Annotated in this window: 58 protein-coding genes (2 of these 58 only partly in view); 44 read left to right on the top strand and 14 right to left on the bottom strand. The window is 35.4% G+C overall.

Going from position 1 to position 57,671, the window contains the following annotated elements; genetic code table 11:
- The 17 genes from IAE52_RS05805 to IAE52_RS05885 form a co-directional block, all read left to right on the top strand.
- A protein-coding gene (locus IAE52_RS05805) for a DMT family transporter (RefSeq protein ID WP_003132772.1) crosses the window boundary here: on the top strand, window positions 1-159 show its final stretch. It extends 765 nt beyond the left edge of the window; only the last 159 of its 924 coding nucleotides appear in the window; the start codon falls outside the window, past its left edge; the stop codon is at window positions 157-159.
- Between the two features lie 111 nt (window positions 160-270).
- Window positions 271-870, top strand: coding sequence for a DUF1054 family protein (locus IAE52_RS05810; protein ID WP_033899965.1), 600 nt, complete (start codon window positions 271-273; stop codon window positions 868-870).
- A 4-nt stretch (window positions 871-874) separates the two neighbouring features.
- The gene (locus IAE52_RS05815; RefSeq protein WP_109991122.1) at window positions 875-1,471 is read left to right on the top strand and encodes an HAD family hydrolase; all 597 of its coding nucleotides are present in this window, start codon (window positions 875-877) and stop codon (window positions 1,469-1,471) included.
- A gap of 30 nt (window positions 1,472-1,501) precedes the next feature.
- Window positions 1,502-2,668, top strand: a complete 1,167-nt coding sequence (gene aroC / locus IAE52_RS05820; protein ID WP_023164466.1) for a chorismate synthase — start codon at window positions 1,502-1,504, stop codon at window positions 2,666-2,668.
- A gap of 118 nt (window positions 2,669-2,786) precedes the next feature.
- Window positions 2,787-3,146 carry a YxeA family protein gene (locus IAE52_RS05825; protein WP_010906119.1) on the top strand — a complete coding sequence of 120 codons (360 nt, stop codon included), beginning with the start codon at window positions 2,787-2,789 and terminating at the stop codon, window positions 3,144-3,146.
- 30 nt (window positions 3,147-3,176) lie between these two features.
- The gene (locus IAE52_RS05830) at window positions 3,177-3,320 is read left to right on the top strand and encodes a hypothetical protein (RefSeq protein ID WP_014570691.1); all 144 of its coding nucleotides are present in this window, start codon (window positions 3,177-3,179) and stop codon (window positions 3,318-3,320) included.
- Between the two features lie 14 nt (window positions 3,321-3,334).
- Entirely contained in the window at window positions 3,335-4,114 is a 780-nt protein-coding gene (locus IAE52_RS05835; RefSeq protein ID WP_012898329.1) for an ABC transporter ATP-binding protein, read from the top strand.
- Complete coding sequence (locus IAE52_RS05840) at window positions 4,107-6,110, top strand: ABC transporter permease (protein WP_058211660.1); 2,004 nt, start codon at window positions 4,107-4,109, stop codon at window positions 6,108-6,110. Before IAE52_RS05835 ends, IAE52_RS05840 begins: the two co-directional genes overlap by 8 nt.
- A 181-nt stretch (window positions 6,111-6,291) precedes the next feature.
- Window positions 6,292-7,356, top strand: a complete 1,065-nt coding sequence (locus tag IAE52_RS05845) for a VanZ family protein (RefSeq protein WP_017864900.1) — start codon at window positions 6,292-6,294, stop codon at window positions 7,354-7,356.
- A gap of 2 nt (window positions 7,357-7,358) precedes the next feature.
- Window positions 7,359-8,030 (top strand): response regulator transcription factor, encoded by a 672-nt coding sequence (locus IAE52_RS05850; protein ID WP_003132782.1) that lies wholly within the window; start codon window positions 7,359-7,361, stop codon window positions 8,028-8,030.
- Complete coding sequence (locus IAE52_RS05855; protein ID WP_012898325.1) at window positions 8,017-8,892, top strand: HAMP domain-containing sensor histidine kinase; 876 nt, start codon at window positions 8,017-8,019, stop codon at window positions 8,890-8,892. Before IAE52_RS05850 ends, IAE52_RS05855 begins: the two co-directional genes overlap by 14 nt.
- A 2-nt stretch (window positions 8,893-8,894) precedes the next feature.
- Window positions 8,895-9,959: a prephenate dehydrogenase gene (locus tag IAE52_RS05860; RefSeq protein ID WP_010906116.1), complete on the top strand. Its 1,065-nt coding sequence runs from the start codon at window positions 8,895-8,897 to the stop codon at window positions 9,957-9,959.
- A gap of 120 nt (window positions 9,960-10,079) precedes the next feature.
- Window positions 10,080-11,372, top strand: coding sequence for a 3-phosphoshikimate 1-carboxyvinyltransferase (aroA, locus tag IAE52_RS05865; protein WP_103055050.1), 1,293 nt, complete (start codon window positions 10,080-10,082; stop codon window positions 11,370-11,372).
- 23 nt (window positions 11,373-11,395) lie between these two features.
- Window positions 11,396-11,884, top strand: a complete 489-nt coding sequence (locus IAE52_RS05870) for a shikimate kinase (RefSeq protein WP_058211658.1) — start codon at window positions 11,396-11,398, stop codon at window positions 11,882-11,884.
- A 1-nt stretch (window position 11,885) separates the two neighbouring features.
- Window positions 11,886-12,725, top strand: coding sequence for a prephenate dehydratase (gene pheA, locus IAE52_RS05875; RefSeq protein ID WP_014570689.1), 840 nt, complete (start codon window positions 11,886-11,888; stop codon window positions 12,723-12,725).
- A gap of 2 nt (window positions 12,726-12,727) precedes the next feature.
- Window positions 12,728-13,321: a histidine phosphatase family protein gene (locus IAE52_RS05880; RefSeq protein WP_200136734.1), complete on the top strand. Its 594-nt coding sequence runs from the start codon at window positions 12,728-12,730 to the stop codon at window positions 13,319-13,321.
- Window positions 13,318-15,822: an ATP-dependent RecD-like DNA helicase gene (locus IAE52_RS05885; RefSeq protein ID WP_109991120.1), complete on the top strand. Its 2,505-nt coding sequence runs from the start codon at window positions 13,318-13,320 to the stop codon at window positions 15,820-15,822. Before IAE52_RS05880 ends, IAE52_RS05885 begins: the two co-directional genes overlap by 4 nt.
- A gap of 93 nt (window positions 15,823-15,915) precedes the next feature.
- Here the strand turns inward: IAE52_RS05885 and rpsT are convergent, their stop codons facing one another.
- Entirely contained in the window at window positions 15,916-16,149 is a 234-nt protein-coding gene (rpsT, locus tag IAE52_RS05890) for a 30S ribosomal protein S20 (protein ID WP_010906113.1), read from the bottom strand.
- Window positions 16,150-16,481: 332 nt separating this feature from the next.
- Between rpsT and IAE52_RS05895 the strand changes: the two genes are divergently transcribed.
- From IAE52_RS05895 to IAE52_RS05905, 3 genes are all read left to right on the top strand, one after another.
- Window positions 16,482-16,994: an HD domain-containing protein gene (locus tag IAE52_RS05895; RefSeq protein WP_003132795.1), complete on the top strand. Its 513-nt coding sequence runs from the start codon at window positions 16,482-16,484 to the stop codon at window positions 16,992-16,994.
- Window positions 16,995-17,149: 155 nt separating this feature from the next.
- Entirely contained in the window at window positions 17,150-18,064 is a 915-nt protein-coding gene (locus tag IAE52_RS05900; RefSeq protein WP_015426912.1) for a diacylglycerol kinase family protein, read from the top strand.
- A 112-nt stretch (window positions 18,065-18,176) separates the two neighbouring features.
- Entirely contained in the window at window positions 18,177-18,890 is a 714-nt protein-coding gene (locus tag IAE52_RS05905; RefSeq protein WP_017864892.1) for a Bax inhibitor-1/YccA family protein, read from the top strand.
- A gap of 73 nt (window positions 18,891-18,963) precedes the next feature.
- Here IAE52_RS05905 and IAE52_RS05910 read toward each other — a convergent pair whose 3' ends face one another.
- The 4 genes from IAE52_RS05910 to IAE52_RS05925 form a co-directional block, all read right to left on the bottom strand.
- Window positions 18,964-19,647, bottom strand: a complete 684-nt coding sequence (locus IAE52_RS05910; protein WP_003130398.1) for a lactate utilization protein C — start codon at window positions 19,645-19,647, stop codon at window positions 18,964-18,966.
- Window positions 19,648-19,649: 2 nt separating this feature from the next.
- Window positions 19,650-21,122, bottom strand: coding sequence for a LutB/LldF family L-lactate oxidation iron-sulfur protein (locus tag IAE52_RS05915; protein ID WP_003130400.1), 1,473 nt, complete (start codon window positions 21,120-21,122; stop codon window positions 19,650-19,652).
- A gap of 9 nt (window positions 21,123-21,131) precedes the next feature.
- Window positions 21,132-21,902 carry a (Fe-S)-binding protein gene (locus tag IAE52_RS05920; protein ID WP_012898315.1) on the bottom strand — a complete coding sequence of 257 codons (771 nt, stop codon included), beginning with the start codon at window positions 21,900-21,902 and terminating at the stop codon, window positions 21,132-21,134.
- Window positions 21,903-22,082: 180 nt separating this feature from the next.
- The gene (locus IAE52_RS05925) at window positions 22,083-22,919 is read right to left on the bottom strand and encodes a Cof-type HAD-IIB family hydrolase (RefSeq protein ID WP_003130402.1); all 837 of its coding nucleotides are present in this window, start codon (window positions 22,917-22,919) and stop codon (window positions 22,083-22,085) included.
- A 306-nt stretch (window positions 22,920-23,225) separates the two neighbouring features.
- Between IAE52_RS05925 and IAE52_RS05930 the strand changes: the two genes are divergently transcribed.
- The 17 genes from IAE52_RS05930 (at window position 23,226) to phoU (ending at window position 42,571) form a co-directional block, all read left to right on the top strand.
- Window positions 23,226-24,647: an NCS2 family permease gene (locus IAE52_RS05930; RefSeq protein WP_109991119.1), complete on the top strand. Its 1,422-nt coding sequence runs from the start codon at window positions 23,226-23,228 to the stop codon at window positions 24,645-24,647.
- A 191-nt stretch (window positions 24,648-24,838) separates the two neighbouring features.
- Entirely contained in the window at window positions 24,839-25,687 is an 849-nt protein-coding gene (locus tag IAE52_RS05935) for an alpha/beta hydrolase (protein WP_010906111.1), read from the top strand.
- A 161-nt stretch (window positions 25,688-25,848) separates the two neighbouring features.
- Window positions 25,849-26,934 carry a YdcF family protein gene (locus tag IAE52_RS05940; protein WP_012898312.1) on the top strand — a complete coding sequence of 362 codons (1,086 nt, stop codon included), beginning with the start codon at window positions 25,849-25,851 and terminating at the stop codon, window positions 26,932-26,934.
- A 73-nt stretch (window positions 26,935-27,007) separates the two neighbouring features.
- Window positions 27,008-27,997 (top strand): competence protein CoiA, encoded by a 990-nt coding sequence (locus IAE52_RS05945; RefSeq protein ID WP_109991118.1) that lies wholly within the window; start codon window positions 27,008-27,010, stop codon window positions 27,995-27,997.
- A gap of 62 nt (window positions 27,998-28,059) precedes the next feature.
- Window positions 28,060-29,865, top strand: a complete 1,806-nt coding sequence (gene pepF / locus IAE52_RS05950; protein WP_109991117.1) for an oligoendopeptidase F — start codon at window positions 28,060-28,062, stop codon at window positions 29,863-29,865.
- Window positions 29,866-29,867: 2 nt separating this feature from the next.
- On the top strand, window positions 29,868-30,551 hold the full coding sequence (locus IAE52_RS05955) for an O-methyltransferase (protein WP_033899351.1): 684 nt from the start codon (window positions 29,868-29,870) through the stop codon (window positions 30,549-30,551).
- A gap of 153 nt (window positions 30,552-30,704) precedes the next feature.
- Window positions 30,705-31,631: a peptidyl-prolyl cis-trans isomerase gene (locus IAE52_RS05960; protein ID WP_010906107.1), complete on the top strand. Its 927-nt coding sequence runs from the start codon at window positions 30,705-30,707 to the stop codon at window positions 31,629-31,631.
- Between the two features lie 265 nt (window positions 31,632-31,896).
- Window positions 31,897-34,515 (top strand): alanine--tRNA ligase, encoded by a 2,619-nt coding sequence (alaS, locus tag IAE52_RS05965; RefSeq protein ID WP_033899354.1) that lies wholly within the window; start codon window positions 31,897-31,899, stop codon window positions 34,513-34,515.
- Window positions 34,516-34,619: 104 nt separating this feature from the next.
- On the top strand, window positions 34,620-35,177 hold the full coding sequence (locus IAE52_RS05970) for an SGNH/GDSL hydrolase family protein (RefSeq protein ID WP_023189734.1): 558 nt from the start codon (window positions 34,620-34,622) through the stop codon (window positions 35,175-35,177).
- Window positions 35,178-35,208: 31 nt separating this feature from the next.
- Window positions 35,209-35,676, top strand: a complete 468-nt coding sequence (gene smpB / locus IAE52_RS05975; RefSeq protein ID WP_003130878.1) for an SsrA-binding protein SmpB — start codon at window positions 35,209-35,211, stop codon at window positions 35,674-35,676.
- 277 nt (window positions 35,677-35,953) lie between these two features.
- Window positions 35,954-36,850: a phosphate ABC transporter substrate-binding protein gene (locus IAE52_RS05980; protein WP_003130880.1), complete on the top strand. Its 897-nt coding sequence runs from the start codon at window positions 35,954-35,956 to the stop codon at window positions 36,848-36,850.
- Between the two features lie 346 nt (window positions 36,851-37,196).
- Complete coding sequence (locus IAE52_RS05985) at window positions 37,197-38,048, top strand: phosphate ABC transporter substrate-binding protein (RefSeq protein ID WP_017864882.1); 852 nt, start codon at window positions 37,197-37,199, stop codon at window positions 38,046-38,048.
- 120 nt (window positions 38,049-38,168) lie between these two features.
- A complete protein-coding gene (gene pstC / locus IAE52_RS05990; protein ID WP_021722156.1) occupies window positions 38,169-39,092 on the top strand; it encodes a phosphate ABC transporter permease subunit PstC in 924 nt (307 codons plus the stop codon).
- Window positions 39,092-39,985: a phosphate ABC transporter permease PstA gene (gene pstA, locus IAE52_RS05995; RefSeq protein WP_003130884.1), complete on the top strand. Its 894-nt coding sequence runs from the start codon at window positions 39,092-39,094 to the stop codon at window positions 39,983-39,985. The genes pstC and pstA overlap by 1 nt, the downstream gene beginning before the upstream one ends.
- 33 nt (window positions 39,986-40,018) lie before the next feature.
- Window positions 40,019-40,828: a phosphate ABC transporter ATP-binding protein PstB gene (pstB, locus tag IAE52_RS06000; RefSeq protein ID WP_003130885.1), complete on the top strand. Its 810-nt coding sequence runs from the start codon at window positions 40,019-40,021 to the stop codon at window positions 40,826-40,828.
- A 165-nt stretch (window positions 40,829-40,993) separates the two neighbouring features.
- Entirely contained in the window at window positions 40,994-41,755 is a 762-nt protein-coding gene (pstB, locus tag IAE52_RS06005) for a phosphate ABC transporter ATP-binding protein PstB (protein ID WP_003130886.1), read from the top strand.
- Between the two features lie 162 nt (window positions 41,756-41,917).
- Window positions 41,918-42,571, top strand: a complete 654-nt coding sequence (phoU, locus tag IAE52_RS06010) for a phosphate signaling complex protein PhoU (protein ID WP_003130887.1) — start codon at window positions 41,918-41,920, stop codon at window positions 42,569-42,571.
- A 94-nt stretch (window positions 42,572-42,665) separates the two neighbouring features.
- Here phoU and IAE52_RS06015 read toward each other — a convergent pair whose 3' ends face one another.
- The 4 genes from IAE52_RS06015 to IAE52_RS06030 all read right to left on the bottom strand — a co-directional run bounded on the left by IAE52_RS06015 (window position 42,666) and on the right by IAE52_RS06030 (window position 46,444).
- Window positions 42,666-43,235, bottom strand: a complete 570-nt coding sequence (locus IAE52_RS06015) for a histidine phosphatase family protein (protein ID WP_058211651.1) — start codon at window positions 43,233-43,235, stop codon at window positions 42,666-42,668.
- A 21-nt stretch (window positions 43,236-43,256) separates the two neighbouring features.
- Window positions 43,257-44,231: a S66 peptidase family protein gene (locus IAE52_RS06020; protein WP_109991116.1), complete on the bottom strand. Its 975-nt coding sequence runs from the start codon at window positions 44,229-44,231 to the stop codon at window positions 43,257-43,259.
- 186 nt (window positions 44,232-44,417) lie between these two features.
- Window positions 44,418-45,689 (bottom strand): serine--tRNA ligase, encoded by a 1,272-nt coding sequence (serS, locus tag IAE52_RS06025; RefSeq protein ID WP_003130891.1) that lies wholly within the window; start codon window positions 45,687-45,689, stop codon window positions 44,418-44,420.
- 383 nt (window positions 45,690-46,072) lie between these two features.
- Window positions 46,073-46,444 (bottom strand): DUF956 family protein, encoded by a 372-nt coding sequence (locus tag IAE52_RS06030; protein WP_033899361.1) that lies wholly within the window; start codon window positions 46,442-46,444, stop codon window positions 46,073-46,075.
- A 148-nt stretch (window positions 46,445-46,592) separates the two neighbouring features.
- Between IAE52_RS06030 and IAE52_RS06035 the strand changes: the two genes are divergently transcribed.
- On the top strand, window positions 46,593-47,288 hold the full coding sequence (locus tag IAE52_RS06035) for a YitT family protein (protein WP_109991115.1): 696 nt from the start codon (window positions 46,593-46,595) through the stop codon (window positions 47,286-47,288).
- Window positions 47,289-47,312: 24 nt separating this feature from the next.
- On the opposite strand, the gene IAE52_RS06040 is transcribed toward IAE52_RS06035, so the two are convergent.
- The 5 genes from IAE52_RS06040 to IAE52_RS06060 all read right to left on the bottom strand — a co-directional run bounded on the left by IAE52_RS06040 (window position 47,313) and on the right by IAE52_RS06060 (window position 51,133).
- The gene (locus IAE52_RS06040) at window positions 47,313-47,696 is read right to left on the bottom strand and encodes a DUF956 family protein (RefSeq protein ID WP_003130895.1); all 384 of its coding nucleotides are present in this window, start codon (window positions 47,694-47,696) and stop codon (window positions 47,313-47,315) included.
- A gap of 142 nt (window positions 47,697-47,838) precedes the next feature.
- Window positions 47,839-48,762, bottom strand: a complete 924-nt coding sequence (locus IAE52_RS06045; RefSeq protein ID WP_015426887.1) for a PTS system mannose/fructose/sorbose family transporter subunit IID — start codon at window positions 48,760-48,762, stop codon at window positions 47,839-47,841.
- An 18-nt stretch (window positions 48,763-48,780) separates the two neighbouring features.
- Window positions 48,781-49,593, bottom strand: a complete 813-nt coding sequence (locus IAE52_RS06050; protein ID WP_015426886.1) for a PTS mannose/fructose/sorbose transporter subunit IIC — start codon at window positions 49,591-49,593, stop codon at window positions 48,781-48,783.
- 78 nt (window positions 49,594-49,671) lie between these two features.
- A complete protein-coding gene (locus tag IAE52_RS06055; RefSeq protein WP_003130898.1) occupies window positions 49,672-50,661 on the bottom strand; it encodes a PTS sugar transporter subunit IIB in 990 nt (329 codons plus the stop codon).
- 268 nt (window positions 50,662-50,929) lie between these two features.
- Window positions 50,930-51,133, bottom strand: coding sequence for a ferredoxin (locus tag IAE52_RS06060; protein WP_010906103.1), 204 nt, complete (start codon window positions 51,131-51,133; stop codon window positions 50,930-50,932).
- A gap of 46 nt (window positions 51,134-51,179) precedes the next feature.
- Here IAE52_RS06060 and IAE52_RS06065 point away from each other — a divergent pair, with 46 nt between their 5' ends.
- The 6 genes from IAE52_RS06065 to IAE52_RS06090 all read left to right on the top strand — a co-directional run.
- Entirely contained in the window at window positions 51,180-51,695 is a 516-nt protein-coding gene (locus IAE52_RS06065; RefSeq protein ID WP_023164429.1) for an SAG1386/EF1546 family surface-associated protein, read from the top strand.
- Window positions 51,696-51,777: 82 nt separating this feature from the next.
- A complete protein-coding gene (gene cmk, locus IAE52_RS06070) occupies window positions 51,778-52,440 on the top strand; it encodes a (d)CMP kinase (protein WP_003130902.1) in 663 nt (220 codons plus the stop codon).
- Window positions 52,441-52,517: 77 nt separating this feature from the next.
- Window positions 52,518-53,921 carry an LCP family protein gene (locus tag IAE52_RS06075; protein ID WP_109991114.1) on the top strand — a complete coding sequence of 468 codons (1,404 nt, stop codon included), beginning with the start codon at window positions 52,518-52,520 and terminating at the stop codon, window positions 53,919-53,921.
- Window positions 53,922-54,249: 328 nt separating this feature from the next.
- Window positions 54,250-55,080, top strand: a complete 831-nt coding sequence (locus tag IAE52_RS06080) for a LuxR C-terminal-related transcriptional regulator (protein WP_233610955.1) — start codon at window positions 54,250-54,252, stop codon at window positions 55,078-55,080.
- 233 nt (window positions 55,081-55,313) lie between these two features.
- Window positions 55,314-56,336, top strand: coding sequence for a putrescine carbamoyltransferase (gene ptcA / locus IAE52_RS06085; RefSeq protein ID WP_017864873.1), 1,023 nt, complete (start codon window positions 55,314-55,316; stop codon window positions 56,334-56,336).
- A gap of 15 nt (window positions 56,337-56,351) precedes the next feature.
- Window positions 56,352-57,671: the 5' portion of an APC family permease gene (locus tag IAE52_RS06090; protein ID WP_017864872.1), read on the top strand. It continues 42 nt past the right edge of the window; only the first 1,320 of its 1,362 coding nucleotides appear in the window; its start codon is at window positions 56,352-56,354; its stop codon lies off the right edge, out of view.

Raw genomic sequence — 57,671 nt, forward strand, 5'->3', positions numbered from 1 at the left:
GGGCTGACAATTATGATGGGCTTGATTGGACAAATTTTAGGCAGTATGTTGGTTCAACAATTTGGTTGGTGGCGCTCAAGTAAATATGGCATTCAAATTTGGCAAATTGTTGGGATTCTAATTATGCTGACCGGAATAATATTCATTAAATTTTTATAAAGTAGCTAGTAATATGGAACAGGGCTTCACGCTCACTGCCTTCCGTCTGCGCGTTCACTAAGCAGTAATATCTATAAAAGAACTTAGAAAATTGAGGATAATCACTCTAAAATGTTTACTCAAAAATCATTTGAAATTTTTAAAATAGAAGGTTTAGAACCAAGAATGACTGAGATTCGTTCTGAAATTCAACCTGTTTTTTCTGAAATTGGTCAAAAGTTACTGACAGAGCTGTCAGTAAAAATTCCAAATCAAGAATTTTACTTTCACATCGCTCAACATCGCAGAAGAACAGCAAATGCGCCTGAAAATACTTGGTCAGCAATTTCCACAAAAGTCCGTGGTTATAAAATGGAAGCCCATTTTCAATTAGGAATTTGGGAAGATTACGTTTTTATTTATTTATCAATGATAGACCAGCCTAAAAAGCAAAAAGAATACGCCAACTTACTGACAAATCTGTCAGTAGAAAAGTTACTGACAGAAGATTACGTAATCTCAAAGGACCATACAAAAGCAGAAGCTTATCCCCTGTCAGCATTTAGAGAAGCCGCTGAACGCTTAGGAAAAGTAAAAAAATCTGAATTGGAAATTGGACGGCTTTGGCCTAAAGAAAGATTTAACGGCAAAGAGGACTCAATAATTCTAGCGGAAATGATAGAAACAATTGACCAACTCCTACCGATTTATCAAAAATTAATGGAGGCATAATCTAATGACGACATTTATTTGGGATTTAGATGGAACACTAATTGATAGCTATGAGGTGTTTTTAGAAGCCTTGTCCGAATCATTTGCAAACTTTAACCTACCATTTGACCGAGAAACAGTATATAATTTTATAAAAGGTCAGTCAGTCAATGCTTTACTAAAAGAACAACCCGTTCCTTTTCAAGAAATAAAAGAAGATTTCACGACAAATTCAACAGCTAAAAATGACGAAATTAAATTAATGGTTGGTGCAAAAGCCGTTTTAGATTGGACTCAAAAAGAAAAGATTCAAAATTTCATTTATACTCACAAAGGGAAAAATGCTTATGATTTGCTTAATCAGCTGGAAATTTCCCCCTATTTTTTAGAAATAGTCACTTCTGAAAATGGATTTAAAAGAAAACCTCATCCTGAAGCAATCAATTATTTACTTGAGAAGTATAAATTAAAGCCTGAAGAAACCTATTATATTGGTGACCGAATCCTTGATATTGAAGCAGCCCATAATAGTGGCATTCAATCAATCAATTTTCTTTCAGCAAAAAATTCACAGCAAATTAATAAATTAACAGATATTATTCAAATTTTTGAAATGAAATAAGTAAAAAGTTACTAAAAATGGAGGTATAAAATGCGTTATTTTACAGCGGGAGAATCTCACGGCCCAAGACTTACAGCAATTATTGAAGGAGTGCCAGCCGGTCTCTCATTGTCAGCAGAAGATATTAATATTGAACTTAAACGTCGTCAAGGCGGCTATGGTCGTGGCGGACGGATGAAAATTGAGTCTGACCAAGTTGAAATTACTTCAGGCGTTCGACACGGAAAAACAATTGGTAGCCCGATTACACTTAATGTTACAAACCGTGATTTCAAGAATTGGGAACAGATTATGGCAGCCCAAGATGTTGAAGATAAAATTAAAAAACAACGTCGTTTGACCAAACCACGCCCAGGACATGCCGATTTAGTTGGCGGAATGAAATATGAATTTGAAGATTTACGAAATGTTTTAGAACGTTCGTCAGCGCGTGAAACAACAATGCGTGTTGCGGTTGGAGCTGTGGCAAAAAAACTACTTCACGAATTAGAGATTGAAATAGCCAATCATGTCGTAAATTTTGGCGGACGAGAAATTACAAGTCCAGAAAATTTAAGTGTTCAAGAGATTCGTCAGACAGCTGGCCTTAGCGATTTGTCTATTTTTGATGAGAGTCAAGCAGAAGAATTACGCAATTACATCGACCAAATAAAAAAAGCTGGAGATACAATTGGTGGAATAATTGAAACCAGAGTAGAAGGAGTTCCGGCAGGTCTTGGTTCTTATGTCCAATATGACAGAAAGTTGGATGCAAAAATTGCTGCTGCGGTTGTTTCTATCAATGCCTTTAAAGGAGTTGAATTTGGACTTGGATTTGAAGCAGGAAAACGACCAGGAAGTCAAGTGATGGATGAAATCATCTGGTCTGAGGATAAAGGCTACACTCGTTCAAGTAATCAGTTAGGCGGTTTTGAGGGAGGAATGACAAATGGTGAACAAGTCATCGTCCGTGGAGTCATGAAACCTATTCCAACATTGTATAAACCCTTGATGTCTATTGATACCGAAAGCCATGAACCATACAAAGCAAGTGTAGAACGTTCTGACCCAACCGCTCTTCCAGCAGCAGGAGTTGTGATGGAAAATGTAGTAGCAACGGTAGTCGCTCAAGAAATCTGTGATAAATTTAATTCAGATACAATGAATGAACTAAGAGACGCTGTAGCCAGTTACAAAAAGCGCTTGTCAGAATATTAAAAAAAACAAAGCCTATCTTGGGCTTTTTTTATAAAATAAATAACTTACGAATTTGTAAGTTTTCAGGTGTACATTTCTTGTTACAATGAATTTATCAAGAAAACATAAGGAGAACAAAATGAAAAAAATACTTTTTGGAATAATAGCACTTATCATCCTCGTCGGTGGAGCAGGTTTTGCATGGTACAAAGTAAGTTATGGTGGAGGAACCTACTACGTTCAAATCACAAAAGACGGAAAAGAAAAAGAAGTCAGTGATAATTCAGGAAAAAAATTTAAAGAATATGATTATGATATAAAATCCTATCAAAAAGATGGAAAAGAAAAGAGAGTTACATTTATGGCAGACCACAATCTCCGTAAAGAAGCTTACCTGAAGTTAACAGTTAATTCCGTTAAAGGAGTAACCTCTTGGGAAGAAGTTAAAAAGTCAGAGGTTCCTAAAGAAGCCCTTAAGAAATTAAATAATAACTCATAAAAATAGTCTCAGAAAGAAAGAGGAAAGAACATGACATTTTTGCAAATTAATATTATGCTAATGACCATTACAGTTATTTTGTCTTCACTAATGGGCGCTTGCCTCCTTTATTCCATGAAGGCAATGCGAACACGTTTAGCTAAAATAAATAAAAAGAACGAAATCGAAAGATAAGATAGGAGAAAAACATGTTACTCGAAGTAAAACATCTCAAGAAAATTTTTAAAACAAGATTTTCAAAAGAAGAAACCACAGCCCTAGTTGACATTGATTTTGGTGTAGAAGAAGGCGAATATATTGCCATTATGGGGGAATCTGGTTCAGGAAAAACAACCTTGTTGAATATCCTATCAACTCTTGAAAAACCAACTTCTGGACAAGTACTCTTAAATAAAGAAGACATTACGGCTATTAAAGATAAAGAAATTTCTGCATTTAGACGTGATCATCTCGGTTTTGTCTTTCAAGATTTCAATTTACTTGATACCCTTAACGTCAGAGACAATATTTACCTTCCACTCGTTTTATCAAAATCAAGCGTAGAATTAATGAAGAGTAGACTAAAAATTCTCGCACCTAAACTAAACATTGAAAATCTCTTAGAAAAACAACCTTTTGAACTTTCAGGAGGACAAAAACAGCGGGTTGCTGTAGCACGTGCCTTGATTAGCCAACCTGATTTAGTTCTTGCCGATGAACCCACAGCTGCTTTGGACTTTAAAAACTCAGAAGACTTACTCAACCTTTTTGAAGAAATTAATGATAGTGGTCAAACCATTATCATGGTTACTCACTCAAGTTTAGCTGCAAGCCATGCGAAACGTGTTCTTTTTATAAAAGACGGTGTTCTTTACCATCAACTTTATCGTGGTGAAAAAAGCTCAACTGAATTTGCAAAAGAAATTACTCTTTCAATGACTGCTTTCTTGGGAGCATCAGAGGATGAGGAGGTGTCCTTAAATGCTTAGTTTAAAACTTGCGGCCAATAACATCAAAAAGGGATTTAAAAGTTTTGCACCTTTTTTAATGGCCTCAGTTACGATGTTCGTAATGATTTTCGTCACAGCATCAATCGCTTTATCTCCCTCTATTAGTAAATTAAAAGGAGGGAGTTCTCTTTCACAAGTGATGGGATTTGCATTGATTGTTTTATCTATTTTTGCAGTTCTTATCTTAGTTTATAGTTATCGCTTTTTACAAACTCAGCGCTCTAAAGAATTTGGACTTTATGATATTCTTGGCTTTGGTAAAACAAGAATTGTAGGAGTCGCATTTTTAGAATTACTCTTAAGCTATATCATTACGGTTATTGTTGGAACGATTTGTGGGATTGCTTTTTCAAAATTTCTCTTCTTAGTGTTTGTAAATATGATTGGAGGAAATTATTTTAATCTAGTCATTAGTCCCACAGCAATTTTATTACTTGCCATTCTCTTCTTTGTTTTCTTTTTAGTTTTAATGATGATCGGAGTTTGGATTATCTGGCGTTCTTCAAGTCTTGATCTTCTAAGAGAAGAGTCAAAAGGTGAAAAAGAACCAAAATCAAATTTATTTTTCGCCATTGCCGCAGTCATTCTTTTAGGAGCTGGTTACTATATCGCTTTAACGGTTGAAGACCCAATGGCAGCAATAATGAAATTCTTTATTGCCGTTTTACTTGTTATCTTTGGTACTTATCTTTTCTATATTAGTTTTACCGTTTGGTACCTTAAATTGAAAAAGAAACGTCCAAGTTACTATAAACCAAATAATTTCATTACAACAAGTTCTATGCTTTATCGAATGAAAGCAAATGCTGTTGGTCTAGGGAATATCACTATTTTGTTATCTATGACAATTGTGACCGTAGTTGTCAGTTTAGGTGTTTTTCTTGGAACTGAGAACTCAGTAAAAACCTACTATACCCGAGAAGCAAAGACTTATTCGGTTGCAAATAATACGGATGTAAAACAAGACATTGAACGAATTAAAAGTGCCGCAGCTAGCAAAAATATAGAAATCAAAAATCTATCTGATATGTACTATGCTCAAGATTTACAAGCCGATAGAGTCAAGTCGTCTAAAGATCAATTTATTACTTCAAATAAGCAAGGAGTGATGTTTGATAAAAATTCATATTTTGCGACCTTAACAACTGCTCAAACACTTAAATCTTTAGGAAATAAAGATATTCCTTCTTTAAAAGACAATCAAGTCTTAGTTGTGGACATATCGAAAAATAAAACGTCATTTGATAGTAAGATCAAATCAATTCAATGGTATGGAGAGACTTATCAAGTTGCTGACACGCTTAATTCTGTTAAAGATTTTCCATCAAGCAGTGTTGTAACGGTTTCTTCTAAGGTTATGATGATTGTCTTTGCTAATAATCAAGCTTTTGATAAAGGACTCGCTAATTACAATAAAACAATTAGTGATGATCAAGGATTTTCAAATCTTGCATCAACATCAATCATCTTTGATATCAAACCTGTTGATGAAAAAAGATTTACTAAAGCTTTCAAGGAAGAGTTTAAAGATAATAAAGATTTATCGATTTCATATAGAAGTGAAGCTTTGCAAGATCAGCGCGCTCAAATTGGAGGATTTGTCTTTGTTGGTTTTGTTTTAGGAATTAGTTTCATTCTTGGAGCTGCATTAATTATCTACTACAAGCAACTCTCAGAAGGGGCACAAGATAAACGCTCATTCAAAATTCTACAGGAAGTGGGACTTTCAAAAGAAGAAGTTCAAAAAACAATCAAATCACAAGTTCGTTTGATATTCTTCCTACCATTAGTTATCACTATCGCCCATTTTGCTGGTGCATATTTAATGATTGAAAAAATAATAATGTTGTTTGACATTAATGACCGCTCAGTTATTTTTACTATTTCCTTAGCAACAATTGCAATCCTTGCAATTATTTACTACCTCATCTATAAGGCAACGAGTCGTGTTTACTACAAAATTGTTGAAAGATAAAAAAGAAGGCATAAATATGCCTCTTTTTTTTGTTTAAATCCATATAGAAGAAACAAGGGAAGGAAAAAGCTACAAAAGAGAGCTACTTTTGATATAATAAAAGGAACAAAAACAATGGTTTTCTCGGCACTAAATGTATCTTTTGTTAGAGAAAAATAGTTACCTTTAGGGAAAGGAAAATATGACGATCTATCTTCATTCAATTCAAATTGGAGTTCTTCTCTTTTTTATATTTTTATTTATATCGTTAATTCCATATTTGATTGTACAATATCGTCGGTATGGTCGGATTAATTTTTGGCGCTTTTTTGTCAATTTTTCATTTATTCTTTATCTCATTTGCGCTTATGCCATGACAATTTTCCCGCTTCCTCCTGTGAGTGAAGTAGCAAAAATGACAGGTCCAAAGCAAAACTTAGTTCCATTTGAGTTTGTTCGTCAATTTATTTTATATAGTCCTTTTAATATAAATGAACCTTCAACTTGGCTTGCAGCTCTAAAAGATTCAACATTTATCCAACCATTTTTTAATCTACTTTTAACCTTGCCTTTTGGCCTTTATTTAAGATATTTATTTAAACGCTCATTTAAACAAACTTTTGTTTTAAGCTTTTTGCTAACTTTATCATTTGAACTTATCCAAAGGTCAGCTCTTTTTGGACTATATCCTCGACCTTATCGTTTGTTTGATGTTGATGATTTAATGATTAATACGCTTGGAAGTTTAATTGGATTTGGAATTGCGGTTATTTTTAGTCGATTTTTACCAGATTTGGATGCAACTAAGGTTGAAAGTTCAAGAGTTAGTCTTTCAAGACGTTTCATTGCCTTTTTAGTTGATTTGGTTCTTATTTTTATCATTGGAAGTCTTTTTCTACCAATAGGCTATTATTCAGAATTAATAATTTTAGGACTTGTCCCGCTAGTTCTCAAAGCAACGCCGGGTCAATTATTATTGAGAATTCAAATAAAAGCTAAAAATCGTTTTAGAATTGCTTTGCGCCAATTTTTATCTTTTGGAAACTTTGCTTTGATTGTCTCAGCAGAATATTTTCTTCAACGTTCAGGTACAATACCTCAGGATCAATTGGGACAAAACTTTTTACTTATTTTACTCTTTTTAGGATTGAGTCTTTTACCTCTACTAGATGTTTTAATTGCTTTTCTCTCGAAAACAAGAAAACTTTGGTATGAAAGAGTGAGTGATACAGAAATGATAGCAAAATTGAAAACAAATGAGGAGTGAATATGACTAAAATATTTATTGTAGAAGATGATGAAATTATTGTGAAAGCAATTAAGATTGCCTTAGAAAAAGAATTTCAAGTCAGAAGTGTTTCCAATTTTCGAGCAGTAAAACAAGAAATTATGGAATTTGAAGCAGATTTAGTATTAATGGATATTGGGCTACCATTTTATAGTGGTTTTTATTGGACAAATGAATTAAGAAAGCTTTCCCAAATTCCTATTATCTTTATTTCTTCGGCATCGGATGACATGAATCAAGTAACCGCTATGAATCAAGGAGCTGATGATTTTGTAACCAAGCCATTTTCATTAGAAATTTTAAATGCAAAAATAAAAGCTTTACTGCGCAGAAGTTATTCTTTTTCAGGGATTGAAAAGTTAGAATTTGCTGGTTATGTTTTATCTGAAAATACTTTGATTTCAACTCAAGAAGGTGAACGCGAAGAAATTGAGCTAACAAGTTCTGAAAATAAAATTTTAACTCTTCTTTTTCGTGGAAATGGTGAAGTGGTGACCAAGGAAAAAATTCTACAAGAGTTGTGGCAAACAGATGAATTTATTGATGCAAATACTTTAAATGTAAAAATGACTCGTTTACGCAAAAAACTTGGTGAAATTGGCTTTGATAAGCATATTATGACAAAAAGAGGAAGTGGTTATGCTCTGGTTTAAATTTTTTAAGTCTAAAATTCCACAAATTGGTGTCTTTTTGCTTATGTCAGCTATTTATATTGTGACATTTTGGCTTTGGCATCTACCAATGATGGCATTTGTTAACAGTACTTTATTTGCTGTCATTATTTTTATTATTTACCTTATCTCATCCTATTTTCGATGGAAAGCAAACTGTGAAGCTATTGAGAGAGTAGTGAAAGATAACGAAGAGTTGCAAAAAAAGTTAGAACAACAAAATCTTGCTGAGCGTGAAATGGAAGATATTATCAGGGTCTGGTCGCACCAGATGAAGGTCCCTTTGGCAGCTATTGATTTAATGACTCAAACTCAAGTTAATAGTGAGGAGCTGAAGAATCAGGTTTTTTCTTTAGAAAATTATCTAAAAATTCTTCTGGAATATCAAAGAATTAATAATTTAGCTACTGATTTCAGATTTGAAAAAGTGAGTATGGCTTCACTTGTGAAAGAATTAGTCAAAAAATATAGTAGCTTTTTTATTCAGAAAAACCTTTCAATCCAAATTGAAGGTGAATGGTTAGTCAATAGTGACCAAAGATGGTTGAGTCTGGCTGTTGAGCAATTACTGAATAATGCTGTAAAGTATACCAAAGAAGGTGGGATTCTAATTAAAATTAAAACTGGTGAAATAATCATTCAAGATAGTGGGATTGGGATATTAAAAGAAGACCTTCCTCGCCTTTTTGAACATGGATTTACTGGATATAATGGTCGGATTCAACAAAAGTCAACAGGTCTTGGACTTTATTTATCTAAATTAATTTTAGATAAATTAGAATTTGAAATTTCAATTAACTCTGAAATTGGAAATGGGACATCTGTGACAATAACGAAAGAATAAAAATGAAAAAAATATTAATCATTGGACTTGGTCTCATTGGAAGTTCAATTGCCTTAGGGATAAAAAGAGCTCATCCTGATTTTGAAATTCTTGGCTCTGATCGTGAGAACATTCAAGAAATTGCTCAAAAGCGCGGAATTATTGATTCTAAAGTTAGCTTAGTTGAAGGAGCTCAAAAAGCAGATATTATTATTTTGGCTGTTCCAATTATAACCACTTTGGAGCTTTTGAAAAAGCTAGCAACTTTGAATTTAAAAAAAGGCCTTTTGATTACAGATACAGGTTCAACCAAGAGTGAAATTGTTGAACTGGCAAATCAACTTTTTGATGAAGACAAAGTACGATTTATCGGTGGACATCCGATGGCTGGCTCTCATAAATCAGGAGTAATGGCGGCAGATATTAATTTATTTGAAAATGCTTATTATGTTTTGACCCAAGAAAACCAAGAATTACGTGATTTACTTAAAGGACTTCATGCCAAATTTATTATTTTAGATGCAAAAGAGCACGACCGAGTCACTGGGCAGGTTTCTCATTTCCCGCATATTTTGGCTTCGGCCCTTGTTTGGCAGTCAGATGATTTTTCAAAAGAACATCCTTTAGTGAAACATTTAGCGGCTGGTGGTTTTAGAGATTTAACTAGAATTGCAGAGGCTGACAGTTTGATGTGGACAAGTGTCTTATTATCAAATCCAGAAATTACGATTGATAGAATAGAAAATTTCAAAAAACAATTAGATGAAATTGCTTTAAAAATTGCTAATAAAGATTCTGCGGCTATAGAACACTTTTTTGAACAAGGTAAAAAAATCCGTCAAGCCATGGAAATTCATAAAGGGGCTCTGCCAAACTTTTATGATTTATTTATTTCGGTTCCCGATGAAAAAGGAGTTGTTTTAAAGGTTTTAGGCTTACTAGAAGATTTCTCAATAACAAATGTAAAAATTAATGAAGAAAATCGCGAAGATATTCATGGTCAACTTCAAATTTCATTTAAGAGAGCGGAAGATTTAAAAGAAGCACGAGAAATTATTGAAAAAGCAACTGATTTTACAGTTGTTTGATAAAGATTAAAGATAGGACTTTCTTAGTCTTAAAATCTTAGGAAAAATTGTTGAAAATAAAAGGGCTCTGAGCGCCCTTTTATGCTATAATAAATACTAAAAAATGTTTAGGATAATATAATGAAATTAAAGATAAATTCGCAAGGCCTAAAAGGACGTTTAAAAGTTCCAGGAGATAAATCAATCTCACATCGTAGTATTATGTTTGGCTCTATTGCTAAAGGAAAAACTGTTATTTATGATATTTTACGTGGAGAAGATGTCTTATCTACTATTGAAGCTTTCCGTGCGATGGGAGTTGAGATTGAAGATAAGGGTGAGGTGATTACTGTCCACGGTAAAGGAATTTCAGAACTTAAGGCTCCTGAAAAAGCACTGGATATGGGAAATTCCGGAACTTCAACTCGTCTTTTATCGGGAATTTTAGCAGGCCTTCCTTTTGAAACTACTTTGTTTGGTGATGACAGTTTATCAAAAAGACCAATGGATCGTGTAGCAACTCCTTTACAATTGATGGGGGCAGAAATTACTGGTCAAACCGATAAGGTTAAATTACCGATGACAATTAAAGGAAGCACGCATTTGAAGGCAATTGACTATGTTCTTCCGGTGGCTTCGGCTCAGGTAAAATCAGCTGTAATTTTTGCTGCTTTACAAGCAGAAGGGCTGACGAAAGTTGTTGAAAAGGAAAAAACACGCTCACATACGGAAGAAATGTTAGTTCAATTTGGTGGAGAACTAAAGGTTTCTGATAAAACAATTCTTGTACCTGGTGGACAAAAACTTGTGGGTCAAAAAGTAGTAGTTCCTGGAGATATTAGTTCGGCAGCTTTTTGGTTGGTTGCGGCCTTGGTTGTTGAAAATTCAGAACTTATTTTAGAAAACGTTGGAGTTAATGAAACAAGAACTGGAATTATCGAAGTCATTCAAGCAATGGGTGGACAGTTGGAAATTTTAGAGCAAGATAATGTGGCAAAGGCTGCAACTCTAAAAGTAAAAACTAGTCAATTGAAAGGAACTGAAATTTCAGGTGATTTAATTCCTAGATTAATTGATGAATTGCCAATCATTGCTCTCTTAGCAACACAAGCTCAAGGCGAAACAATTATTCGAGATGCGGCTGAGCTTAAAGTAAAAGAAACTGACCGAATTGCTGTTGTCGCGAATGCTCTTAATAGTATGGGGGCCAAAATTCAACCAACAGATGATGGAATGATTATTCAAGGTGGAACGAAACTCCATGCTCCAGAAAATTCAATTAATACTTTAGGTGACCATAGAATTGGAATGATGGCTGCAATTGCAGCACTTTTGGTTGAAAATGGGGAAATTGAGCTTGAACGCGCCGAAGCAATTCAAACAAGTTATCCAAGTTTCTTTGACGATTTAGAACAATTGTCGGAAAATATTTGAACTTAAGTGATTGGAAGTAAAAAATGAGTATCATTTTAATTGGATTTATGGGTGCGGGAAAGTCCACAGTAGCAAAACTTTTAACAGAAAATTTTACTGATTTGGATCAATTAATTGAAGATGAAATTGAGATGCCAATTGCTGAATTTTTTGAATTATTTGGGGAAGCTGATTTTCGTAAAATTGAAAATGAGGTTTTTGAACTTGCGCTGCAAAAGAATATAATTATTGCAACGGGTGGTGGAATAATTGAAAATCCAAAGAATTTAGAGGCTCTTGATAGAGAAGCTGGAGTTGTCTTTTTGACCGCTGATTTTGAAACGCTTTGGGAACGAATTTCGATGGATTTGCAGAATGTTCGTCCTCTAGCGCAGGATAAAAAGACCGCTCAACTTTTATTTGAAAAAAGAAAAAATGACTATGCAAAAGTGGCCGATTTAACGATTGATGTTACTGATAAAAGTCCTGAGCAAATTGTAGAAGAGATTCGTGAAAAATGGGGGATAAATTAAGATGAAAATTGCGTATTTAGGACCTCGTGGCTCTTTTTGTTCGGTGGTGGCTGAGACAGCATTTGTATCAGAAGAATTATTTGCTTATGATAGTATTCTGGATGTTATTGAAGCTTATGATGAAGGAAAATGTGATTTTGCTCTTGTTCCTATTGAAAATTCGACTGAAGGAACTGTGAATATGAGTATTGATAAAATTTTTCATGATTCTAAGGCGACAGTTGTGGCTGAATTTGTTTTGCCAATTTCACAAAATTTGCTGGCTCTTTCAAAAGAGGGGAAAATTGAACATATTTATTCCCACCCTCAAGCGCTTGCACAAACACGAAATTATTTACGAGAGCATTATCCACAGGCAAAGGTTGAAATTACTGATTCTACTTCAGCAGCAGCTGAATTTGTGAAAAATCATCCAGATTTGCCAATTGCAGCTGTTGCTAATTCTTACGCGGCTAAAATGTATGATTTAGAGATTGTTGCCAAAAATATTCAGGATTTAGCAGGAAATTCTACTCGGTTTTGGTTATTGGGAAAAGAGAAAAAATCATTTGATTTACTAAAAACAGGTGAGAAGGTGAGTTTGGCTTTGACTCTACCTGATAACCTGCCAGGAGCGCTTCATAAAGCGATTTCTGTTTTTGCTTGGCGTGATATTGATATGACAAAAATTGAATCACGTCCTTTAAGAACAAGGCTAGGTCAGTACTTTTTTAATATTGATTTAGTAAATAATGAAAAAAATAATTTAAAAATTCCTTATGCTCTTGAAGAACTATCAGGTTTGGGAGTAAAGGTTCGTTTATTAGGAAATTATGCAGTCTATTCATTGGGAGAGGTGTAAAGGTGAGAATTTATTTTGTACGACATGGTAAGACGGAGTGGAACTTGGCGCGACGTTTGCAAGGACAAAAAGGAGATTCACCTTTATTGCCAGAATCTTATGAAGCGATTGAACGAGTTCATAAGTTTTTAGAACCAATTGACTTTGACAAAGTTTTGTCGAGTCCACAAAAAAGAGCTTTGATTACGGCAGATTTACTGACAAATCAAAGTGTGAGTACTGACAAACGATTGTCGGAGTGGAATTTCGGGGAATTAGAGGGTTGGTTCATTAGCGATGCAATTGCTAAATATCCTAAAGAAATGCATGATTCACGTTTTGAGTTGGATCAATTTGATGGAAGTGTTTTTGGAGCTGAATCTGTGAGTTCTGTCTTGAATCGCTTTGATTCTTTGGCTCAGGATTTGTTGAATTCTAAAATGGACAATGTACTTTTAGTTGGTCACGGGGCTTCTGGAACGGCTGCAATGCGCCATTTAGCTGGCTTTCCAATTGCTGAATTACGTTCAGTTGGTGGTTTAGCCAATAATACGGTCACTGTTTTAGAATCAAATGCTGGCCATTTTGACTTAAAAATTTGGGATAAACAGCTATGATTGAAAAAACTTATTTTACTGGTTCGATTGAGGCAATATTTTTCTCCAATCCCAGTAATTTTTATAAAGTTCTACTCATTGAAATTGATGAAACTAATGCTGAATATGATGATTTTGAAATTGTGGTTAACGGGACAATTGGGGATGTGGTTGAAGGAGATTCTTATACATTTTATGGTCAATTGACGCAGCATCCTAAATATGGGGAACAATTACAGGTCAGTCAATATGAAAAAGCAGTGCCGACTTCTGGTGCTGGTTTAATTAAATATTTTTCTTCAGATAAATTTCCTGGAATTGGTAAGAAAACGGCAGAAAAAATTGTTGAAACTTTTCCTGAAAATACGGTAGATTCAATTTTAGAAGCGCCGGAAAAATTGGATGGTCTATTGACTCTAGCCAGAAAAAATTCATTTATCAAACGATTACGTGAGAATCATGGAATGGAAAAAGTGCTGACCAAGCTTGCAGAATATGGCTTACCAAGCAAAATCACTTTTCAAATTTATGAACTTTATAAAGAAGAAACGATTGAAAAAATTGAGGAAAATCCTTATCAGCTTGTGGAAGATGTTAAGGGAGTTGGTTTTAAAACAGCTGATAAGATTGCAAGTAGTTTAGGAATTGAAGCGGATAGCCCTAATCGATTTCGAGCGGCATTGATGCATGAGGTCAATACGCATTCGCAATCAACAGGCGATACTTACATTGAAGCCAAAAATTTACTTGAGATGACGATAGACTTACTTGAAGAAGCTCGTAATGTCGAGGTCAACCCGTCTGCTGTTGCGGAGGAAATTAATGGTTTAATAGTTGATGGAAAAGTGCAACAAGAAGGAACAAAAATATTTGAGAATTCCTTGTACTTCGCTGAGGACGGGATTCGGAAATCACTGACAGCATTAACTAATCGTTCGGGTAAAGATTTTGCTGATGAAAAGTTACTGACAGTATTGGCTGAAGTTGAAAGAGATTTAGAAATTACTTATGATGATTTGCAAAAGCAAGCCATTATTGGTGCAATGAATCAGCAATTTTTCATTTTGACTGGTGGACCAGGAACTGGTAAAACAACAATTATTAATGGTTTTATTGAAACTTATGCCCGTCTTCATCAGCTAGATTTGGACCCAGACCATTATAATGATGACGTCTTTCCTATATTACTGGCAGCACCGACTGGTCGAGCTTCAAGACGGATGAATGAGTTGACTGGTCTTCCAGCAGCGACGATTCACCGCCATTTGGGTTTGGGACAAGATGAAGCAGAAGATGCTCTTGGAAATGAATTGTCTGGTGCTCTTTTGATTGTTGACGAATTTTCTATGGTTGATACTTGGTTAGCTAATAAACTTTTTCAAGCGATTCCTGGTTCAATGAAAGTTCTCCTTGTTGGAGATGCTGACCAGCTTCCTTCTGTGGGGCCAGGACAAATTTTTGCGGATTTACTAAAAATTCCAGAAATTCCGTCAGTAAAATTGGATAAGATTTTTCGTCAAGGGGATGATTCTACCATTACCGATTTAGCTCACCACATCAAAGATGGGCAATTGCCAAGTGATTTCACGGCGAAAAAGCCTGACCGTTCTTATTTTGAGGTCAGTGCTAATTTTGTTCCTCAGATGGTTGAACAAATCGCAAGTGCATGGCAAAAAAGAGGGAATAATCCTTTTGAATTACAAATCTTAGCGCCTATGTATAAAGGAATGGCCGGAATTAATGCAATGAATGTTCTTTTGCAAAATCTCTTTAATCCGCTTAACGACCGACTTGAATTCGCTTTGGGTGATATGAAATTTCGTGAAGGAGATAAAGTTCTTCATTTAGTAAATGATGCTGAGGCCAATGTATTTAACGGAGATTTGGGACAAATCGTAGAATTGATTGCAGCAAAATATACTGACAGTAAACAAGATGAGTTGGTGATGGATTTTGATGGTCAAGAATTGACTTATCCAAGAGCGGAGTGGTATAAAATTACTCTGGCTTATGCGATGTCCATTCATAAATCTCAAGGTTCGGAGTTTTCCACAGTTATTGTGCCGATGGTTTCTTCGTATTCACGGATGTTAGAGCGAAATTTGCTTTATACGGCAATTACAAGGGCCAAGCAAAGTCTGATTTTACTTGGTGAAGAACGAGCTTTTGCACAAGCGGTGGCGCGTGAAGGAGCGAATCGAAAGACCTATCTGATTGAGCGATTTATGGGAGAAAATCCAGCGGCTAAAAATCTGTCAGTAGAAATTGTGAGTGAAAAAGTTACTGACAAAAAAGAAAGATCTGACAAAGAGAAGAAGCCTGCAGCGCCAGTAGAATTACAAGGGCAAATTCGTTCTGTCAGTAAAAAAATGCCAGCACAAGTAGAAGAAATTTCTTTATTTGAAGATGAAGAAATTGAAACACTGGATAAGGGAAGCTTGACAGAAGCACTTATTTTGTCAGGAAATTTTGACCCTTTAATTGGTTTAACTCAACAAGACTTTGCAATCTTTAATAAATAAAAAAATACTGACAGAAATTGCTGTCAGTATTTTTTTGTTTCTATCAGTACTTTTTGATATAAAAAAATCTGCCAAAGAGACAGACATTTTTAATTAGCCAAGTTTAGCAGCAAGACGTGCTTTATCACGTGATGCTTTGTTAGCATGGATAAGGCCTTTTGAAGCAGCTTTATCAATTGATGAAGAAGCAGCTCTGTAAAGTTCTTCAGTAGGTGCAGCTTCAAATTTTTTGATAAGAGTGCGCATTGCAGATTTTTGTTGTGCGTTGCGTTCGTTTGCTACTTTATTCAATTCAGCACGTTTGATTGCAGATTTAATGTTTGCCATTTTTTGTCTCCTTTTATTACTTTTCATAGAAAAGCGGTTGATGTGATGTCCCAGGTGGGCACACTACACCCTCCAAGATTTTTCTAATACCTATCAATTATACAGGAAATTTGAGTTTTTGTAAACTATCGGCCTTACTTTTTTAGAAAAAATAGAAAAAATATTTTTTACTAAAATAATAAATAAATAAAAATGGAAATCAAGTAAAATAGCAAATTTTCAAAATTTTACAAGCATTAAAAATAAATTTCTAAGCATTTAAAAAGAAAAATTTAATCTAAAAACTAAGTAAATCGTATTGACAAAGAGAATTATCGTGTTATAATCAAGTCATGAATTTAGAAGAAAAGCCGTGGTTTAACGACGCAGAATATATGAGTTATGTCGGTCATCTATTAGAAATGGATGAGCTTAAAAAGCTTGATGGGATTACACATCACTATACTTCAACACGCTTGCAACATTGCTTAAGAGTAAGTTATGTCAGCTATCTCATTGCGAAAAAACGTGGCCTCAATGCTAAAGCTACAGCTAGAGCTGGACTTTTGCATGACCTTTTCTATTATGATTGGCGCAATACAAAATTTGCTAAGAGCCATGCCTATGTGCATCCTCATATCGCCTACCGTAATGCGCGCAAACTGACAACCTTGTCAGCTCTTGAAAAAGACATAATCATCAAACATATGTTCGGTGCGACAATCAATCCGCCACGCTATAAAGAAAGTTGGATTGTTACTGCTGTTGATAAATATGTAGCTACCCTTGAAGGGTCAGTTAACCTCAAGTACAAATGGAATCGCCGTAAGCATTTTAAACGTTTACCTTATTTCAGTATTGATTAAAAAAGTAAAAAATAAAACCTATCCATTGATAGGTTTTTTATTTAGAAATAAGTCTGTCAGTAAAATAAAGCAAGTCTTGTCAGAGATTTTTCATAATATGATAAAATTAGTATGTAAGCAATAAATTCCATTGCACTAAAATAAGGAGGTATTTTATGAAAAATGTAAAAGTATTTTATAATGAAAAATCTGGTAATAATGATGAAGACAAAGTTTTGAAAACAATTAAGGACTTTTTTGCAAGACCAGAAAATTCAGCCTCTAAACTTGAATTTATCAATCCAGAAAGCCCAGAGGATGCAATCCGTCTTGCTAAAAAAGCCAGTCAAGACCAAACAGACCTTGTGGTTGCTTTAGGTGGCGATGGAACCATCAATAAAATTTGTGGAGGAGTATTTGAAGGAGGAGCAAAACCGATTCTAGGCATTGTTCCTAATGGTACGGTTAATAATTTATCAAAATCACTTCATATTCCGCAAAAATTAGAAGAAGCACTTAATAATTTAAGTCAAGGCAAAATTCAAAAATTTGATATTGCCAAAGTCAATAATGATTATATGACATCAAGTTTAACATTAGGGATTTTAGCAGATATTGCCCAAAATGTCAGCGGCTCTGAGAAGAAAAAATTTGGACCTTTAGCTTATCTAAAAGATGCTTATAAAGTTATTCGCTATAATAAAACCTATCGAATTAAAGTAAAATATAATGGTAAAACCAAGTCATTAAGAACGAAACTATTATTGATTACAATGACAGATACAATTGGTGGAATGCAAGCTTTGGCCCCCAAAGCTAAAGTTGATGACGGACTTATCCGTGTTTATTCATTAAAAGAAATCAATTTATTTAATATCCTTTTTCATTTGAACAAACTTCGTCGAGGAAAATTTGATGATTTTCTTGAAATGACTCATTTTGATACTGACCATTTAGAGATTCTCACACATTCAAAGAAAAAGAAAGATAATCCATATTCAAGAATTGATGGGGATAAAAGTGATCCGCTTCCATTAGATATCAAGGTTTATCGAAAAGCACTGACAACCCTTGTTCCTAAAAGTGAATAAAAGGCTGTCAGTAAATAATAGAAATAAAAAATCAGACCTAAGACTGATGACAAAAAGCCCAATTTTTGGTAAAATAGTCTTAGAATTAAATTAAAAAGGGAGGCCAAATATAATGAAAAATATGAATGATAATGATGTTATCTTTGACCAAAGAAGCGATGGATTGAATGCATTTTTCAGTAAAATTTATGCATTAATGGGTGTAGGAGTATTGATTTCTGCAGTTGTTTCTTGGATAATGATTACATTTTTCGCAGATAATATGGTAGCAATGTTAGACAGAGGAGGCTTTGGATTCTTACTCTTATGGTTGGTTCCATTGTTCTTAGTATTTCCAATGCAACGAGCAGCACTCAAAAATTCTCCAGCAGCATTACCGCTCTTTATTGGCTTTGCAGCATTCTTTGGATTCTTGCTTAGCTTTACATTGATTATGTATACGGCAACTAATATTACTCTTGCCTTTGTTACAGCAGCAGCGATGTTCTTAGGATTGTCAATTTATGGTCGAGTGACAAAACGCAATCTCTCTGCAATGGGTAAAGTAATGGGTGTTGCTGTTTGGGGCTTGATTGTGGCAACACTTCTCAACTGGTTCTTTGCAAGCACAGGCTTGATGTTCCTAACAAGTATTGCCGGTGTTGTTATCTTCTCTGGATTGATTGCATGGGATAATCAAAAAATTGTTAACGTTTATAATGCAAATAACGGTCAAGTAAATGACGGTTGGGCAATCTCGATGGCTTTGTCACTTTACTTAGACTTCTTAAACTTATTCCTCTTCCTGCTCCGTATCTTCGGTATCGCAGGTGGAAATCGTGATTAAGAAAAAATTACTGACAACACATCTGTCAGTAAAAATAATAAAAAAACTCTGCTGTCAGCAGAGTTTTTTCCTTTCATAAATCTTTGACAATCACATAATTAATTTCCAAAGGACCATGAAGTCCAACCACAAGTTGCATCTCAATATCACCAGAATTTGAGGGGCCAGAAATAAAATGAAGGGTTGACCCAGGCTTCTTATGTTCATCAAACCAAGCCGCAGCTTGGGTAGAACGAGGAACCATACGACTTAGTGGAATTACAGAAATATAATGAGTGGGTAAGAAGTGTAAAGAACGCCCTTGGCCAGCTTCTGATTCGACTACAATCGTTGCTGATTCAGCGAGGAAAAATTTAGGAACAGCCACGACAACATTAGAATTTTGAGCAGCATTAATATTTTCATCACGATTTTCTTTACCAATTTTCCACTTCACCAATTGGTCTGAAATAACATTCACTCCTAATTTTTCAAATTCATCTGTTGAAGGAATCATGACTTGTCCGCCACCAGATTTTTCAATTAATTGGCGAATCACTTCATTCATTTCAAAAGAAGAGGTTTCGATTAAATTAGCAGAAACTCGGCTGGCTTGCTCCTTAGCAATATCCAATAATTCCTCAGTAGTTAAATGAGCCAAATGTGTCTCAGGCAAATCTGAAATTGGAACATAAGGTTCAAATGGAAGTTCTACACCCCCACGTTTTTCAAATAAAGTTTCTAAAAATTTACTTCGATTTTCAATAGTTCCTGTCATATTTATTTACCTGCCTTATGTTTTTTATACCACTGACGAAATTGTTCTTTATGTGGCGGAGCAATTGGCAAATCTCGGACATCTGTCCAACCTTTAGCTAGAGCAGGAGCTTTTCTAACGGCGCCATAGTTAAATAAAGAACCCTCAACGCTGACCTCCTTAGCTTTGGGTAACATATTAAGACCAGTGTGAGCCATATTTATTGCCATCCCAAATAGTGCTGGGCTACTTGTTCCTTTCCCAATCGTATTCATTTCAAAATTGACAAAAGAGCCATCATGATGCATTGAAAGATCATCTTCCATCACTTTGCGATGTTCAATTAAAAGTTCATGCAAAGGAATTTTTACCGGACAAGTTTCAGTACATGCCCCACATAAGGTTGAAGCATAAGGTAAATCACCATATTGTTCATAACCTCCTAAAACGGGAGAGAGAACTGAACCGATTGGTCCAGGATAAATCGAACCATAAGCATGTCCACCAATTTGACGATAAACTGGGCAAACATTCAGACAAGCACCACAACGAATACATTGTAAAACAGCTTCAAAAGCAGTTCCAATCGCATTTGAGCGTCCATTATCAACAATGACTACATGGAAATCTTCAGGACCATCAGATTCGTCGTCGGCCTGCTGACCAGCAAAAGTGACATAAGTTGTCAGTTTTTGACCAACGGCAGAACGAGCGAGCATATTATCTAAAATTTCAGCTTCTTTGATTGATGGAACAATTCGTTCCATTCCCATCAGAACAATTTGTGTCTTAGGAATTGAAATTGTTAAATCAGCATTTCCTTCATTGGTAGATAAATTAATGTCACCAGTGTTGGCAATGGCAAAGTTACAACCGGTAATTCCGACTTCAGATTTTAAGAAAAGCTTACGCATGGTATCCCTAGCACAGCGAGCCAAATTAACTGGATTATTATCACCTTCATAGCCTAATTTTTTAGCAAATATTTCACGAATTTGATCACGATTTTTGTGCAAGGCTGGAAAAACAATATGTGAAGGCTCATCCCAATCAGCAACTTGTAAAATAAATTCAGCCAAGTCTGTTTCCAAAATATCCATATCATCAGAAAGCGAAACGAGCATTGGATCAATGTCAACTTCCGTGGTCACCATTGATTTTGATTTGACAATCTTTTTCGCGTTTTTTTCAAGAACAATCCGTTTAACATAATCATTGGCTTCTTTAGCATCAGCCGCAAAGAAGACATGACCGCCACGAGCCGCAACATTATCTGAAAACTCTGTCAGATAATGGGGCAAATATTTTAAAGTATGTTGACGAATGGATTCAGCAATATCACGCCATTCTTGCCAATTTCCAAGCTCATCACGCGCAGATTCTCTTTTCTCCCATTGGGCATCCTGCGCTTTGGCTACCGCAGCTTTAGCAAACTGGTCTTTTTTACTCTCTTCTAAACGTTCAGCGAAAGTTTTTGTACTTGTAGAAAGTCCCATTTTCTCCCCCTATGCTTTGATAAATGCTGGGTTTTTCACAGCATCTATTCTTTCTAAATCGACATTTGTGTTTAAAATTTCAGCAATATGCATCACTCTTATTTTTTTACCTTCGCGATTCAATTTTCCACCAATATTCATCAAGCAGCCTAAGTCAGCAGAAATTAAGATTTCAGCACCAGTTGATAGAATATCGTTTGTTTTTTCAGTGACCATCATCTCTGAAATCTCAGGAGATTTAACTGAAAAAGTTCCGCCAAAGCCACAACAATTTTCCAAATGAGGAAGAGGAAGAACTTCAAGCCCTTTGACATTATCCAATAAAATGAATGGAGCTTCTCGTTCACCTAGAATTCTAGTCATGTGGCAAGAACGATGATAAGTTGCTTTTTCACCATTAAATGTGGCACCAAGATCTTCAAGACCTAAAACCCGATAAAGAAATTGGGTGAATTCATAGGATTTATTTGCTAAATCAATTGCTTTTTGCTTATAAGGGTCACCTTCATCGAACATATGGGGATATTCTGTAAACATCCCTGAGCAAGAACCAGCAATCCCAACGACATAATCAGAAGATTCAAAAGCATCAATCTGATTTTTGATTGTTGGCATGGATTCTTTAACTAACCCTGAGTTATAAGTCGGTTGTCCACAACAAATTTGTTCTTCTGGCAAATCTGTTTCAATCCCCAAACGTTCAAGGACTTCAACCATGGCAATTCCAACTTGTGGAAACATCAGGTCCATCACACAAGTGGAGAATATTGAAACTTTCATAAGCACTCCTTAGTATTTTGAAATCTTTGTTAAAAACTAGACATCTCCTAGAGATGTATGCTCTTTCATTATAAGCCGATTTATTTACATTTTCAAAAAAAGGAGCTGTCAAAAGAATTTGACAGACTGTCATTTAAAAATTATTTTGTAAAAATAAAAATACCAATCATCGATTGATATTTATTTATTCGGGGTTAAAAAAAGTTTTTCAAGCTGTCTAGCTACACCATCCTCATCATTTGTCCAAGGAAGAATTTCACTGGCATAAGGAGTGAGTCTAGCAGAGGCATTTTTCATAGCATAAGCATTGGGAGCTAATTTAAACATTTCAATATCATTATGTTCATCTCCAAAAGCAATAAGATTCTCTAAAGGAATATCAAGAACTTTAAGTAGATGATTAAGACCAGAAGCTTTGGAAATTCCTTTAGGAACAACTTCTAATATGCCATTCGGTCCACCCCAAACGCCGACATCAATCTTGCCATTATAATGACGTTTCATTTCCTCTGCCAATGCTAATTTATCTTTTTGGCGAGTGGAAAGGAGTACTGCATGAGGATTTTCAGTAACTCGGTCTGCACGAAGTCGATTATAGGGTTGAAATTTTTCTACACCAAAGAGCTTGGGCTCGACATTACGGAAAGTGTTTAGAAAGAACTTTCGACGATATTCAACGGCAAAGAAATGGAGATTAAAATTTTGTTGGTGCCTCAAAAGGTCAAAAATGAAGGAACGATCAATATAATAAGATTTTGTATGTTCCCAGTTTTTATCATTAGGCATTGAAATCAAAGCCCCATTAAAATTAATGACTGGACTTGTTAACTCAAGCTCACGATAGACATCTAAAGACATTCTAAAAGGGCGTCCGGTTGTGATACAGATAATATGTCCGAGTGATTCTACCTGTTTAAAAATATATTTGGTATAACGGCTGATTGAACGTCCATCAGACTGCAAAGTAGTACCATCTAAATCAATTGCAATCAGTTTACGTTCTTTGTAGTTCTCCATTCAAACTCCCCTTATTCTAAAATTTATTTGTCAATTCATTCATTATATCATAGTTAGAAGAAGGAGCGGAACTCTACCATATTCTACGAACAAGAAAGTACTTTTTAAAAAACTTGTTCGTCATTACCGAACAATTAAAGGATTTAGGGTAGTTTTTATGCTAAATTTCTTGTTTCCTTAACTAAAACTGATTAGAATAATAATATAATGTTTTTTATTTTATGACGTGTTTGCTTAAAAAGCAAAGACAACTTTTTATCAAAGGGTTGAAATTTTAATCACAGACCCTAAAAGGAGAAATTATTCGTGAACAAGTTCTTTAAACTTGAAGAAAACGGCACAACAGTTGGCCGTGAAATAATGGCTGGTTTGACTACATTCTTTGCTATGAGTTATATCCTCTTTGTTAACCCACAAGTTTTGGGTACAACAGGAATGCCTGTCCAAGCAGTTTTCTTAGCAACTATTTTGGCCTCTATTGTTGGGACACTTGCAATTGCCTTAATCGCTAATGTTCCCTACGCTTTGGCACCCGGAATGGGTCTAAATGCATTCTTTGCTTACACTGTTGTATTATCGCTTGGTTATACTTGGCAAGAAGCTTTGGCAATGGTCTTCATTTGTGGGATTATCAATATTATTATTACTTTTACTTCCATTCGTAAAGCAATTATTCTTGGAATTCCTGAAAGTTTACAACACGCAATTGGTGGTGGTATCGGTATTTTCATTGCCTATATTGGGATTAAAAATGCAGGAATTTTGCGTTTTATCGCTGACCCAGGAACTTATGTGAACAACCATGGAACTATTACAGCAAATTCATCAATTGTTCCAGAACTTGTAACTTTTAATAACCCAGGCGTATTAGTCGCACTTGTTGGGATTGTAGTGACAATGTTCTTTGTTATTCGTCAATGGCGTGCAGGAATTTTACTTTCAATCTTAGTAACAACTATCTTAGCTCTTTTGACTGGTGTAGTTAAAGTTGATGTGAATACTTTATTTGCTGAAAACAACTTAGGAACAGCTATCAATCAAATGGGAACAACCTTTGGTGCTGCTTTTGGTCCAAAAGGTTTTGGCTCTTTATTCTCAGACTCATCACGTTATATTGAAGTTTTGATGACAGTCCTTGCTTTCTCATTGACATCTATCTTTGACCCAATTGGTACCTTTATTGGAACAGGTCGCGCAACAGGAATCTTTACAGATGAAGATTTGAAAGATATGGAAACAAGTCATGGTTTCTCTTCTAAAATGGATAAAGCTTTGTTTGCTGACATGATTGCCACTCCAATCGGAGCAATTTTCGGAACATCAAATACAACTGTTTATGTGGAATCTGCAGCCGGAATTGGTGCAGGGGGACGTACTGGTCTTGCATCTGTGGTAACAGCAATTATGTTTGCTATCTCAAGTTTATTCTTACCACTTCTTGCAATTGTTCCAACACAAGCAACTGCACCAATCTTGATTATTGTTGGGATGATGATGCTTGGTTCATTTAAAGAAATTAAATGGGGTGATTTGACTGAAGCAATTCCTGCTTTCTTTGCCTCAGTATTTATGGGACTTGCTTACTCAATCTCTTATGGGATTGCAGCTGGTTTCATCACTTACATTCTGGTCAAACTGTTCACAGGAAAAGTGAAAGAAGTAAAACCTGTCATTTGGGTTGTTGCACTTTTATTCTTGATTAACTTCGCTGTTTTGGCAGTACTTTAAAAAATTAAGATTCGTCAGTAAATGACGGGTCTTTTTTACTCACAGCTTTAGTCGCAAGCCAATGAAACAAATATAATGCATATCTAAAGATAAAAAAATTACTGCTTTGGCTAATTTATGCTAAAATCAAATGAAAGAGTATTGAATGTAAAAAATGTGAGTAATCTAAAGAAATATGTGAGAAGCAAAGCATGAAAAAAAATATTTCTCTTATTGTGAGTTTTATTGGTGTATTTATAATTGGTGTTATTATTGGGCGGTTTATTTTAGCTCCCCACCCACCTTTAGCGGATGATAATCGTCCAGTCTATCCTACTATTTATATTACAGGTTCTGATGGCAAAGCATCAACTATGAATACTATGGTTAATGATGTAACTTCTGATCGAGATACTCGGGCTAGAAAGGGACTGACAATCGTCGTTGATACAGATAATAATTATTCACTTAAAGTGACTGGTAAAATTGATAAGCATAATACATATCCAACGATAGAAGTGGGAATGGTCAAAGGGACCAATAATTCTTTGAAGTACGAGGGTTCTTTAAAAGCGATTATGTCTTATCTTGGTAAGCATTATAATATTCCTTATGCGAATGTTTTAGGATATTCTGCAGGAGGTTCAGGTGTTTACCGTTATTTAATTGAATATGGATATGACCGTAGCCTTCCTCCAATAAAAAAATGGGTCTCTCTTGATGGTCAATTTAATGCCAGTACTCCACAACCGGATCAAACGCTAGCCCAAGTTTTGACGGATGGTCCTAAAGTTAAGACGAAATATTATGATTATTGGTTGCAAAATTATGAACGAGTTGATAAAAGTATTCAAGCGGTGTTGCTTGCGGGAGATTACGATAGTGAAAAGCAAACCGATGGTACAGTTCCTTGGGCGGATAGTTTTTCAATCTATCGTTTACTGATGAAAAATGGAAATTCTGTAGTTCATTATCTTATTAAAGGCAAAGATACATCACATGCTGAAATGCCTCATAATAAACAAGCAATCAATTATATTAAAGTGTTCTTTTATGAGTAAAAAGAACGTTAAAAAATTTTAAATTGAAATGACTTTTCATAAAGGTCATTTTTTATTATTAAATCTAGGCTAAATACAAGATATAGTTTACAAAATTTATTCAAAAGAAGACTTGGCGCAATTGATTGACAGTTTGCTTCAAGTCAAGGTATAATAACAGCATGGATATAAAGAATGGTTTATTTATTATTGGGGTAATCCCAACAATACTTTTTGCAGTATTGACGTTTATTTTTTGGTGGAAAATTAGAAAACTGAAGGATTTAAGGACGTTACGATTGGGGCGTTTATCATTTTTTGCTTTGCTCTTTTTGTGGATTACAATTAATGGAATTATTGGTTCAGGATTAGTATTAACCGAATTGCATCAAAATGTACTTTTATTATTACTTATTGCTGAAGCAGTTGTGATGTTCTTAATCATACCAATGATAATCGGTATTATTGTACCTATAAGTATCGTTGTGTTAACAATAAAGATGTGGCGCAGAGAATCAAAATCGATAGGGAATCTTTTATTGCCTATTGTTGTGTTGACCTTCTTAGTAGTTGACTGGATTCATCTTTCAATGGGCAGATTACCGGATAGTTGGATTTGGTTAAAAATATTAGGAATGGTTTATCCCATTCTTTCAATTTATCTTGCTTGGCAGTTTGGAATTTTCTTTTTATCAAGTTGGGTCTATGGTCGGCGTGTTCGAAAACAAAGAGCAAATTACTATGTTGTCCTAGGCGCAGGGTTAATTCAGGGAGAACATGTGGGTAAATTGTTAGGAAATCGAATTTTGGCAGCGGTCAAAGCTGTCCGCGATAATGAAACAATTTTAGTTTTTTCAGGTGGACAAGGTCCTGATGAGAAAGTTTCTGAAGCTAGAGCTATGCAACGGTATGCGGTTGAAGTTCTTGGTTTTCCGATTGAGCGGACAATGCTTGAAGATCAATCAAGAACAACTTACGAAAACCTGGTTTTTTCTTCTCAATTGATTAGGGAAAAATTTCTATTCTTCACTTCTGATTACCATGTTTTTCGAGCAGCTCTTTTTGCAGCAATGTTAAAACTTGAAGCTCAAGGTGGGAAGGGTGGAAAGACAGCTATGTATTATCGTGTTCCAGCTTTTATTCGTGAATTTATTGCTGTTTTAAATTATGAAAAGAAAAAACATATGATACGAGTAGGAATCATTGTGGCTATCTTTTTGAGTATTGCTATTGTTTCACAAATTGGCTATTTTTGGAATCAAAGATAATAAAAAGTTACTGACAACTTTCTGTCAGTAACTTTTTTGGTTACAAATAAATACTTTTTTCGTATAGTAAGATATGTTGACAGCAATTGATGAAAATGGACAAGTAGTAAACTTATTAGAAATAGAAGTAAAAGAACTGACAGGAAAATATTTTTGTCCTTCTTGTAAATCAGAGTTATTTATAAAAAATGGTGAAATAAAGATGCCTCACTTTGCTCATAAATCTCTCAAAGCTTGCGACTTATGGCTTGAAAACGAATCTGAACAACATTTAGGATTAAAAAAAGCACTCTATCAATGGTTTAAAAAAACTGATAAGGTGGAAATTGAAGCTTATCTTCCTGAATTTAAGCAGAGGCCAGATTTATTGGTAAATGATAAAATAGCTATTGAAATTCAATGTTCTCATCTTTCTATGAAACGTTTAAAAGAAAGGACAGAGAATTATCAAGTCCACGGTTTTACGGTACTTTGGCTTATGGGGCAAGATTTATGGTTAAAAGACCAAATAACAGAACTTCAAAAAAATCTAGTCTATTTTTCAGAAAATAGAGGTTTCTATTATTGGGAGTTAGATTTCAAAGCTCAGAAGATGAGATTAAAATCCTTGATTCATGAAGATTTGCGTGGAAAAATTATTTATTTACAAGAAGAAATTCCTTTTGGGAAAGGACGACTTATTGAGCAATTACGACTGCCTTTTTTATCACAAAAGTTACTGACAATACCACTTATTGTTGATCTTAAACTAGCAGAATTTATTCGTCGGCAACTTTATTATTGTTCACCAAAATGGTTGAAACTTCAGGAAAAATATTACCAAAGAGGTGAAAATTTGTTGAATTTGACTTTTGAACGTTCATTTATTGCTCCTTTGGGATTGAACTTACTTGAAGTTTTTGATGATAAAATTCCTTTACATAAATTTACTCAAATTAAGCATAATATTAATCTCTATTATGAAAACTTTTTAATAAATTTTCAGCAAAATAGCTTTAAGGAAGTCTATCCTCCCCGTTTCTATGCTATAATGAAAAAGCAGAAGAAGGATATGAATGAATGAAATTCTGCTAATAAGTTTTTAATGTGAATAAAAATTAATTTGAGTAAAAAGGAGTGATCTTCATGGCTAAGAACAGAAATGAAATTCCTGAAAAATTAACTTGGGATTTGACGACAATTTATAAAACAGATAAAGAATGGGAAGCAGAGCTAACTAGAATAAAAAGCGAACTTTCACTCGTTGAAGAGACAGACCCCGGTCATTTACTTGATTCAGCTGAAAGTCTTCTGATAATTACCGAAAAAATGTTATCCATTTCTCAACAAGTTGAAAAACTATATGTTTATGCTTCAATGAAAAATGACCAAGATACCAGAGAGGCTAAGTATCAGGAGTATCAGTCAAAAGCAACAGCCCTCTATGTGAAATTCGGAGAGGTCTATGCCTTCTATGAACCTGAGTTTTTGAAAATTTCAAAAGAAGTCTATAACAAATGGTTGGGGGAGCTTAAAAAATTAAAAAACTATGACCATATGTTTGAGCGCCTTTTTGCTAAAAAAGCTCATATTCTTAGTCAAAAAGAGGAAAAGTTATTAGCTGCGGCTGGTGAAATTTTTGAAAGTCCTTCAGAAACTTTTGAAATTTTTGATAATGCGGATATTAAGTTACCTATGGTCAAAAATGAATCTGATGAGATGATCCAACTCACGCATGGAAATTACTCTTCCTTAATGGAAAGTAAGAATAGGGGAGTACGAAAAGCAGCCTACAAAGCACTTTATAGTAATTATGAACAATATCAGCATACTTATGCAAAGACCTTACAGACTAATGTAAAAGTCCATAATCTTAATGCCCAAATCCGCTCTTATGATTCAGCCCGTCAAGCTGCTCTGGCTAATAATTTTGTTCCAGAAAAAGTTTACGATGTTTTGATGGAGGCCATTCATCAACATTTGCCACTTTTACATCGTTATATTGAACTACGCAAGAAAATTTTAGGAATTACTGATTTAAAGATGTATGATATCTATACTCCATTATCTAATTTAGATTATAAATTTAACTATGAAGATGGAGTGAAAAAAGCAGAAGAAGTTTTAGCGATATTTGGTAAAGAATATAAAGGAAAAGTTAAAGCAGCTTTTGAACAAAGATGGATTGATGTCGAAGAAAATATCGGAAAACGTTCGGGTGCTTATTCAGGTGGATCTTATGATTCCAATGCTTTTATGCTTCTAAATTGGCAAGAAACGTTAGATGATCTTTTTACTTTAGTTCATGAAATGGGGCACTCAATGCATAGTGCTTTCACGCGTGAAAACCAACCATATGTTTATGGGGATTATCCAATCTTTTTAGCTGAAATTGCCTCAACTACAAATGAAAATATTTTAACTGAAACTTTATTAAAGGAAAGTAAAGATGATAAGGAGCGCTTCGCCCTTTTGAACCACTGGCTTGATAGTTTCCGTGGAACTGTTTTCCGTCAGAGTCAATTTGCCGAATTTGAACAAAAAATTCATGAAGCAGATGCTGCCGGCGAAGTTTTAACAAGTGAATACTTAAACTCACTTTATGGCGAAATAAATGAAAAATACTATAATTTAGCAGCCAAAGAAAATCCAGAAATTCAGTATGAATGGGCTAGAATTCCGCATTTTTATTATAATTTCTATGTTTTTCAATACGCAACAGGTTTTGCTGCGGCAACTTTCTTAGCTGAAAAAGTTGTTCATGGTTCAGATGAGGATCGTCAAAAATATCTTGAATATTTGAAGGCAGGTTCCTCAGCTTATCCTTTAGAAGTAATTGCCAAAGCTGGAGTTGATATGGAATCTACCGATTATTTAGAAGCCGCCTTTGAGCTTTTTGAAAATCGATTGAGTGAATTAGAAAAATTAGTTGAAAAAGGAGTTCATCTTTAAAAATGGTTGAAACATATAAACGTACAAGTAACCCCATGATGAATCGACCAGTTGTCAAAACAGAATTAGTAGAATGGATGCGTTCAAGTCAAACACAAATAACCGGAGAACTTGCAGAAGTACTGAAATTTGCTAAAGAAAATAATATTCCAGTTATCCCACATGAGACAGTTATTTATTTTCAAATGTTGTTGAGTTTGTTGCAGCCAAAAAGAATTCTCGAAATCGGAACAGCAATTGGTTTTTCGGCTCTCATAATGGCTCAAGAGGTTCCAAATGCGGAGATTGTAACAATTGACCGTAATCCTGAAATGATTGAGTTAGCCAAAAAAAATCTGGGCAAGTATGACCATCGAAACCAAATTATTCTTAAAGAGGGTGATGCTGCAGATATTTTGAAAGAGTTATCGGGCTCATTTGATGTAATCTTTATGGACTCAGCTAAATCAAAATATATCGAATTCCTACCAATTGCTCTAGATCTACTATCTGAAAATGGAGTGATTTTAATGGATGATATTTTTCAAGGTGGAGAAATATTGACCCCAATTATGGAAATCAAAAGAAATCAGCGGGCGCTAGAGCGTGGCTTACGCAAGCTTTTTGATGAGGTCTTAGATAATCCGAAATATTTAACAAGTATTCTCCCACTTGGAGATGGCTTGTTGATGATAAAAAAAGCATAAATTAAACTTTTAGGTTGTCAATTCGCTGATTCATTTTTTGGTGTATTTAAAGCTTTATTTAATTTTTTATGATATAATTGCAACAAGTTAAAAATAAAAGGATGTTTTAGGACACATTAACTACAAACATCGAATCATGCGAAGGAGAATATCTTGAAATTCAAAAAACTCGGATTAGTTATGACTACTGTCTTTGCCGGAGCCGCATTGGTAACCTTATCTGGTTGCTCAAGTAGCGATTCAGCAAGCAAGGATATCATCACAATGAAAGGTGATACCATTCGCGTTTCTGATTTATACAAGGAAGCCAAACAATTTCCATCACAACCGACAAATACATTACTTCAAAATTTAACTTTTGACAAAATTTTTACTAAAGACTTTGGAAAAGAAGTAACCGATAAAGATGTCAGCAAAAAAGTTAAGTCAATTAAAGACCAATATGGTAGCCAATTTTCATCTGCTTTGCAACAACAAGGCTTGACTGAAGCAAGTTTCACACCATACATGCGTACACAAATGCTTGAACAAGCAGCGATTGACCATGAAATCAAAGAAACTCAATATACAGATGCTAATCTTAAAAAAGCTTGGGAATCTTACCATCCAGATGTAACAGCTTATGTTGTTTCTGAAACATCAAAAGATGCAGCAACAAAAGCGTTGGATGCCGCTAAAAAAGATGATGCTGGTAAAGCAAGCTTTGAAAAAACAAATGCTGAAAGCAAAGTAACATTTAATTCAACTTCAACAAGTGTTCCAACAGAAGTTCAAACAGCTGCTTTCAAATTGAAAAATGGCGAGTTTTCAGATGTCATTGAATCAACAAGTTCATCAACAGGTGCTACTTCTTACTATATTGTCGAAATGGTAAAAACATCTGAAAAAGGAACTGACATGAACAAGTACAAAAAAGAACTTCAAAATGTCATTAAAACTGAAAAAGAACAAGATACAACATTTGTAAGTGGAGTTATTGCTAAATACCTCAAAAAGAATAACGTAACTGTGAAAGAATCTGCATTTGCATCACTCTTCTCACAATTTACACAAACATCAAGTTCTTCATCATCTAAATAATTTAGATAATAAAAATTAACTTTAAAGAGAGCTCTAAATGGTGAGAATGAGCAAGTTAAAAAAAGTGCTTATAGCAGCGATAACTGCTTTAACAACCGAACTAAGATGATAGAAATTCTATCGTGAATAAGGGTGGTACCGCGGTATAACTGTATACGCCCCTTTGTTTACGGTAGGATTTTATTGTTTTATTGTGAAAATTTTAACAAAGTATATGAAATAAGTTTATTGTTAGACTTTAAACTTTATATAAAAGGAGAAAATAATGAAAACCATGACTTCCGCAGAAGTTCGCCAAATGTTCCTCGACTTTTTCAAATCAAAAGGTCACACTGTGGAACCTTCTCAAAGTCTTGTTCCTGTAAATGACCCAACTTTGCTTTGGATAAATTCAGGAGTAGCAACGCTGAAAAAATATTTTGATGGTTCAGTAGTGCCGGAAAATCCTAGATTGACTAATGCTCAAAAGGCTATCCGGACAAATGATATTGAGAATGTTGGTAAAACAGCACGTCACCATACTATGTTTGAAATGCTCGGTAACTTTTCAATTGGTGATTATTTCCGTAAAGAAGCGATTGCTTTTGCTTGGGAATTATTGACAAGTTCTGAATGGTTTGAATTCCCAGCAGAAAAACTTTACATCACTTATTACCCAGCTGATAAGGATACTTATAATCGTTGGGTTGAGGTTGGGGTAGACCCAACACATCTTGTGCCAATTGAAGATAACTTCTGGGAAATTGGTGCTGGTCCTTCTGGTCCAGATACAGAAATTTTCTTTGACCGTGGAGAAGTTTATGACCCAGAACATGTGGGCTTAAAATTGTTGGCGGAAGACATTGAAAATGACCGTTATATTGAAATCTGGAACATTGTTCTTTCACAATTCAATGCCGATCCATCAATCCCTCGTTCAGAATATCCTGAATTGCCACAAAAAAATATTGATACGGGAATGGGACTTGAACGAATGGTTTGCATTATTCAAGGCGGAAAAACAAACTTTGATACAGACTTATTCTTACCAATCATTCGTGAAATTGAAAAACTATCTGGAAAAACATATAGTCCAGACAGCGAAAATATGAGTTTCAAAGTGATTGCTGATCATATTCGCTCACTCTCATTTGCTATCGGTGATGGTGCTTTGCCAGGAAATGAAGGACGTGGTTATGTTTTACGTCGCTTACTTCGTCGCGCGGTTATGCATGGTAAAAAATTGGGAATTCAAGGGAAATTCTTGGCTTCACTCGTTCCGACTGTTGGGAAAATCATGCAATCCTATTATCCAGAAGTGCTTGAAAAAGAAGACTTCATCATGCAAATCATTGATCGTGAAGAAGAAACTTTCAACCGCACGATTGATGCCGGTCAAAAATTGATTGATGAACTTTTGGTAAATCTTAAATCTGAAGGAAAAGATAGACTTGAAGGGGCAGATATTTTCCGCCTCTACGATACTTATGGTTTCCCTGTGGAATTGACAGAAGAATTGGCAGAAGATGAAGGATTCAAAATTGACCACGAAGGATTCAAAGTAGCCATGAAAGCTCAACAAGAGCGTGCACGTGCTGCTGTTGTCAAAGGTGGTTCAATGGGCGCTCAAAATGAAACATTGTCATCTATCGAAGTAGAATCAGAATTCCTTTATGAAGATAAGACTGCTCAAGGAAAATTACTTGTAGCTATTCAAGACGATGAAATTGTTGATGAAGTTTCTGGGAAAGCTCAACTTGTTTTTGATGTGACTCCTTTTTATGCTGAAATGGGTGGTCAAGTGGCTGACCATGGAGTAATTAAAGATGCAGAGGGTCAAGTTGTGGCTAATGTATTAGATGTACAACATGCGCCTCATGGCCAAAATCTTCATTCTGTTGAAACTCTTTCACCACTTAAAGTTGGTGAAAGCTATACTTTAGAGATTGACAAAGAACGCCGAGCTGCTGTTGTGAAAAATCATACAGCAACTCACTTACTTCATGCTGCTTTGCATAATATTGTTGGGAATCATGCACTACAAGCTGGTTCACTTAATGAGGTTGAATTCTTACGTTTTGACTTTACGCACTTTGCACAAGTGACTAAAGAAGAATTGGCTGAGATTGAACGTCAAGTTAATGAAGTGATTTGGCAATCATTAAAAGTTGAGACAGTTGAAACTGATATTGCTACAGCTAAAGAAATGGGTGCGATGGCCCTCTTTGGTGAGAAATATGGGAAAAACGTTCGCGTTGTAAAAATTGGTGACTACTCTATCGAACTTTGTGGTGGAACACATACACAAACAACTTCTGAAATTGGTTTATTCAAGATTGTTAAAGAAGAAGGAATTGGTTCTGGTGTTCGTCGGATTATTGCTGTAACAGGTCAAAAAGCTTATGAAGCCTTTAAAGATGCTGAAAATACTTTGAATGAAGTAGCAACAATGGTTAAAGCGCCGCAAACTTCACAAGTTTTAGCAAAAGTTACTAGCTTACAAGATGAGCTTAAAACAGCTCAAAAAGAAAATGATGCTTTGGCTGGAAAACTTGCAGCAAGTCAATCAGATGAAATTTTCAAAAATGTGCAAACAGCTGGTTCTCTCAACTTTATCGCCAGTGAAGTAACTGTTCCTGACGCTAATGGTTTGCGTAATTTGGCAGATATTTGGAAACAAAAAGAGCTTTCAGATGTTCTTGTTTTAGTTGCTAAAATTGGTGAAAAAGTAAGTCTTTTAGTGGCTTCTAAGTCATCAGATGTAAAAGCAGGTAATTTAGTTAAAGAATTAGCACCTTTTGTTGATGGTCGTGGTGGTGGAAAACCAGATATGGCCATGGCTGGTGGTTCAAAAGCAGCAGGAATTCCTGAACTTTTGGCCGCAGTTGCTGAAAAATTAGCCTAAGAAGATAAATATCGTAGATTTTCTACGATATTTATTATTTTCTGGATATGAGTCAGTAAATTTTTATGGTAAAATGATGAAAATACTTGAAAGAGATGCCTAAAATGAAGATTACAATTTTTGGAGATTCAATTACCAATGGTTTTGGAATGGATGAAGGGGGTTCGTCAAATATTATCGCAAGATTAATTGAGAAAAATGAGCCCAAGCTGAAAGTGGTACTTCATGGAATTAATGGAGATGATACTTATGGTGGACTTCTACGTCTAAAATACGTTCTAGAGGAAGAAGCGGACTTAAATTTTATTTTCTTTGGGGCAAATGATGCTTCGCCTTATCATTTGATTCGACCGGCAGAATTTCGCGAAAATTTATTAAAAATGATTTCGCAGTTGGGTGTAGAAAGAACGGTTTTAATTACTCCTCCTTTTTATAATGATGATGAACCGACACATTATAGTAAGCTTTCCGAGGTTGAACTTTTTAGAGAAGTCATATTAAATTTAGGCAAAGAAAAATCGCTTAAGGTGATTGATATTTTTCAGATAATGAAGAGGTCTGAAAATCCTAAAAATTTGTTGAGAGCTGATGGTTTACATTTTACATCAAGGGCTTATGAGTTGTTGGTCAGAGAGATTTTATCTGTCATTAAAAATCCTTAAATAAATGTTCATTTTGTGGTAAAATGAGGGCATGGTAAAAAATACAGAAGATAAGCCTTTAGCTCAGAACAAAAAGGCTCGGCATGATTATGAAATTTACGAAACTTTTGAAGCAGGAATTGTGCTGACAGGAACGGAGATTAAGTCTGTTCGTCAGGCAAAAATTCAATTAAAAGATGGATTTGCCAGAGTTCGTAATGGAGAAGTTTGGTTATCAAATGTTCATATTGCTCCTTTTGAGCAGGGCAATATTTTTAATGTTGAAGAATTGCGTACGCGAAAACTATTACTAAATAAAAAAGAAATTGCTAAGATTGATAAGGAATTATCAGGGACAGGAATTACTTTTATTCCTTTAAAAGTTTATTTGAAAAATGGCTTTGCTAAGGTTTTGATGGGGCTTGCCCGTGGTAAGAAAGATTACGATAAACGTGAAACGCTCAAACGTAAAGAACAAAATCGGGATATTGCAAGACAAATTAAAGCTTACAACCGTTAAAGAAATCACTGATAAATCTGTCAGTGATTTTTTTACTGACAGAATTGTCAGCTTGCTGATAATTCTTTTATTTACAGCGAAAATATGCCTTCTTTGTCATATTTTATTGACAGATTTACCGTCAGTAAAAAAGTTTTCAAGATAAAAATATCGTTTACAATCCATTTACCTTGTATTTACTAAGTGTTTACACCCAGTGCCTTCTTTCGATGATAGAATAGTTTTGTAAGCAAAAACGCTTAACAACTTATTTAGAAATTAATTGGAGAAACTTCTCATGAAAAAGAAAATTCTTGTTGGTCTTATTACTGCTGGTGCATTGTTAACTTTGGCAGCTTGTGGTTCATCAAACGGCTCATCATCTAGTAGCTCAAGTTCTTCTGACAAAGCTTTGTCAGGAAAAATTATTGCTGGAGGTTCAACTGCTCTTCAACCATTAGCACAACAATCGTCAACAGAATTTATGGCAAAAAATACTGGTGTTCAAGTGACTGTGCAAGGTGGTGGTTCTGGTGTTGGTTTGACACAAGTTGCAGCTGGTTCTTTCCAGATTGGGAACTCTGATATTTTTGCTGAAGAAAAATCAGGAATTGATGCTTCTGCAATTACTGACCATAAAGTAGCGGTTGTTGGTTTTGCACCGATTGTTAACGCAAAAATTGATGTTAAAAACTTAACTTCTCAACAATTGCAAGATGTCTTCACAGGTAAGGTGACAAACTGGAAAGATGTGGGCGGTTCAGACCAAAAAATTACGGTTATCGGACGGACTGAGGGTTCTGGAACTCGCGTAAACTTTGATAAATTCGCACTTGGTGGAGCAACAGAGGTTAAAGGCCCAACACAAGATGCTTCAGGTTCAGTTGTTCAAATGGTTGGTCAAACACCAGGAGCGATTTCATATGTGGCACTTTCTTATGTTGATACAAGTAAAGACATCAAAGATATTTCAATTGATGGTGTTGAGCCAACAGAAGCAAATGTTGTAACTAATGACTACAAAGTTTGGTCTTACGAACATATGTACACCAATACTAAGAAAGAGACTGCAGCAGATAAAGCTTTCATTAAATATGTGGCAGAAAACAACAAGGACATCAAAAAATTGGGATACATCCCAATCAGTGACATGAAAGTTGAACGTGACGCTGACGGAAATATCACTAAAAAATAATACTGACAGTAAGTCAAGTTCAAAATAATTTATGTCTGTCAGTAAATTTAACAATTAATAAATTAGTTTATAACCATAGGATTCAAAGCAATAAAAATTTTCTTCTTCATAAATTAAAATTTAAAAGTTTGACTCCTTTTTTATAAAAATTTTATCAGTGAACATAAACAGGATGAACTGATGAGAGACTATCTTTAAATTTTTCTTCATAATTCTTTCCCTAAAAGACAGGAAATTGCTCACTCTTTTTCAGAGTTGGGCATTTTCCCGTATTATTTACAAAACATTTACATAAGAACGCTATCATCAACCGCTCATTGATAGGCCATTATGGTATAATTAAGCTATGAAGAAGAAAATTTTTATTGCTTTGATGGCCAGTGTGAGTTTATTTGCATTGGCAGCTTGTGGTTCTGGAAATAAACAGGTCACAGCAGGTGGCTCAACTGCCTTGCAACCCATGGTTGAACATGCTTCTATGGCATATATGAAGCAAAATCCTGATGAAATTATTATGGTTCAAGGTGGTGGTTCTGGTGTCGGATTGGCTCAAGTTGCGGCTGGTTCTTTCCAGATTGGGAATTCTGATATTTTCGCTGAAGAAAAATCAGGAATAGCAGTTGATAAAATTATTGACCATAAAGTTGCTGTCATTGGTTTCGCACCAATTATCAACAAAAAGTTAAAAGTTTCAAATTTGACTCAACAAGAACTGATTGATATTTTCACTGGTAAAATTACCAACTGGAAAGAAGTAGGAGGTCAAGACCAAAAAATTACGGTCATTGGTCGTACTGCTGGTTCAGGAACGCGAGTAAATTTTGATAAATATGCTTTGAATGGTGCCACAGAAGTGAATGGTCCAACCCAAGATGCTTCAGGTTCTGTTGTTCAATTAGTTGGGCAAACGCCAGGGGCTATTTCATATGTTGCTTTCAGTTACACCAATAAACCCGGTGTAAAGGCGGTTAATGTTGATGGTGTTGCGCCAAATTATGACAATGTAAAAACTAATGCATGGAAAATTTGGTCATATGAGCATATGTACACCAACAAATCTCGTAAGAACACAATCGAAAATAAATTTATCGAATACGTTCAAAATGATAAGAAAACCCTAGAGCAGCTTGGTTATATCCGTGTTTCTGAAATGAAGGTTGACCGTGATGCTAAAGGAAATGTTGAAAAAATTAAATAATTACTGATGGAAATTAAACTTATCCTCCGTCAGTAAAAAAATTAGTCAAAATAAGTTTAATCAATAACTTCATTTGCATTAATCAGATAGATGCAAATTAACAAAAATAGTTAGGTCCCTATGGAAAATTCAAAAATCAAAGAAAAATTGCTTTCAAGCAATAAAAATTCAAGACTTGAAAAATTAGGTAAGAGTTTAACTTTCTTATGTATTGCCCTTATTGTCTTCGTTGTAGGTGCAATTCTTGTCTTTGTTGCTCAAAAAGGTCTGTCAACTTTCTATTCAGATGGTGTTAATCCTTTCCGTTTCCTTTTTGGAACAAATTGGTCACCGGGTAATCTTGGCCCTGACGGTAAACCTGCAGTTGGCGCATTGCCGATGTTTACGGGGTCATTGATTGTTACTGTACTTTCAGCCCTTGTTGCCACTCCATTTGCGATTGGTGCGGGAATTTATATGACAGAAATTTCACCAAAATATGGTAAGAAAATTTTGCAACCTGTCATTGAACTTCTTGTTGGTATTCCTTCAGTTGTTTATGGCTTCATTGGTTTGACTGTTGTTGTTCCAGCCATTCGTAATGTTTTTGGTGGAACTGGTTTGGGTCTCTTGTCAGGTGTGTTTGTGCTCTTTGTCATGATTTTACCAACTGTAACTTCAATGACTGTGGATGCTATGAAAGCTGTCCCTTCTTATTATAAAGAAGCGTCACTCGGACTTGGTGCAACGCGTTGGCAAACAATTTGGCGTGTTCTTCTAAGAGCAGCAACACCAGGAATTTTGACCGCTGTTATCTTTGGAATGGCGCGTGCTTTTGGTGAAGCTCTTGCTATTCAAATGGTGGTAGGTAATGCTGTAATGATGCCAAAAGATTTGATTTCACCAGCTTCAACCTTGACTTCAATCTTGACATCAGGAATTCCAAATGCAACACCTGGTATTCAATTGAATGCACTTTGGTCACTTGCCTTACTCCTTTTGATTATGTCACTCTTTTTCAACCTCGCAATGCGTGCTATTGCTAAGAAAGGAAGTCTTAAATAATGAACGCTAAACGCTCTGACAAGATTGCCACTGGTGTCCTTTACGTCCTTTCTGGCATCATTGTTCTTATCCTCGCTTTTTTACTGGCTTATATTTTAATTAAAGGTTTGCCAGTTATCTTTAAAGATCCTAAATTTATCATCACCGCGTCAAATCCATTGACAGGTGGTGGGATTGCAGTCCAACTTTTTAACTCTGTTTATCTTTTGATTGTCACTTTGATTATTTCTGTTCCTTTATCACTTGGCGCAGGAATTTATCTGTCTGAGTATGCGAATCAAAAACATTGGCTAACTGGTGTTGTTCGCTCAGCTATTGAAGTTTTATCTTCACTTCCTTCAATCGTTGTTGGACTTTTCGGGATGTTAATTTTCGTATTACAATTTGGTCTTGGATTCTCAGTTTTATCAGGTGCCTTGGCACTGACTGTGTTCAACTTACCATTGATGACTCGGAATGTTGAAGAATCACTTCGAGCAATTCCAACTTCACAACGTGAGGGTGGTTTGGCACTCGGAATGTCACGTTGGGAAACGGCAACACAAGTCATTTTACCAGCTGCTGTGCCCGGAATCATTACTGGGGTTATCTTATCTTCAGGACGTGTTTTTGGTGAAGCTGCGGCTTTGATTTACACTGCTGGACAAACGAACTTACCAATTAACTGGGCAAACTGGAATCCAATGAGCTTGACTTCGCCACTCTCACTTTTCAGACCAGCTGAAACTTTGGCTGTTCATATCTGGGCACTTAATACCGAAGGAACGATTTCAACAGCACAACAAATTTCTGCAGGAGCTTCAGCAGTATTGATTATCTTTGTTCTCCTCTTTAACTTGGGGGCACGTTTCCTTGGAAATCGAATTCACAAGAAGTTAACATCTTCTAACTAAGAAAATCAAAGATTTTATAGAGAAAGAATAATTATGGCAACAACATATGACTGGTCTCAGCGCAAAATTATGGTGCCTGAGAAAGAAGAAATTGCATTATCAACAAATGATTTGCGTGTTTTCTATAACGGAACAAAAGAAGCAATCCATGGCGTGACAATGTCTTTTCCTAAAAATGAAATCACAGCACTTATTGGCCCTTCAGGTTCTGGTAAATCAACTTATTTACGTGCTTTGAATCGCATGAATGACACGATTGATGGTGCTCGGGTGACTGGCGAAATCAATTATGAAGGGGTCAATATTAACGAAAATAAAGTGAATGTTTTTGAAGTTCGTAAGCAAATTGGGATGGTTTTCCAAAGACCTAATCCATTTCCAAAATCAATTTATGAAAATATTGCCTTCATTCATCGTCGTGATGGCGTGAGAGACAGGAAAAAACTGGATGAGATTGTTGAAACTTCATTAAAGCAAGCTGCTTTGTGGGATCAAGTAAAAGATAATCTTAATCAATCCGCACTTGCCATGTCCGGTGGACAAGCACAGCGCTTATGTATTGCAAGAGCATTGTCAGTAAAACCAGAAATTATTTTGATGGATGAACCAGCGTCAGCTCTTGACCCAATTTCAACAATGCAAATTGAAGAAACAATGATGGAACTTAAAGAAAATTATACGATTATCATTGTGACTCACAATATGGCTCAGGCTTCTCGGGCCTCTGACAATACAGCTTTCTTCTATTCAGGAGATTTGATTGAGTATGATAAAACAAGCACAATTTTTACTCAACCTAGTTTGCAATCAACAGAAGATTATGTCTCTGGTCACTTTGGTTAAGAGAAAATAAAGTTTAAAATTACTGACGGAATTTTCGTTAGTAAAAAAACTACTGACGGATTCTTGATTTGTCGAAAAACTTGTCCGTCATAGGACAGTCGTTTGTACTTTAGTACATTACGAATGTGCTAGTAGTTCTATCAGTAACTTATAAAAAGGTAAAATATGGAAAAAGAAGCAGTTTTAACCGTCAGCGACTTATCGCTTTATTACAGCAAGAAAAAAGCGTTGAATACGATAAACATGACATTCTATAAGAATGAAATTACAGCGCTCATTGGTCCCTCAGGATGTGGAAAATCAACGCTTTTACGTTCAATCAATCGAATGAATGATTTGATTCCAACAGTAACAATTACTGGAGCCATTGATTATAAAGGTAAAAATATTTACAGTCCTAAAGTTGATACTGTGGATTTACGTAAAGAAATTGGCATGGTTTTCCAACAACCCAATCCTTTTCCATTTTCAATTTATGAAAATGTGGTTTATGGATTGCGTTTAAAAGGAGTGAAAGATAAGGCACTCCTAGATGAAGTGGTGGAAAATTCACTCAAAGCAGCAAATATTTGGGATGAAGTTAAGGATATTTTGCACAGTTCAGCACTTGGACTTTCAGGTGGGCAACAACAAAGGGTTTGTATTGCACGTGTCCTTGCTGTCAATCCCGAAATTATCCTAATGGACGAACCAACATCAGCCCTTGACCCAATTTCAGCGGCTCGTGTCGAAGAAACCATGCTTGAACTTAAAAAAGATTATACAATCGCGATTGTTACACATAGTATGCAACAAGCATCACGGATTTCAGATCGCACCGCCTTTATGTTAGACGGAAATCTGATTGAGTATAATGATACGAAAAGTATTTTCTTAAATCCAGAAAAACAAGAAACTTCTGATTATATTTCTGGTAAATTTGGATAAATTTTACTGACAGCCTTTGATGCTGACTTTAAAATGGAATGGACCGTCTAGCCAAAAGGCGAAGCGAGATATTTCATTAGCATTCATTAAAGAAAGCGAAATAGCGTTGATTTAAATGAATGTATCATAATAACATTACTATAAAAACAAAGAGGGGTAATTATGTTGCGTACACAATTTGAAGAAGATCTTAATAAACTTCATAATCAATTTTACTCAATGGGCACGCAAGTTTCTGCTCAATTGAATAAGGCCGTTCGTGCCTTTGTTAGCCATGATCGTGATTTGGCTGAACAAGTCATTGAAGGCGACCATGCCATTAATGACCAAGAAAAAAGTCTTGAAAATCAATCATTAGAAATGATTGCACTTCAACAACCGGTTTCTAGCGATTTAAGAACAATCATCACCGTTCTAAAAGCATCATCTGACCTTGAGAGAATGGGTGACCACGTTGCATCTATTGCTAAGGCAACCATTTCACTTAAAGGTGAAGAAAGAATTCACGTGGTTGAAGAAGATATTAGCTTACTCGGTGAAAAAGTTAAATCTATCGTTGATGCTTCACTCAATGCTTATATTCAAGGCAATGATAAACGGGCTCATGAAATTGCTGAACAACAATATGTCATCAAAAGTATGAGTCATGAAATTCAAGAAAAAATTCTTGACGGAATGAAAGAAAACTCTGAAACAGTAACAACAGGTAAAGAATACTTGTTGACACTGGTTTACTTAGAACGAATTACCGGTTATGCGGTCAATCTCTGTGAGTGGATTGTTTACTTGAATTCTGGAAACATTATTGAACTGTAAAATAAAAAGTTACTGACAAGAATTGCTGTCATAGGATAGTCGTTTGTACTTTAGTACATTACGAATATCCTGGCAGTTCTGTCAGTAACTTTTTTTATTGCTCATAATCAATTTCAATGACTTGGTGGGTCAGATATTTATTTTCAGCAAAGTCCATTTTGATGACATAGGGCATCTTTCCAGCTAAAGATTGAAAATCTTGAAACTGAAAGTCTGGTTGATAAAAATTTAAAATGGTAGAAAGAGAAGTACCATGTGTTCCGATTGCAACTTTTTGATTTTTAGAAGTTGTTAAAATCTGTTCAAGGGCTGAAATATTACGATTTTGAACTTCACGTAAGGATTCTCCGTCAGCAAATTTATAATCAAAATCATTCCATTGTCGCTTAGCAAAGGGCCAAAAATCAGCTATTTCATGGCCAACATTTCTTTCTCTAAAATCAGAAATGAGTTGAATTTCAAGATTTTTAGATTGAGCAAGAGGATTCAGGGTACGAACAGAACGTTGAAATGGACTGGAAAAAATTTGCTCGATTGATACATTTGCAAAAGCATCAGCCAAGATAAGTGCGCGTTTTTCACCCTCGGCAGTCAGTGGAACATCCATATCGTCATAGGCTGCATTATCTCTAAGAGAATGTCGAATAAAATAAACTTCAGTCATGTGACTCTCCTTTTTGATGTTCTAGCCTTCTAAGATTTCAATTCTTAAAGGCTGTGTGGAAATTTCTGCTTGCCCTCCCAGAGGAAAAGTAAAAATAGGTTGAGTATGTCCAAAATCGACATCATAGACGACTGGAATTGTTTTTAAGTGGGGATATTTATCTAAAATAAAGTGTAAAATTTCCTCAGTCATCCCCTCTTCCTTAGGAAAACGACCGATGATAAGCCCAGCAATATCTGGATAAATTTGCAGAAAATGAGCTAATTCTCGGTCCCAATCATAAAAATCTTCACCTTCAGCATTTTCTAAAAAAGCAATTGGGTGATTGGATTTGACTTGAGCACTGGTTCCTGTCACAAGCATCAAAGTATTTAGATTTCCGCCAATAATTTCCCCTGTCGATTTGCCATGGTTATATATTTTCCAAGCAGCAGGCAGAAGATGACGAGCTTGAGTGGGGTCATACCAAGCATCACTCGTGTAAAAATCGCTGGCATTTAAAGAATAAGTTGACTGACCAGCGACTGCATTTTTCCAAGAATTAGTTTGAAAGTCTTGTAATTCATCCATTAAAAAGGCGATATAACCTGGACCATAGTAAGTGACCAAGCCAGTTTTAGCGAAAATCGCTTGGTGAAGAACAGTGATATCAGAAAATCCACAGAAAATTTTAGGATTATTTTTTACAATGTTCCAATCAATATAAGGAAGAAGTTCATTAGAGTTAAAGCCACCAATGGTACATAAAACAGCTTTAACATTAGGGTCTGAAAATGCTGCATGGAAATCTGAAAGTCGTGAATTAATCGAACTTGATTCAAGCAAATCATTTTCTAAAATATGCTGACCAAAAGTAACCTGATAACCAAGTGCTTCAAGACGAGCTTTTGCTTTTAATTTATCTTCAAATTTTCCAGTCCGAGTCAAAGAAGAACTAGGTGAAATCACACGGATTTCATCCCCCTCTTGTAATTTTTTAGGAAATATTTTATTCATTTATCAAAGCCCTCCGTCAGTAAATTGAACTAATTATAGCATTTACTGACAGCATTGTCATCAAAAATATTTAAAGATTTTAATTTAGGATTCTATTTTGAAAGTTACTGACAGAAATTTCTGTCAGTAATCTTCAACAAAAAATCTACTGACAAGTCCAAAAATTTCTGTCAGTAGATTTTTTTATTATTTAATTACTTCAAGTCCACCCATATATGGACGAAGAACTTCAGGAACAGTGATTGAGCCATCTTCATTTTGATAATTTTCAAGAATAGCAGCCACAGTACGTCCAACAGCAAGTCCAGAACCATTCAAAGTGTGAAGGAGTTGAACTTTACCCTCTTCGTCACGATAACGAATTTGGGCACGACGGGCTTGGAAATCTTCACAGTTTGAACATGAAGAAATTTCACGGTAAGTATTTTGTGCAGGAATCCAAACTTCTAAATCATAAGTTTTAGCAGCAGAGAATCCCATGTCACCAGTTGACAAAGCCACGACACGGTATGCAAGACCCAATTTTTGCAGAATATTTTCAGCGTTTGCTGTCATTTTTTCAAGTTCATCATAAGATTGGTCAGGTTTAGCAAATTTAACCATTTCAACTTTATGGAATTGGTGCAAACGAATCAAACCACGAGTATCACGACCAGCAGAACCAGCTTCAGAACGGAAAGAAGGACTCATTGCTGTGAATTTGATTGGCAATTCTGCACCATCCAAAATTTCCCCACGATAGTAGTTAGTCAAAGGAACTTCAGCAGTTGGAATTAAAACAAAACCACGGTCATCTTTCAATTCAAAAGTGTCTTCTTTAAATTTAGGATATTGACCCGTTCCAAACATTGACTCTTGATTAACCATATAAGGAGTAATCATTTCAGTATAACCTTCTTTACCGTGCTCATCAAGCATGAAGTTATAAAGTGCACGTTCAAGTCTTGCGCCAGCACCTTTGTAGAAAAGGAAGCGTGAACCAGTGACTTTACCACCACGTTCCCAATCCAAAATTCCTAAATCTTCACCCAAATCCCAGTGAGCTTTAGGTTCAAAATTGAAAGTTGGAGTTTGACCAACACGACGAACCTCAACATTATCATCTTCATCAGCACCAATTGGTGTACTTTCATGAGGAAGATTTGGCAACATGATAATGATTTCATTCAAGTTTTCTTCGATTTCAGCAAGTTCAGCATCAATGGCTTTGATTTCAGCAGAAACTTTTTGCATTGCAGCAATTTGTGCGCTGGCATCGCCTTTTGCACGTTTTACTTGAGAAATTTCATCAGAAACGCTATTACGTTCAGCTTTCAAAGCCTCAGATTTTACAATGAGTTCACGACGTTTAATGTCTAAGTCATGAAGTTTTTCAAGTTTCTCTTTTTCAACACCACGAGTGGCTAATTTTGCAGCAACACCGTCAAAATCAGCACGAATTTTTTTAATATCAAGCATAAGCTCTCCTTTATTTTTATATAAAACTTACTGACAAGAATATTTTAGAAAAAGTTCTGTCAGTAGAAAAAAAGCGCCCAAATTCAAAAAGAATTAGGGCGCGGTAATCGCACGGTTCCACCTAAATTATCTATTTATTTACTGACGAAAACTGATATTCAAGCTGTCAGTAAAAATAGAACTCAAGTCGCTTGTAACGTAAGCAGACGTTCTCATTTTCATGAGCAAATTAACAGAAGTAGAAAGTCATTATTTCATTTTACTTGTTTTCAGCACCACAAGCTCTCTAAAAAAATTTAATAAGACCCATTTCTAGATTTATTTTACCATTTTGTGAATTACTTTGTCAAAAATTTTTAAAATCATCATTTTAAAATCAATCATTACTTTTTGAAAGCGCGACGGAAAGGGTCAAGCAAACTAGGTGCTCTGACAATATTTTCTTTACCCACATATTCAGCAACTTTTTTCAAAATAGAACCGGAATCCTTAGAAGAAAATCGTACCTTAGCTTGAGTGTCTAAAATCAAAGAAAACTGCTGACCAAGTTTTCCACTGATTGAAACATCAACTTCGGCGCTTTTAATACTTGACCAAGTAAAGAAAATATTTTGTCCTCGGCGTGGATTTTTATATTCAAATTCAAAACCAGCATCACCCAAGATAATTTTTCCATTTTCAACCACACCTAAATAGGCTGTTCCTTTTGTTTCATAAAAAATTTCAGAATTATTAGTTGCCAAAATCGCCCTCATTTCGTTTATACCTGTATTATAACATATCTATATTATATCAAGAACTAAAGAAGATAATAAAAATAGGCCCAACGAGGGATATGGTTTAAAGAATAAATATAAAAATGTTATCATTAGATTATAAGAAAAAACTAATAAAGGAGGTAAAATGACTTTAATCGGAGTAAAAATTGATAGACTATTTCTCAGAGATCTATTCATACTACTAGTTGGTGTAGGCCTTTATATTCTCTCTATTCAACTTTTTGTCGTTCCTAACGCGATGGCTAGCAATGGAATCGCAGGATTTTCAGTATTTATTCACTTTGTTTTCGGAATGAATCCAGCTTTGACTTTTTTTGCAGTCAATATTCCACTCTTTCTTTTGAGTTGGAAACTACTTGAGCAGCGGGAATTGTTAATGACCATTCCTGGAGCGCTGGCCATGAGCGGATGGATGATGATTTATGAAGCCATAGGAATTACTGGCTTTCAAATGGACTCATTGATTACTGTGGGAATTATAGACGGAATCCTCTCAGGAATTGGTGCAGGTTTAGTTGTTCTATCACAAGGAACATTTGGAGGCTCTATTCTACTTGCGCGACTTTTTGAAAACAAGTGGAAAGTGCAAATAGATAAAACGCTCTTTGGTATTGATATTGTAGTTATGCTATTAGCAGTCGTGACTTATCTTGCCCTTCCAAATTTTTTTGTCACACTCTTATCTTGTTACATCTTCAGTAAAGTCACACGTTTCATCGGACGACCCTCATACCGCCAACAAATTTTACAAAAAGTTGGATTAATAAAAAATGAGTCAAGCTGTTCTTGCACAACTAATGAATGTTCTTGCTCTAACTAACAAAAAAATCCCAGATTGGGATTTTTATTTTTTCTTCTTTCTCTTAAAAGCATTTTTAAAAGTTCCGAGGAAACTAGGGGATTTAACCACTTTATCGTTTCCTAAATAATGACGAATCCATTTTAAAACAGTTCCTGAGTTTTTCGATGAGAATCGAACCTTAGAGCCATTTTGTAAAACGATTGAAAATTGTCGACCAACTTTTACCTCACCTTTGAGGGATTTTGAAACATCACCCTCAACACGAGCCACTGCCGTCCAAGGAAAAGTCATATTTTTTTCAACATTTCGGTCATTATAAAACTCAAAAGCAACATCACCAATCAGAATTTTTCCATATTCAGCAAAACCTAAATAAGCAATTCCTTCTGTTGAATAATCAGCCTTAGTATTTAGTGATTGAGCCACAGATTCTCTCCATTTCCTAGATTAATAATCTAAAAACCATTATACCATAAAAACGCTTTACTTGCCTTAAATACTTCAATTTATTAGAGAAAAATAAAATAAAAAAACCAATCCAAAGATTGATTTTTTTATACCAAATCGATTACATGATTTGAGCCCAACGACCGAGGATACCCACGACGAAGAGACCAAAGATAATAACGATTGGAGAAACTTTTTTCTTAAGCAACCACATGCAAAGGAATGTGATAAGCAAACCAGCAAGACCAGGAATCAATTGATTCAAGTTATCTTGAAGATAAGTTACTTTTGTAGGATCAAGAGAAAGTTTGTTACCAACTTGACCAAGAATATCATGAAGTTGTGTACCAGATACAGAACCTTTAGGGAATTCTACATAAGCACCTTTTTGTAAAGGAATTTTTGAAACAACAGCGTTAGGACCATTAAAGTTAATTGTTACCCAACGTTGAATCAATACACCAAGGACGAACATACCAAGGATAGATGCACCTTTAGTAACAGTTTGGAGAAGTCCTCCACCAAGGTCTTTAGTGATTGCAGAACCTGATTTATAACCAAATTCTTGAGTGTACCACAAGAAAGCGATACGGATAGCGTTCCACACGATAAAGAAGAAGAGTGGAGCGATAATTGATCCACCAGTAGCCAATGAAGCTGCAATCGCACCAACGATAGGACGTACTGTAAACCAGAAGACAGGGTCACCGATACCGGCAAGAGGACCCATCATACCAACTTTAACCCCTTGAATAGCGGCATCATCGATATCAGCACCGTTAGCACGTTCTTCTTCAAGGGCAAGAGTTACACCGATGATAGGAGCGGCAACGTATGGGTGAGTATTAAAGAATTCCAAGTGACGTTTCAAAGCTTCTTTAGCTTCTTCGCCAGAAGGGTAGAGTTTTTTCAATGCTGGGATGAGCGAGTAAGCCCAACCACCATTTTGCATACGTTCGTAGTTCCAAGAACCTTGGAGGAACATTGAACGCCACATAACGCTACGACGGATTTTCTTATCAAGAGTTACTTTATTTTCAGACATTTTTTAGATCCTCCTTTCTTAGTAGTCGTTCAAGATGTCGCCAATTGGGTCACCTGATGAAGATGCAGTACCATTTCCAGAACCACCAGAAGCTTGGAGGTTAAGGTAAACGATAGCAATAACAACACCGAGGACACCAGTTGCAATCAATGTTAATTCAGAGATTGGTGCGAGAGCGAAACCAAGGAAGAAGAATGGCCATACTTCACGAGTAGCCATAAGGTTGATAACCATTGCATAACCAACGGCAACAACCATCCCACCACCGACAGCAAGACCGCCAGAGATAACTGGAGGAATAGCAGCAAGAGCTTTTTGGATAGCATCTGGTGAGATAACCAAAAGAAGTCCAGCAGGGATAGCAATACGCAAACCTTGACAGATAAGCGCGATGAAGTGCCACATTTCAACACCTGAGTATGAACCATTTTCAGCAGCACGGTCAGCTTGGTGAACGAGCACAACTGAAAGCATACGTACAAGAGTAGTCAATACAAGACCAGCAGTTGCAAGCAAGATAGCAGCAGGAACGATAGTACCCATGATGTGAGTCAAGTCAAAGTTATTTGATTGAACCATCAAGATAGATGATGCGACAGAGGCAAGGGCAGCATCGGGTGCGACAGCGGCACCAACGTTAGCCCAACCAAGAGCGATCAATTGAAGTGAACCACCGAGGATAATCCCTGCAGAAGCATGACCGGTAACAATACCGATGAGCGAGCAGGCGATAATTGGTTGGTGGAATTGCCATTGGTCAAGGATACCTTCAAGACCAGCAAGGAAGGCAACAACAATGACCAAGATTACAGATAAAACACCGTATTCCATGTTTTTTATATCTCCTTAATTATTTGGCTGCCTAATATTCAATTTTAGTAATCAGAATATCAGACGAGCATATTCTGATTATTGTACGTCAGCTTTGTTAATCAAACCAAAGAGGTCAGATTTAGAGTCAGCTGGAACTTTACGTACGTCGAATTTAACTCCGAGGTCACGCAATTTTTCAAAAGTAGCAACGTCATCTTTGTCCATAGAAAGAACTTTGTTGAGCATTGTTTTACCAGTTGAGTGAGCCATAGAACCAACGTTCAATGTTTCAATTGGTACGCCACCTTCGATTGTTGCAAGAGCGTCTTGTGGAGTTTCGAAAAGAAGAAGGGCTTTAGTGTCACCAAAACGTGGGTCTTTAGCAACTTCAATCATTTTCTTAATTGGTATAACATTAGCTTTTACACCAGTTGGAGCCGCTTGTTCAATGAGTTTCTTACGAAGTTCATCTTTAGAAACGGTGTCAGAAACGACGATGATGCGGTTTGCTCTTGAGTCTGGAGTCCAAGCAGTTGCAACTTGTCCGTGAAGCAAACGTGAGTCAATACGAGCGAGGTTAATTTTAATTTTACCATCACCGATGACTGTTCCTTCAGGAATCGCACCTTGAACAGCAGCCGGAGCAGCTGCAACAGCAGTTTCTTCAGCAGGTTGAAGTTCTTCAGGTAGTACTTTAATACCGCCTTTGGCTTCTTTCATAATATTTGCTACGACTTTATCCACCCCGGCAGACGCATCCATCATGCGTTCTGTGTAGGCTTGGATAAGCATAGGCAGGTTGAGGCCTGTGATGATAGCAATCTTGCGCTCTGGATTTTCACCCATCACTGCACTTGCTTGATTAAATGGAGAACCGCTCCATAAGTCAGCAAGGACAAGTACTTCATCTTCAGCATCAAATGTTGCGATGGCAGCTTCGATTTTAGCATGCAAATCAGTTGGTCCTTCGCTAGGCATAAAAGTAACAACTTGTACTTTTTCTTGCTCTCCGAAAATCATAGAACCAGATTGTTTGATGCCTGCGGCGAATTCACCATGGCTCGCAATAACAATTCCGATACTCAATGTGAGTAACCTCCTATATAAGATTATAATAAAAATTATTACTTAGTTATTATACTACTTCAAATCAATATTTGCAAATGTTTTCATAAAAATATTACACTTGTTTTTTAAGGAATGGAAACCCTTTATAAATAATTTGTATAGATAGCTTTATAAAGCGTTTTTTGGGTCGTAAATAAAAAAAGATTATCAAAGTAAGATAAATCTTTTTGAAAAGTAACAGGAATCGAAAAACTTATGGTAGAATAGTAGTTGATAAAATAATACACTAATCTCTCTCGATTTTAAGTGCTCCTGTAGGACAGGATTTTATAGCTAAAAGAAGTGAATTATCATCGGAAAATTCTTTTTGAACTTCCTCCGTATCATAAAATTTGACGATTCCATTATCGTGATAATCAAAAACTTCTGGCGCATGGAGATTACATAAACCACATGCGATACATTTATCGGGAATTATTTTTATCTTCATATAGGAAATGATAATAAAAAAATAGTAAAATTGAAAGGAAAAGGTCGTGTCAACAAAAGAACCCTGGAATAATGAAATTTATCGTGCGATGAAAGAAGAATCGACTGAAATGAAAAGACATGATAGAGGTAGAGATGAAAGTAAACGTCCGTTAACGACGCGTTTTTTGACTTTTCTCGTTATCCTCATGTTTATTCTTGTTGGGTTAGCTATTGGATTTATTTTATGGAATAACCAAGTACGAAATACAGCTAGTATCGCAAAAAGTTTTCATCAATCTTCATCAGTAGCTAAAACCGAAGAATCAACCAGTCAAGCCGTGGCCTCTTCCTCAACAGAAGCGACTCCACCTGCTAGTAGCAGCACAGTTGCCTCATCATCTAGCAGTAGCGTTGAGTCTGGAACAACTTATACAATTGCTACCGGAGATTATCCAAGTACGATTGCAGCTAAGACAGGAATTCCTTGGGCAACGATTGCTAGTTTGAATGGAATTACAGCTGATGGATATAACGCTGATGGATCAGCTATTCATGCTGGACAAGTTTTAAAATTAAAATAAAAAATCACTGACAGACCTTTTTACATAATTCTGTCAGTAAAAATTGAACTAAAATAGGAAATAAGGTAAATAAAGAGATTCTATGAAAAAGATTCAAATTGCAATTGACGGTCCAGCGTCAAGTGGAAAATCAACAGTTGCTAAAATTATTGCACGAAATCTTGACTTAATTTATTTGGACACGGGCGCTATGTATCGAGTAGCTACTTTTGTTGCCTTGCAAAAGGAAACAGATGATGCAAAAGAAATCATTGAATTTATTGAAAAAAATCCAATTTCTTTTATGAATGGTCAAAAAGGTCAAGAAGTTTTAATGGGATCAGAGAATGTTACAGAAGTGATTAGAACAAATGAAGTTACAAATACTGTTTCTAAAATCTCAGCTATGACCGAAATTCGTGAATTCATGGTTGCAGAACAACAAAGAATTGCTAAAAATGGTGGAATTATCATGGATGGACGTGATATTGGAACAGTTGTTTTACCGAAGGCAGATTTGAAAATTTTCCTTGTTGCTTCAGTTGATGAACGAGCTGAAAGACGTTATAAAGAAAATTTGTCTAAAGGAATTCCAACCGATCTTGAGCGTTTGAAAATTGAAATTTCGGAAAGAGACCGCAAAGATAGTACACGAGCAATTTCTCCTTTGAAACAAGCAGAAGATGCGATATTACTTGATAGTACTGGAAAAACAATTAATGAAATTGTTCAATTTATTGAAGACAAAGCTAAAGAACTCATGTAAATGAGTTCTTTTTAATTATTAGATAGTCTAAAGATTGGTAAGATTTTGCAGGAATTATCAAACTTTGATATAATAATATGACAATGAATGAAAAAAAGTATAAACGCTTAGAATATTTGAGACATAACATCAATTATCTCACAATCCGAGAGCGTCAAGAGTACTATGACTTACTCAATGAACTAAAAAAAGCTGGAAATCAATCTGAACCCGAAGAATTCGAGGAATTTGAAGAATACGTCGAGCCAGAATATGAATATTCCGACTATGAACCAGAAAGCTTTCAAAAAAATACTTCCTCTTTTAATGGTAGAAATGCTAGTCGAAGAAATACGCGAGAAAGTTTTTCAAATCAAGAAAACAATAGAAATAAACCATCAAAAAAAGAAAGTAAATCTTCTAAAAAAGCTAAATCTGGCAAGAAGAAAAAACGTCACTGGTTAAGAACAATATTAACAATTATTGTTGTGATCATTGCGGTCATGATTGGTTTCTTTGTTTATGGATATCAAAGGGGCGTTAAACATGAGGGAAGCGTCGCTAAACAAGAAAAGTTCACAAGTTTAAAAAATTCGGACGGTTCTGTAAATATTCTTTTGTTAGGAGCAGACCAAAGACCATGGCAATCATCAGGTGTTGCTCATACCGATACTATTATGGTTTTACATGTCAATGGTAAGAATCATCAAACACAAATCGTGAGCTTTATGCGTGATACCCTTGTCAATATTCCTGATGTCGGCTCAAGTAATACTCCAGACTCAAAAATAAATTCTGCCTTTACAATTGGAGAACAATACAATAAACAGGGTGTGAATTTGATGAGTGAGACACTGAAAAATAACTTTGGCATTAATTGTCAATATTATGCAGTCGTCGATTTTTCAAGTTTTGCAACGATTATTGATTCTTTGTTCCCAACTGGCCTAAAAATTGATGCAAAATTTTCGACTGTGAATGGTGAGAATCTTTCTGCCGTACCTGTTCCCGATGATTTAGCTGCAACAGAAGGAAAAGTTTCAAGTGACAAAGACTTGACAGCTGAAGAAGCAGCCGCTTTAGGTTATCCTGATGGTGGTGGAACATTTATGATGATTAAACCAGGAACTCAAAAAATGGATGGACGAATGCTCTTGAATTATGCCCGATTCCGTCATGATGATGAGGGAGATTATGGACGAGTAAAACGTCAACAACAAGTTTTAGAAACAGTAATGTCTAAAATGAAAAATCCACTCTCATTGTTTACTGCTTCAAGTGCGTTGGGAACAACAAGAGCAGTTACAATGACGAATATTCCAAATTCATTTTTCTTAACTAAAGGAATTACAGCTCTTCTGGATATGAAAAATGGTATAAAATCAACAACAATTCCAGCTAACAATGACTGGGAGAATGCCTATGATATGTATGGAGGTCTAGGACTTTCAATTGATATGACAAAATACAAAGCGAAAGCCCAAGAACTTCTTGGTCAATAAAGAGAAAATTACTAACAGTTTTGTTAGTAATTTTTAATTTTAAATATTCATATGAAAAAAATGATGACAATTTTTTTCTTTAGTTATTGATTAATGGCTTATAAATAAATTATAAATTTGTATTTTTATGATATGATATGAGTATGATAATAAGATAAGTAGGTCTAATCCAATGATGTTTAATTATATTTATACTACTTTTTTGACAATTTTATACACAGTCGTGATGTCACTTTCTCTAAGCTTGTATCTAAAAGAGCGAGAAAAAAATTATTTATTGGTAAGTCTTTATTTTTTGCTTCTTATTTTAAACGGTTTAATAGTGACCATGTCCGAAACCTTTCAAATATTTGCAAATGACTATAATCGGCAATTTATGGTTAATCCAATCATTGAAACCATTTATTATTTGGCAACTTTTGGTATTGCCTTAAAATTAGTGACCGAATTATTTGAAGAAAAAATAACAACTTATCAATATGGTATTTATATTGTTTTTGCTTTATGGCTTATTGTTGTGCCTTTTATGGCAAATTCAGCGCTAAAGGTCTGGCTCTATTATTTTCCAAGCCAATTACTAACGGTCTATCTTGGAATTTATTTATTAATTCATAATCGAAAAATGATTCCTAAAAGCAGTTTAGGAAAATATGTAAAATTAATTGGAAGCCTAGCAATATTTTTTGGATTAGCTATAGTGGTAGAAGATACTTTTATTATTTATTTTAGAGATATTTATCATACAAATATGCTTAAAATCCATAATAGAAATGTTTCAGAAGATATTTTTCATATCTCACTTTGCCTTATTGCCATTAAATATTTTCTAACCAATTATCAAAAAGGCAACGAAGAAGTAGCGGTCATTGATAGTAGAAATGAAAAAAATGAGACTAATGATTCTGTAAGTAATTTTGAAGAAGATGAATATTACTTTGAAAGATTTATGGATAAATATGGAATCACTCAACGGGAAGGAGAAATTCTTGAACTTCTCCTTCAACGTAAACACAATCAAGAAATAGCCAATCAATTATATCTTTCTCTAGGAACAGTCAAAACCCACACTCACAATATTTTTATAAAACTCCAAGTTGAAAAACGTTCAGAAGTTTGCGAAGTCTGGGAAGCGTTTGAAAAATCAGAGCTTACTCAATAATCCTAAAACTCCATTTTTTAATGGAGTTTATTTTTATTTTAATTAAGAAAGCGGTTAAAATAGTTATAAACCTTACTAAACCTTTTTACTTAACCCTTTGATATCAAAGGGTTTTCGGCTTTTATAAAAGATTAAATCCTAGAGTTGATTGTTTTATATTTTTGCTCTTGATATACTGAAAACGTTCCCAAGAGGGAAGTCAAATAACTATTTTATTCAGGAGGAATAAAGAAATGGTAACAACAAACAAACGTGATTTCATCACAACAGAAGAGTACACTAAAGAAGAAATTCTTGATATTGTAACATTGGGCTTAAAAATCAAAGCGGCAATTAAAAATGGCTACTATCCACCACTTCTTAAAAACAAATCACTAGGAATGATTTTCCAACAAACATCAACTCGTACTCGTGTTTCCTTTGAAACAGCTATGACTCAATTAGGAGGACATGCAGAATATTTAGCACCTGGTCAAATTCAACTCGGTGGTCATGAAACAATAGAAGATACAAGCACAGTTCTTTCTAGATTGCTTGATATCATCATGGCGCGTGTTGATCGTCATGAATCAGTTAATAACCTTGCAAAACATACAACCATTCCAGTTCTTAACGGGATGTCAGACTATAATCATCCAACACAAGAAGTCGGTGATTTGACTACAATGATTGAACATTTACCAGCTGGTAAAAAATTAGAAGATTGTAAAGTTGTCTTTGTCGGTGATGCGACTCAAGTTTGTTTCTCATTAGGTTTAATCGCAACTAAAATGGGAATGCACTTTGTTCATTTTGGCCCTAAAGGCTACCAACTTAATGAAGAACATCAAGCAAAATTAGCTGCAAATTGTGAGGTTTCTGGTGGTACTTATGAAGTAACAGACGATGAAGAATCAATTGTCGGTGCAGATTTCCTTTATACAGATGTTTGGTACGGTTTGTATGATGCAGAACTATCAGAAGAAGAACGTCTAGCGATTTTCTTCCCTAAATATCAAGTGACACCTGAGATGATGGCAAAAGCAGGAGCACATACAAAATTTATGCATTGTCTTCCAGCTTCAAGAGGTGAAGAAGTTGTTGATGCGGTTATTGATGGTCCAAACTCAATTTGTTTTGACGAAGCCGAAAATCGCTTGACTTCAATTCGTGCCCTCCTTGTTTGGTTGATGTCCGATTATGCTGAAAAAAATCCTTATGATTTGAAAGCACAAGCCAAAGCTAAGGCTGAGTTAGAGGCTTACTTAGCCAAATAAGAAAGTGTATCATTTATGGAAAATGGAAAGAAAAAATTTAGTCTGTTTAGTGCTATTCTTTCTGTCATTTGTGTTGTTTTTGTTGCCGAAGCAGCAGCACCGGTTGCTGCTATTGGTAACTCGCAGTTCTTTTGGTGGATTGTTCTCATCGTTGCTTTTCTCTTACCTTATGGTCTAATTACATCTGAACTTGGAACAACTTATACTGGTGAGGGTGGGCTGTATGATTGGATTACAAAAGCCTTTGGTCATCGTTGGGGAGCGCGTGCTTCATGGTTTTATTGGGTAAACTTCCCATTATGGATGGCTTCACTTGCTGTACTTTGTCCTGATTTATTGCATACAATGTTTGGCTTTCAATTAAATACAGGTATTTCACTATTAATTGAATTAATTTTCATCTGGGTTATTGTTTTGATTAGTTTATATCCAGTAAGTGATAGCGTTTGGATTTTAAATGGCGGCGCAGTAATTAAGGTATTCTTAGCATTAGCATTAGGAGGCTTAGGAGTTTATTCAGCTTTGACTAAGGGAGTAGCAAATCATTATACTTTAGCATCATTACTTCCAAGTTTTGATTTGCATAGTCTATCATTTATCTCAGTAATCATTTTTAACTTACTGGGGTTTGAAGTCATTTGTACTTTTGCTGACAGTATGGAAAATCCTAAGAAACAAATCCCACAATCAATCATCATTGGTGGGATCGTAATTGCAGCGATTTATATGTTTTCGGCCTTTGGGATCGGTGTTGCTATTCCAACCGATAAATTATCGACAAGTTCGGGATTGGTAGATAGTTTCCAAGTGATGCTGGGTACACCGACAGGTTGGTTCATTAGTTTAATCGCTTTCTTGTTTATGCTGACTTTAGTGGGTAATATGGTTTCTTGGTCACAAGGGGTTAATAATATTGCTAGTTATGCTGCTGATAATGGTGATATGCCTAAATTCTTCTCAAAAAGACGTGCTTCTAATGGAATTTCTTGGGGGGCAGCTTTGATGAATGGGATTGTAGCGACATTTATTGTTGTGATTGCCCCATTATTACCCAACCAAGATTTGTTCTGGTCATTCTTCTCACTAAATTTAGTACTATTTTTATTGAGTTATATTCCGGTCTTCCCTGCTTTTTATAAATTGCGCAAGATTGACCCTGAGACTCCACGTCCATTTAAAGTGAGTGGTAGTGACGGAATCTTGAAAGTATATATGGCCTTACCAATGATTATTATTATCATATCATTAATTTTTACAGCCATACCCTTGCAATATGATAAGGCATCATTAACAGAACAATTACCGATTACAATTGGCGCAATTATTTTTATTGTG

This window comes from Lactococcus sp. S47, assembly GCF_016517475.1.
GTDB lineage: Bacteria > Bacillota > Bacilli > Lactobacillales > Streptococcaceae > Lactococcus > Lactococcus lactis.

What these genes read in the sequence shown, in the direction of transcription:
- IAE52_RS05810 (WP_033899965.1), top strand. Translation starts at nt 271, where the DNA reads ATGTTTACTCAAAAATCATTTGAAATTTTTAAAATAGAAGGTTTAGAA.
- IAE52_RS05815 (WP_109991122.1), top strand. Translation starts at nt 875, where the DNA reads ATGACGACATTTATTTGGGATTTAGATGGAACACTAATTGATAGCTAT.
- aroC (WP_023164466.1), top strand. Translation starts at nt 1,502, where the DNA reads ATGCGTTATTTTACAGCGGGAGAATCTCACGGCCCAAGACTTACAGCA.
- IAE52_RS05825 (WP_010906119.1), top strand. Translation starts at nt 2,787, where the DNA reads ATGAAAAAAATACTTTTTGGAATAATAGCACTTATCATCCTCGTCGGT.
- IAE52_RS05830 (WP_014570691.1), top strand. Translation starts at nt 3,177, where the DNA reads ATGACATTTTTGCAAATTAATATTATGCTAATGACCATTACAGTTATT.
- IAE52_RS05835 (WP_012898329.1), top strand. Translation starts at nt 3,335, where the DNA reads ATGTTACTCGAAGTAAAACATCTCAAGAAAATTTTTAAAACAAGATTT.
- IAE52_RS05840 (WP_058211660.1), top strand. Translation starts at nt 4,107, where the DNA reads ATGCTTAGTTTAAAACTTGCGGCCAATAACATCAAAAAGGGATTTAAA.
- IAE52_RS05845 (WP_017864900.1), top strand. Translation starts at nt 6,292, where the DNA reads ATGACGATCTATCTTCATTCAATTCAAATTGGAGTTCTTCTCTTTTTT.
- IAE52_RS05850 (WP_003132782.1), top strand. Translation starts at nt 7,359, where the DNA reads ATGACTAAAATATTTATTGTAGAAGATGATGAAATTATTGTGAAAGCA.
- IAE52_RS05855 (WP_012898325.1), top strand. Translation starts at nt 8,017, where the DNA reads ATGCTCTGGTTTAAATTTTTTAAGTCTAAAATTCCACAAATTGGTGTC.
- IAE52_RS05860 (WP_010906116.1), top strand. Translation starts at nt 8,895, where the DNA reads ATGAAAAAAATATTAATCATTGGACTTGGTCTCATTGGAAGTTCAATT.
- aroA (WP_103055050.1), top strand. Translation starts at nt 10,080, where the DNA reads ATGAAATTAAAGATAAATTCGCAAGGCCTAAAAGGACGTTTAAAAGTT.
- IAE52_RS05870 (WP_058211658.1), top strand. Translation starts at nt 11,396, where the DNA reads ATGAGTATCATTTTAATTGGATTTATGGGTGCGGGAAAGTCCACAGTA.
- pheA (WP_014570689.1), top strand. Translation starts at nt 11,886, where the DNA reads ATGAAAATTGCGTATTTAGGACCTCGTGGCTCTTTTTGTTCGGTGGTG.
- IAE52_RS05885 (WP_109991120.1), top strand. Translation starts at nt 13,318, where the DNA reads ATGATTGAAAAAACTTATTTTACTGGTTCGATTGAGGCAATATTTTTC.
- rpsT (WP_010906113.1), bottom strand. Translation starts at nt 16,149, where the DNA reads ATGGCAAACATTAAATCTGCAATCAAACGTGCTGAATTGAATAAAGTA.
- IAE52_RS05895 (WP_003132795.1), top strand. Translation starts at nt 16,482, where the DNA reads ATGAATTTAGAAGAAAAGCCGTGGTTTAACGACGCAGAATATATGAGT.
- IAE52_RS05900 (WP_015426912.1), top strand. Translation starts at nt 17,150, where the DNA reads ATGAAAAATGTAAAAGTATTTTATAATGAAAAATCTGGTAATAATGAT.
- IAE52_RS05905 (WP_017864892.1), top strand. Translation starts at nt 18,177, where the DNA reads ATGAAAAATATGAATGATAATGATGTTATCTTTGACCAAAGAAGCGAT.
- IAE52_RS05910 (WP_003130398.1), bottom strand. Translation starts at nt 19,647, where the DNA reads ATGACAGGAACTATTGAAAATCGAAGTAAATTTTTAGAAACTTTATTT.
- IAE52_RS05915 (WP_003130400.1), bottom strand. Translation starts at nt 21,122, where the DNA reads ATGGGACTTTCTACAAGTACAAAAACTTTCGCTGAACGTTTAGAAGAG.
- IAE52_RS05920 (WP_012898315.1), bottom strand. Translation starts at nt 21,902, where the DNA reads ATGAAAGTTTCAATATTCTCCACTTGTGTGATGGACCTGATGTTTCCA.
- IAE52_RS05925 (WP_003130402.1), bottom strand. Translation starts at nt 22,919, where the DNA reads ATGGAGAACTACAAAGAACGTAAACTGATTGCAATTGATTTAGATGGT.
- IAE52_RS05935 (WP_010906111.1), top strand. Translation starts at nt 24,839, where the DNA reads ATGAAAAAAAATATTTCTCTTATTGTGAGTTTTATTGGTGTATTTATA.
- IAE52_RS05940 (WP_012898312.1), top strand. Translation starts at nt 25,849, where the DNA reads ATGGATATAAAGAATGGTTTATTTATTATTGGGGTAATCCCAACAATA.
- IAE52_RS05945 (WP_109991118.1), top strand. Translation starts at nt 27,008, where the DNA reads ATGTTGACAGCAATTGATGAAAATGGACAAGTAGTAAACTTATTAGAA.
- pepF (WP_109991117.1), top strand. Translation starts at nt 28,060, where the DNA reads ATGGCTAAGAACAGAAATGAAATTCCTGAAAAATTAACTTGGGATTTG.
- IAE52_RS05955 (WP_033899351.1), top strand. Translation starts at nt 29,868, where the DNA reads ATGGTTGAAACATATAAACGTACAAGTAACCCCATGATGAATCGACCA.
- alaS (WP_033899354.1), top strand. Translation starts at nt 31,897, where the DNA reads ATGAAAACCATGACTTCCGCAGAAGTTCGCCAAATGTTCCTCGACTTT.
- IAE52_RS05970 (WP_023189734.1), top strand. Translation starts at nt 34,620, where the DNA reads ATGAAGATTACAATTTTTGGAGATTCAATTACCAATGGTTTTGGAATG.
- smpB (WP_003130878.1), top strand. Translation starts at nt 35,209, where the DNA reads ATGGTAAAAAATACAGAAGATAAGCCTTTAGCTCAGAACAAAAAGGCT.
- IAE52_RS05980 (WP_003130880.1), top strand. Translation starts at nt 35,954, where the DNA reads ATGAAAAAGAAAATTCTTGTTGGTCTTATTACTGCTGGTGCATTGTTA.
- IAE52_RS05985 (WP_017864882.1), top strand. Translation starts at nt 37,197, where the DNA reads ATGAAGAAGAAAATTTTTATTGCTTTGATGGCCAGTGTGAGTTTATTT.
- pstC (WP_021722156.1), top strand. Translation starts at nt 38,169, where the DNA reads ATGGAAAATTCAAAAATCAAAGAAAAATTGCTTTCAAGCAATAAAAAT.
- pstA (WP_003130884.1), top strand. Translation starts at nt 39,092, where the DNA reads ATGAACGCTAAACGCTCTGACAAGATTGCCACTGGTGTCCTTTACGTC.
- pstB (WP_003130885.1), top strand. Translation starts at nt 40,019, where the DNA reads ATGGCAACAACATATGACTGGTCTCAGCGCAAAATTATGGTGCCTGAG.
- pstB (WP_003130886.1), top strand. Translation starts at nt 40,994, where the DNA reads ATGGAAAAAGAAGCAGTTTTAACCGTCAGCGACTTATCGCTTTATTAC.
- phoU (WP_003130887.1), top strand. Translation starts at nt 41,918, where the DNA reads ATGTTGCGTACACAATTTGAAGAAGATCTTAATAAACTTCATAATCAA.
- IAE52_RS06015 (WP_058211651.1), bottom strand. Translation starts at nt 43,235, where the DNA reads ATGACTGAAGTTTATTTTATTCGACATTCTCTTAGAGATAATGCAGCC.
- IAE52_RS06020 (WP_109991116.1), bottom strand. Translation starts at nt 44,231, where the DNA reads ATGAATAAAATATTTCCTAAAAAATTACAAGAGGGGGATGAAATCCGT.
- serS (WP_003130891.1), bottom strand. Translation starts at nt 45,689, where the DNA reads ATGCTTGATATTAAAAAAATTCGTGCTGATTTTGACGGTGTTGCTGCA.
- IAE52_RS06030 (WP_033899361.1), bottom strand. Translation starts at nt 46,444, where the DNA reads ATGAGGGCGATTTTGGCAACTAATAATTCTGAAATTTTTTATGAAACA.
- IAE52_RS06035 (WP_109991115.1), top strand. Translation starts at nt 46,593, where the DNA reads ATGACTTTAATCGGAGTAAAAATTGATAGACTATTTCTCAGAGATCTA.
- IAE52_RS06045 (WP_015426887.1), bottom strand. Translation starts at nt 48,762, where the DNA reads ATGTCTGAAAATAAAGTAACTCTTGATAAGAAAATCCGTCGTAGCGTT.
- IAE52_RS06050 (WP_015426886.1), bottom strand. Translation starts at nt 49,593, where the DNA reads ATGGAATACGGTGTTTTATCTGTAATCTTGGTCATTGTTGTTGCCTTC.
- IAE52_RS06060 (WP_010906103.1), bottom strand. Translation starts at nt 51,133, where the DNA reads ATGAAGATAAAAATAATTCCCGATAAATGTATCGCATGTGGTTTATGT.
- cmk (WP_003130902.1), top strand. Translation starts at nt 51,778, where the DNA reads ATGAAAAAGATTCAAATTGCAATTGACGGTCCAGCGTCAAGTGGAAAA.
- IAE52_RS06075 (WP_109991114.1), top strand. Translation starts at nt 52,518, where the DNA reads ATGACAATGAATGAAAAAAAGTATAAACGCTTAGAATATTTGAGACAT.
- IAE52_RS06080 (WP_233610955.1), top strand. Translation starts at nt 54,250, where the DNA reads ATGTCCGAAACCTTTCAAATATTTGCAAATGACTATAATCGGCAATTT.
- ptcA (WP_017864873.1), top strand. Translation starts at nt 55,314, where the DNA reads ATGGTAACAACAAACAAACGTGATTTCATCACAACAGAAGAGTACACT.